Here is a 57,671-nt window from a genome sequence, read left to right as displayed (position 1 = left end):
AAATGTAGGCTCCATAACGTAAACACCCGCTGCCCACACAGCCCCTATTAGGGTTTGACTCCAATGTGCGCGGAACGCATCCCCCCACGTCGTGTCGCTATTTTCACGTGATGGTGAGCGCCATTGAACCGCCCACCCCATCAATGACGTCAGTACAAAGCGGGTGTGAAACAGCATCCTTACCGGCGCTAATAGCATCGAGAATAGCGACTCGAGAATCATACTTTCCAATACCTTGAGAGGCCCGCCAAATTGACGACTCCCCTGTATCCACACCAGCAATACGCTGAGCAGCTTAGGCAAGAACAGCAGTAACGCCGTCACACCAAACAACCCCACCGCTAAGGTTGGATTCCATTGTGGCCAAACAGGAAACAACATTCCCGGCTCAGGAAAGTAGTCGGGCGTGCTAAAGGTATGCACTGCTAAAAGCGCGGTCGAAAGCACTAAAAAAAGACACCATAGCGGCGCGGAAAGATAAGACATTAAACCGGTCAGGAAAACGGCACGGTGGACGGGGTGGATGCCTTGCGAGAAAAACAGCCGGAAGTTCATCAAATTTCCGTGGCACCAGCGTCTGTCGCGATTGAGTTCATCGAGCAGGTTAGGTGGCATTTCTTCAAAGCTGCCTTCCAATTTGTAGGCAATCCATACCCCCCAACCGGCTCGCCGCATCAGCGCCGCCTCAACAAAATCATGGGATAGTATCTCCCCAGACATCGAGCCTTTACCGGGCAGTGGCGCCAGGATGCAGTGCTGCATAAACGGGGCGAGGCGAATGATCGCGTTATGGCCCCAGTAATGCGACTCACCCAATTGCCAAAAATGGAGCCCGGCAGTAAACAGCGGTCCATACACTCGTGTCGCAAACTGTTGCATCCGAGCGTACAGATTGAGGCGCCCCGAAGCGCGTGGCGCTGTTTGGATAATGCCGACCCTGGAGTGCACCTCCATCATTTGCACCAGTCGCGTCAGGCATTTGCCGCTCATGACACTATCGGCGTCCAACACCACCATATAACGATAGAGCGCCCCCCAGCGGCGGCAAAAATCGTCGAGATTACCGCTCTTGCGTTTGACTCGACGCTGTCGGCGGCGATAGAAAACCTGACCGAAAGCATCCAGATCACGACACAACACCAGCCAGGCATAGGTTTCTTGAATGGCAATATCGGGATCGGACGTATCGCTCAGAATAAAGATGTCGAAATGCCGGTCATTACCCGTACTGCGCAGGGATTCCAGGGTGGCGCGCACCCCGGCAAAGACCCTGGCAACATCCTCGTTACAGATTGGCACCAATAGTGCTGTGCGTGCCTCATCATCAATCGGCTCGTCGCCCACCTCGCTGTCAATGGCGTAGCGGTCATGGCTTCGTAATAGCTGGAAAAATCCCATCAAGGCAGTCCAAAACCCGGCGGATACCCAGGCGAATAGCAACACAAATAACGACAGGATAGCTATCTCAAGCCACTGCAGGCCCTGGCCAGGGAGGACAGTACGCATCTGATTGGCAGCGATGATACTTTGACCGAAAATCAGCACTAGCAAAACCCAGCGTCGCCTAGTGGCGACCCACTTCCAGGACGCGGAGGGTGACTCTCTTCTGCGCCGACGAAAATCACCATTTGCCCAGCGCTTGAAGCGGCGACCAATATTCACGAAAGGATTGGTCGACCACTGCTGGGGCGCCAACGGCGTTCGCTTCATCGGTGGCGCAGTTTGCAGGCGGGTAATACCGGAGGTGTCCGTAGACAGCACGTCTGGCGGCGCTAGCGGCGGCTCTGCATAGGCAAGCGCCAGGCGCCGACCTACTGACAGCGCTGCAGGATCACTATTGTCACCTCTCTGCCAATTACCATCCCCATCACTATCCTCGCTCAACGCAGCGTGTAGCGACGCCATGTCGTGCTTATCAAGATCACCGACCAGTAACTTGTAGCGCTCCTTACGATTCTGGGTCTCCAACGCCAAGCGCTCTAAATAAATATCCGTTGGCGTTGCCTGCGATGAAGACATCATTTCAGCCATTAGCAGGCAGCCTATAGTACCAGGTTTCGGACATTTGCTTGCCATCGAGCATTAGCTTGGCCCTGATATCCAAGGGCTGGCTGCCATTATTCCGCTTCACATTGACAAATACACGCCAACCGTTGGTCGCTGGGTTATGTACAACGCGGCTAGTCGCCAATTCTCCATTATCGCCCACGCTTGCCTCAACGGTCATATTTGCATCGCTGCCGATACCGGAAAGCGAGGGCCCGATAAAATCGAGGACAAAAGCGAGTGTCCCGTCGGGCTCGCGCACTAGGTTATCGCGCATCACCTCTCCCCGTGAGCGACGTGTTTCTTCAACCCAGGCAAGCTGAGGATCAAGGTGGCGGCTTTCATTGGTTGTGAACGTAATACGGTAATCGAATGCCAGCGGTGTTCCCGGCTCATGGGGTTCATCAGACAGCCACATCGAGACGATATTATCGTTGGTCTCGTTGTCAGTCGGAATCTGAATCAGCTCAACGCTACCCGCCCCCCATTCGTTTTGTGGCTCGACCCAGGCGCTTGGGCGCAGATCATAACGTGCGGCAATATCCTGATAATCGCTAAAATTGTGGCCACGCTGCATCAAGCCATAACCGCGTAACTGAGGTGTTGCATGCCTATTCATCATCAATCTGGCCGGATTGGCTAGCGGGCGCCACAGCCAGCCATTCTGCGCATCATTGATCAAAAGGCCATTAGAATCATGGATTGCTGGGATATAGTGTTGTGTCGAAGAGGGCTGCTCTGGGCCGTAAAGATACATGCTGGTGAGTGGAGCTATCCCTAGTTTCTCGACAGCCCGACGCAAATATAGCCGCGACTGTACGTCGACTATAGTGTCTTCTCCGGGACGCAGCACGAAGCGGTATGCACCGGTCACGCTAGGTGAGTCAAGCAGTGCGAAAATAGTCAAGTACTGGCTTTCCGGGCCAGGTTCGACGATCCATATTTCCTTGAAGCGAGGGAACTCCTCGCCCGAAGGTAGCCCTGTATCAACGGCAAGTCCTCGCCCGGAAAGCCCATAAACCTGCCCTTCGCCAATAGCGCGAAAATAGCTAGCCCCCAGAAAGACCATCACCTCATCTTTGCGATCACCTTCATTGAGTGCATGGTTGATCCTGACCCCGGCAATACCAATGCCATCGCTATTCTTCACTTCGTCGGAGATGCCTAAATCACCGTAGGTAAAATCATCCGGATTATAGGCAAAGCCATGTACCCCCCCCTCCTGATCAACGCTGTTTAATTGGATGGCACTGTCATAATGCATACCCTCATGGATAAAGCTCAGGGTGAACGGTGCGCCTTTACCGCTCCACACATCGCGATCTCGCTTGAACTGTATTTGCGAATACTCCATATAGCTGAGTTCGCGCAGCTCATCAGGCAGAGATGTTTCCGGGGCTCGGTAGCCCTGCTGGGCTAGTTCCTCTGCTTTTCTAGCGACATCATCGAAGCCAAATGCAAAAGCCTCAAGAGGGATGCTTCCAACCAGCAGGCCACCCAGAACGGCGACTGAAAAAAAACCTTTGCAGCTTGAAAATTTACTTAACCGGGTCGATCCACTCATTTAGCGTCATGCTCCTGTACAATCCTTTGACTAAATTCAAATTCGCTTACTTGCCGAATCGACATACGAAAGAGTCCATTCGATCAGCTAAATGCGTCCTTTTGATTTTCTCACCATCCTAAAGCGCGCACCTCGAGCGTATGTGAAGATGAGGTTACGTTTTAGGTATAGCATGAGTCTAGACTACTTGGCACCCCGACTAACCGGGCTTTTTGAAAGGGTTGAGGCTAAAATTAGAATGGGCTCGATTCGTTGAACCGGGAGAACAGGCGCTACCTTAAGCTTATTGTCTATTATAGATAGCAGTTTGGTGGGCGCCCTTCAAAAACGCTCAATGCAAAAACGACCTACTCACCTAGCGCAGCCAGCGCTGGGCAAACTCTTTAGCTGCCAATGGCCGATCAAAGTAGTAGCCTTGGCCCTGGGCACAGCCCATTGCAAGCAATGCGTTAATCTGGTTTTGGTTCTCAATCCCTTCCGCAATGGTTTCAAGGCCCAGCGTGTTTGCCATGGCAATGATCGTTGCCACAATGACACGGTCGTTGTCGCTGGTGAGCATATCGCGGACGAAGGAGATATCGATTTTAATTTTATCGGCGGCGAAGCGCTTTAGGTAGGCAAGCGACGAATACCCGGTGCCAAAGTCATCAATGGAAAGCCCTAACCCTTTGCTCTTTAACACTTCGGTCATAGCAATCGCTTTTTCAGGATTCTCCATGATACCGCTTTCGGTAATTTCCAGGCTAAGTTGTGACGCCTCAACGCCAAAGTCAACACAGCAACCGAGCAGGCCAGTCACCAAATCATCCTCTTCAAACTGCTGGGCGGCAATATTAATCGCTAACTGGCCAGGCATAGAGCGCCCCTGCTCTCGCCATGCGGCAAGTTGCCTGCAGGCTTCCTCTATCACCCAACTGCCGAGCGCGACGATCATGCCGCGCTCCTCGGCAATAGGAATAAATTTACCCGGTGAAACGTCACCCAGCTCCTCATCGTGCCACCGACACAGCGCCTCAGCGCCAATTAACTGGCCGGTGTGCAAATCTACCTGGGGCTGAAAGTGCAGGCTCAGCTGTTTTTCGGCAATGGCGGACGCCAGGCGTTTGGCGATATGCAACTGTTCAGCCACAACGCGCCCCATCCAGGGTTCAAATACACATACGGGAAGCTTTTGCCGCTTGGCTTGATGCATGGCAATGTCGGCGTGTTTCAACAGCTCTAATGGCGTTGCCGCATGCTGAGGATATAGCGCCAGACCGATTCCCACAGAAAGCTCAAAGGAGTGTTGCTCAACAATAAACGGTTGCGCGATGCTGTCGCACAATTGCTGAGCTGTGGCTAACGCGCTGCTTGCCTCAACACCAGGGCAAACCACCACAAACTCATCACCAGCTAAGCGTGCTAAATACTGTCCCTCCGTCAACGAAGCTGCAAAGCGCTCGGCCACGGCCTTTAGGACTAAATCGCCCAGGTCATGCCCAGCGGTATCATTGATCTCTTTGAAATGATTAAGATCCAGTAGCAATAGCGCCAATTCAGTGGTCTGCGTATCGGCGACCACTCGCTCTAAGTGGCGCATAAAGGCAGCACGGTTGGGCAATTGAGTCCCCGAATCAGAAAAAGCCAATTGGCGAATGCGTACTTCGTCTTGTTGGCGTTCAAGCTCTGAAGCGGCCCGCGCAGCAAATATCTGCAAGACATTGCGCACAACATCCACATCGTCCAGCGGCTTCTTAAACATGACGCCAATAAGCCCCATCGGCTGACCATGGCTATCATCCAGCCGCCGCCCAACATAGCCGTTTACCCACGAAAGCGCCCCGTTGGTTTCAGCAGGCAGCCTAATGGCGGCGCCCTCGTGAACGATACACTCTTGCTCCACCATTACCTTATGGCAAGGAACGCCAGGAAGATAATAAGCAAAATTATCCTGGCACTGACCATTTACATACAGCGTTAAGGTATGCGCGATATCGGAATCCTGCTCGTCCAGTAGCGCTATAAACCCAACTTCAGCGGATAACGCTTCGGCCATATGGGCGGTTAGCCGGCGCAGAAACGCTTCGCCATTCTCAGCTGAGACCGCAGTTGCCAAGCTAACAACGGCGTGTTGAAAGCGTTGCTGCTCATTAATGGTGTTGATCAGGGCGGTGTTGTGTCGACCAATGCGCTGCAACGCCTGCTGTTTATATAACAGACGTTCGCGCGTTTGGCTTTCTGCTAACTGACGCGCCAACTCTGCGCCAGCCAACGCCGCAGAGATACGTAACACTTCATCGGCATAAGAAGGAAGCTCCAGGACGGATGAGTGCATTAGCGCAATAGCCCCCAAAAAGCCGCCACCAGGCGCTGCGATGGAGATACCCAAATACCCCTCAACTCTCAGGGCAGCCAGCCGCTGATCCTCTGGAAACTGCTGACGAGTATGAGAAGATATAAACAGCCGTGAGTGTTCCGCGACCTGTTGGCATGGCGTGCTTTGTATTGAATACGGAGCAGTCTCAATGAACTCACCCTGAGACCACGCTGCCAATGTGCTCACAGTGCCCTGGCGGCTATCGACATATTCAACAACGGCATGATCAACGCCAAGGATACCCGTCAGGGATCGCACAAGGTGTTGAAAAAAGCCCTCTTCACTGACGCAGGTCAACTTATCCGCCAACTGTCGAAAAATCTCTGGTGCAGAAGTAGGGAGCATGTTATTAAGCGCCTTCGGATTTACACATCAAGCTTCTCTCCCGCTCTTGCTGAACAGTATTTAAAAAAACGCACCGATCCGCCGCATAAACGCCACTCGGTAACCGATCAACGACTAAAGTTTATAAACGCCTAAAGCTTACAAAAGAAAAACCACCCAACATTCAACACCTCACAATCTTCTTTCATAAGCTTTTAAACAACCTTCAAACAACCAACCAAAGCAACTTGAACATTAACACTGAAAACATATTGATAACTTACACTACTAAAGCTGCCCTCAGTTATATGCTTTATAGCTTCGGGCATTTCCACCTATCACACCTATGCTTTTTATTTTTTTTGGCTACCCAATTAAATCATTACCCCTTAATTACACATTTCATGGCGTAACCAAACGAAACAAAAAGTAACTACAGGCATCCAAATCAACCTTAGAAGATGATATTCAACCTAAACAGTCCTTCATGTCAATAGGTCGTTCCTCAACCATCTAGGTCTAATGGAGGACATTGTGAATAAAACAGAACAGAAACGGCTTGCAGGCAGTATCGGCCGGGCAATTGCCAAACAGCGGGTTCGCAGTCAATTGACCCAAGAGGAAGTTGCTGAGCGCCTAGGCGTTGGTAACGAAGCCGTTTCGCGCATCGAGCGCGGACGGGTGATCCCCAACATTGTGCGCTTAATAGAGCTTGCTGAAATTTTCAACTGCGAGGCAGCTGAGTTATTTGGGCAAGCCAGTTTTCATATCGATGATCAGTCAAGCAGAATGAAACAGCTTTTAGAGCCTTTAAATCAAAATGATCGACAGCTAGTTATCGATATTGTTGAAAGCTTAACTACACGCCTACAAAAAGGGTAATCAAACACAATGACAAAATCTTATCTCTACAACTTTAAGACCAATCAAAAACTACTACAAACAATCAACCAAAGGATCACTATAACGTTTGCTATTTCATAAATCCCACACAATAAATTTGATAGGGTGATAATATTAGCCATATAAAATAAATCATCCAACATGAGCACGCTTTATTGGTTGAATGATTGCTTTCATGCTATAGGTAGTCTGATGTAAATAGTCGACACCCGGCATTCAGCAATCGCAGCGTTGAGCTGCAAAGGGGCGTTATGTTCAACACCACCGCGTGGAATCGCCTTCGCTACACCGTTTACGCACCTTTCTACGATGCGGTCGCCGCCCGTGCGTTTCGTAGGCCACGGCGTATTGCGCTTGGACAAGTAGATTGGGAGCCTGGTATGAGGGTGCTGCTGGTAGGGGCTGGCACAGGGTTAGACCTGCCTTTTCTGCCTCATGACATCGAATTGCACGCCACCGATATCGCTCCGGCCATGGTGAAGCGCACGGCAAAAAGAGCCGAGGAGCTTCGCCACGATGTGGAGTGTAGTGTGATGGATGCCGAGGCGCTCAACTACCCCAATGAGCACTTTGAGGCCGTCATCATGCATCTGATTATTGCGGTAATGCCTGATCCACAGCGAGGGCTTGCCGAAGCGTACCGCGTGTTAAAACCCGGTGGGCAGCTGTGCGTAATGGATAAGTTCCAGCCAGACGGTCAATCTGTGGGTGCGGGCCGACGTCTTCTGAATGGAGTCACATCGGCACTTGCCACCGACATTACACGCCAAGCACAGCCACTGCTCAGCGAAGCTGGGTTTCAGATTCACCACGACGAACCGGTGCTAATGAATGGTCTATTCCGTGCACTCCTGGCCGTCAAGCCCGCTCCGTCTAGCCGCTAAGCGTGTGACTTTTTACCGCTATGCACAGGCTAGCGATTGCTAATTAAACTATCTAAGCTGTCTGGCTAATTTACCGATACCACTCGGATTCAAGCCAATGACAGTCCACTCCTCTAACCGCACCGGCAAGCTGCTTTTTGCCCTGCTTAGCCGCTTACACCTATATATTGGCCTCTTCGTCGGCCCTTTTATTCTTATCGCGGCACTGTCTGGTATCGCTTACTTGCTTAGCCCACCACTTGAAGAGTGGCTCTACCATGACACCCTATATGGCGCTACTCAGGGCGAGCCTCATTCACTTGCCGAACAGATCACTACGGCCCAGCAATACCTGGGCGCACCAACCCTGCCCAGCGCGGTGCGCCCTGCACCGGCGTTAGGCGACACCACCCGACTCATGTTTAGCGAGCCAGGGCTGGGGCCTTCTGAACATCGGGCGCTGTTTGTCGACCCCATTACCCTGAAAGTCACCGGTGATACGACGGTTTATGGTACCAGCGGTATTTTACCGCTGCGCACCGCGATCGATCATTTTCACCGCCAGCTGTTAATGGGCGAGATGGGGCGTCTCTATAGTGAGTTGGCTGCCTCATGGCTTTGGCTTGCCGCGCTGGGTGGCATAACGCTGTGGATTCGCCAACGCCGCGCACTGAAAGCGCTTTCAGGCGCCCACGCCACACGCCGGCGCCACGCAACACTAGGCGTAGTGCTTTCCCTCGGGCTGCTGTTCTTTTCGGCAACGGGGCTCACTTGGTCACAGTGGGCAGGGAGCAATATTGCGGAACTTCGTCATGCCTGGGGCTGGGGCACGCCAAGTGCCTCAACGGCACTGATCGATACCGATAGCCAGGTAGCCGATGAACATGCTGAGCATCACGGCCATATGGCAATGGTGGCCACGTCTATCACGTTAGAGGACTTTGACCGGGCGCTGAGCGCTGCTCGTAAGGCGGGGCTTAGCGCAGCGCGCCTCCAACTAACGCCTCCGAGCAGTTCCCAGGAGGCATGGCGGGTAGCGGAAATTGATCGCCAGTGGCCTACGCAGGTAGACCAGGTGGCGCTGCATCCGCAAAGCATGGCTGTGACCGATCAAACCGACTTTACCACCTTCCCACTAGCCGCCAAGCTCACCCGCTGGGGGATTGATCTGCATATGGGCGTACTGTTTGGTATCGCTAATCAAATAGTGCTGGCGTTGATCGCCGCTGGGCTTGTGACGCTTATGGTGTGGGGTTACGTAATGGCGTGGCGGCGGCTACGCACAGCGAGTGGTCAGCACTTTCCAACAGTGACCGAACCCTGGCTAATGCTTCCGCTTACGGCCCAACTCAGCGTGCTGTTCGTCGCTATCGCGTTTGGCATAGCACTGCCCGTACTGGGTGTAAGCTTGGCATGTTTCATCGTGATCGATGCGCTGCGCTGGTCTATTAAAAAGCACTACACTGCCCGCAGCCTTGATACCCACCAATGACACACCTTGAGGGAAACGATGCCAAAAGCCCCCATTAAGTGCTTTCGCCGCTTACCTGATGACGAACAGTCACGTGTTATCGAAATGACCTGGGAAGACCGTACGCCGTTTGAAGCGATCGAAACACTGTTTGGCATGAACGAGCCGGATGTTCTACGTGGATATTGCCCAACGCAATATAAGCGCTGAGATCCACTAGCAGATACGAAACTAACCCGACCTCCTCTGAAACAAGCCTTCCTCTAAGCACTTATATTGTTATATTATTACATAACATAACCCCGTTTAGAGGTGTACTATCAATGACTGCGTTTACTCCCCTGCCCGTCACCGTGCTGTCGGGCTTTCTAGGTGCCGGTAAAACCACCGTCCTTAATCATATTCTCGCCAACCGTGAGGGCCGCCGGGTGGCGGTCATCGTTAACGATATGAGCGAGGTGAATATCGACGGTGCGCTAGTGCGGGGTGGCCCTGGTGGGTCAACGCTGGATGGCGATGTTGCATTGAACCGATCAGAAGAGCGCTTGGTAGAGATGAGTAACGGCTGCATCTGCTGCACCCTGCGCGAAGACTTGCTAGTGGAAGTCAGCCAGTTGGCTCGAGAGGGCAAGTTCGATTACCTGGTCATTGAGTCCACTGGGATTTCCGAGCCGCTGCCCGTGGCAGAAACCTTCACCTTTGAAGATGAAAGCGGCCAGAGTCTCTCCCACGTCGCTCGGTTGGATACGCTCGTGACCGTAGTGGATGGCGCCAACTTTCTTGAACAGTACCGCGAAGCGCAAAGCCTCGCCGAAGCGGGCGAAAGCTTAGGTGAGGATGACGAGCGCAATGTCGCCGACCTGCTGGTCGATCAAATCGAGTTTTGTGATGTGCTGCTGATCAGCAAGACTGACCTGATCAGTGAGAAAGAGTTAGAAGCGCTGAAGGCTATCCTGCTCTCGCTGAACCCCGACGCGGAACTGGTGCCAATCACTCAAGGCGGCGTGCCGCTCGATAAAGTGCTGGATACCGGCAAATTCAATTTCGAGCGCGCCCAGTTGTCACCGGGCTGGCTCAAAGAGATGCGCGGCGAGCATGTGCCAGAGACCGAGGAGTACGGGATTGGCAGCTTTGCTTATCATGCCCGTCGCCCCTTCCATCCACAGAAATTCCACGATCTGCTGAACCAGGAGTGGTTTGGTAAGGGCCTGTTGCGCTCGAAAGGCTTTTTCTGGCTGGCCACTCGCCCCCAAGCCGCTGGTCAGTGGAGCCAAGCAGGTGGCATCGCCCACCACGGCCCAGCCGGGGTATTCTGGAAGGCGATTCCCGAAGAGCGTTGGCCAACGGATCCCGAAACGCGTCAGTTTATTATGGAGAAGTGGCAAGAGCCGTTCGGGGATATGCGCCAGGAACTGGTCTTTATCGGCCAGAACCTGGATCAACCGCGGATGCGCGCAGCGTTGGACGCCTGCCTTTTGAGCGAAGACGAGCTTGTGGAAGGCATAGAGGCGTGGAAACAGCTACCCGACCCCTTCCCTGCCTGGGAGTAAAGGGAGTAATAGGTCAAAACATCATGCAGCTATCCCGTTGCCTTATCCTGCAGCCAGGCGATTTTTAGCCACACACTTTGAGACTCTCGAAAATTTTTTGCTCGACTAACGCGATCAGCTCAGCATTGATGTTGTTGATGGCGGGTTCAAGATCTTTTTCCAGCGGCAAAATAATTTGAAAGTCATAATGAATATCAAACGCGAGCGGGCGAACCACCACGCCCGCTCGCTTTGCATAACAGGCCGATACGGCGTTTAACACCGCAAGACCGGCACCGTTCGCTACTAGTCGGATCGCCATCTCCCCCAGCGAGACTGTCCATATTTTTTTGGGCGAAACGGCATGTTTCCTCAGTCGCTGAGTAATCCGGTGACGGCTTTGTTCATTAGGCTCACCACAAATCAGCGTTTCATTGGCAAAATCTTCAATGTTGATAAGCGCTTTAGCTTCCAGCGGATGCCCTGGCGGAATAAGGCACATACCTGGCAGAGAGTACTGGAAGCTTTGATAGCGCGGGTCGATTCGAGGATCGGTGGTAATGCCAAAATCGAAGCGCTGGGCCACCACTTCCTCCACTATCTGGCTGGATCGGTAGGAGTAGAGACTAATTTCAAGATCAGGGAACTGCTCGGCAAGCAGCGTAGCGGCATCTGGCACCAGACTCATGGCAAAAGAAGGCATGCTGACCACTCTTAACTGGCCTGCCACTCTCTCTTTCAGTCGTTCGGCAAACTGTCGCAAATGGTGTAAGCCAATATAAACCCGCTCCACCTCGTCATAAAACAGCGTGCCGCGCCGGGTCGGCAGCAGGCGATTATTGTGGCGTTCGAACAGGTCAAACCCAAGCCGCGCCTCCAACTGTTTTATCAAACGACTAATCGCCGGTTGTGAAATCAGCATCTTACTGGCGGCTTCCGTAGCGCTACTGGTTTTCATAATCCACATGAAGGCTTCTATCTGGCTGTCCGTAAATCCTCGATAAGCCATAACATTTCGTCATCCTTCAATAAGCAAAAATCAATATATCTGACTAAAAAAGCCAGTATACAGTTAAAGGTAGCTAAAAGACTTCGTCCCAAAACTCAAAGCATAATATTTAGCTATAGCTTAAGTGCTATCGTTTCAATAAACCTAAAGGGCTACCTATGATCGATGAAATTGCGGGTAACAACGCACAGTTCACTGCTTGGCGACAGGATATTCATCAGCACCCGGAGCTGGGCTTTGAGGAGCAGCGCACCGCCAAGTTAGTGGCGGACAAGCTCACAGAGTGGGGATTTGACGAGGTTCATACCGGCATCGCTAAAACCGGGGTCGTCGGCGTACTGCGCGGCAAAACGCTCGCCGCTCGTACCATCGGGCTGCGCGCCGATATGGATGCCCTCGCCATGACGGAAAACAATCAGTTCGCTCATGCGTCTCTTAACCAGGGCAAAATGCACGGCTGCGGCCACGACGGTCACACCACCATGCTGTTAGCCGCCGCATGGTATCTGGCTAAACATCGCGACTTTTCCGGCACCGTACACTTTATTTTCCAGCCCGCTGAAGAGGGCTTAGCCGGCGCTAAGGCAATGATGGATGATGGTTTGTTTGAGCGCTTCCCCTGTGACCGCGTTTACGGTATCCACAATATGCCGGGCATTCCCCAAGGCGAATTCTGGTTTCGCGAAGGCCCCCTGCTGGCCAGCTCAGACCGTTTCACCATTGACGTTCACGGCAAAGGCGGCCATGCGGCAATGCCGCAGCACACCGTTGATCCGATGCTGATCGTGAGCGCGATTATCAGCGGCGCGCAGTCTATCGTTAGCCGCAATACTGCCCCGCTCGATTCCGCCGTGCTGTCCTTTACCGACCTGCATGCCGGCTCGGGCACCTTCAACGTCATTCCCGATACCGCCACCATGCAGGGCTGCATTCGCTCTTTTAACGACGCAGTACGGGAGCATGCAATTCAACGACTGGAACAACTGGTTGCCAGTACTGCTAAAGCCTACGGCGCCACCGCAACGCTCACCATTCACCCCGGTAGCTACCCGGCCACGGTCAACGACCCGCAAGCCACCCAACTCGCCACCGATGTTGCCCACGCAGTAGTCGGCGATGCAAAGGTCAACCCTGACTGCTTACCGATTTCTGGCAGCGAAGACTTCTCCTTCATGCTGCAAGCCGTTCCGGGTTGCTATGTGTTTCTGGGCAATGGTGTTGAAGGCGAAACCGGTGGTGTAAGTGTTCACAACCCCAGCTATGACTTTAACGACAACATTATCCCGGTGGGCACCTCTTATTTTGTTCAGCTAATAAAGCGTGAACTCCCCTCTCGCTAAGCATTTCAAGAAAGCGCAGTTCAAGAAAGCACACTTCAAAAAGCAGCACTTCCAGATATAAAGCGGAGAACAACATGGAAGCGAACAAACTCTCAACGTCCGGTGGCAACACCGGATTAATGCACCGGATTGCGCGAATAGCCGATGCCCTGCCCCATCCTTTTATTATGTTTTTTATACTTTTTGTCGTCACGCTAGGCCTGTCGGTTGTGATGAGCGTGTGGGTCGAGCCTGTGCGCCACCCTGCCACCGACGAGCTCGTTCAGGTTCGTTCGCTGCTTAGCTGGGATGGGATAAGATTTATGGTGACCGGGGCAGTCACTAACTTCACCAGTTTCCGCCCGCTAGGGCTGGTACTGGTGATGGTATTAGCGCTGGGGCTGATTCAGAAAACTGGCCTCGCCGATGCCACCATCCGACGCATGTTGAGTAATGTGGCGCCGCGCTTTATTACCCCGGCGGTGGTCATCACTTCGATCATCGGCAATCTGGTTTCGGATGCGGCGGTTTTCCTGATTCCCCCTTTGGCCGCCATCATGTTTAAAACTGTTGGCCGGAACCCGATTGCCGGCATTATGGTGGCCTTTATCGCCGTTTTTGCCGGTTTTAGCGCCAATTTCTTTATTGCGGGCACGGATCTGCTGCTATCCGGCATCTCGACGGAAGTCGTTCAGAGCGTTCGCCCCGGCTACGAAGTCAGCGTGGTGTCCAACTGGTTCTTTATGTGTGCCTCGGTGCCGTTAATTACCCTGATTATCACCGTCATGAACGACAAGTATGTCGAGCCCATGCTGGCGCGCTTTCAGGATCAGAGTGATGATGAGAACAAAAGCCACGGCGTACAGTTAACCGACACAGAACGGCGTGCGCTGCGCTACACCGGTATAGCGGCACTGGCCTATATCGCGGTTATCCTGCTGCTGATTCTGCCAGCGGGTTCCGGCTTACGCAGCGCTGAAGGGGGTCTGTTACCTTCGCCCTTTATGAGTGGTTTGGTGCCCATCATCGTGCTGTTCTTTAGCCTGTGCGGCATTGTGTACGGCGTTTCGGTAGGTAAGATCAAACAATCCAGCGATGTGCCGCGCTTAATGGAAGCGGCGATGCGCGATATGTGTGGGTTTATTGTCATCGTCTTTATGGTGGCGCAGTTTATTGCCATCTTTAACTGGTCAAACTTGGCGATTGTCAGCGCAGTGAATGGCGCGGATCTACTGCTGCAAATTAATATGCCTACGGCGCTGGCTTTAGTGTGCTTTATTTTACTGGCCGCCGTCGTGAACCTATTTCTTTACAGTGGCTCTGCGCAGTGGGCGCTGATGGCGCCGATTTTTCTACCCATGCTGATGCTGTTGGGCCTTGAGCCAGAAGCCATCCAAGCAGCGTACAGGGTAGCCGACTCATCGACGAACGTGATTTCACCCATCAACCCCTATCTACCGTTAGTGCTGGCGGTCATTCACCTTTACAACAAGTCGTTTACTCTTGGCCATCTACTGACCATCGCCATGCCCTACTCCCTCGCCGTGTTAACCGGCTGGAGCAGCCTGTTCTTTATTTGGTACTGGCTGGGGTTACCGTTCGGACTTTGATCGGCCTTTATTGTCCCAGCATCGCCTCCGCCCACTCACGCACTTTTGGATAGGCGCGCTGCTCAAAAACCGCGAAGCCGTTCAGGCTGCGGGCTTTGAGCGGGGTAAACACCGGCATGGTCAAGCCACACAGAAAGTGCGCCACCCGCTGGGCATTGGGCGGCTGGCCGAACTGTTCGGTGTGGCGCTCAATCAGCGGTGTGGCGTAGCGCTGAAAATCGGCCGTCGTTAGCGGTGGCTCGGGCAGTGCATCCGGTAGTTTTATCGGGTGGCCATAACACACCGAGCAATGTCCGCAGCGTCCCTGCTCAGTATTGGATGGTGTATCAAAGGTGCTGTCACCAAAGGTACTATCACCAAAGTGCATGGCCAACCGACGAGTCAGACAGCTCTCCGACTCAAACAGTGACAACATAGCCTGCAGCCGCTCAATCTCGATTCGCTCTCGATTCAGGCAATCCTCAAACAACTGGCTCGCCAGCGCCTCAATAGTAAAGTTCGGCTGGCAGATCTCGTAGACATCGGTCATCCGCTTGCCTTCCAGGGTTAGCCAGCCCTTATCTTGAAAGTACTCAAGGGCGGTAATGACGCGAGCGCGGGAAGCGTCAATCTGTTGCGTCTGCCCCACCTGATGTAGGCGGTCAAAATCCACCGTTCCCCAGGTGCGGGCGATAGGAATATTATCGACTAAAAGTCGCACAAAGGCCGCCCGCTCGCCTTCAAAGCGGCTAACTAATTGGTCTGGCTCAAGATGATAGCGCAGCCGGTACTCGGCTAGAAATGCGAAGCGCGGAGCGATAATGTCGTGCATTTCCAACCGCACCAGCAGCGTCTTTAGCGGCAGCGGGCGGATATTGGTATCCCGGGAAAGCGTATTGAGCAATACCTCCCACTGGCGATCCGGCGTTTGGCCTGCCGCAGCGATCTCTTCCAGCAGGCGATAGATGCCAGCATATTCAGGGGTATCGCCGTAAACAAAGTTTTCCAGCACCCGCAAGCCATCCCGCCCAGCCAGGGTCAGGCAAGTGGAAGGTAGGCCGTCGCGTCCCGCCCGGCCAATCTCCTGGCTATAGTTCTCGATGGATTTAGGCAGGTCATAATGCACCACATTGCGAATATCACCCTTATCAATGCCCATGCCAAATGCGATAGTGGCCACGATGCAGGGCGACTCGCCGCTCATAAATTGCCGCTGAATCTCATCCCGTCGCTGGGAATCTAGCCCTGCATGGTAGGCCTGGGCAGCGATCCCCTGGGCCGCTAACGCCTTAGCGACTCGCTCGGCGGTTTGTTGTAGGGTGACGTAAATAATCGTCGGCGCTTCGCTACCCGGCTGCATCTGCGGCTTCAGCCAGTTGATCAGCTGCTGCTGGCGACCTTCCATGGCCGGAGATACCAGCAGTTCAAGATTGGAACGGTAAAAGCCGGTAGTAATCACGTTCTCCGGCGCAATGGCAAACTTCTCACCCATATCGGCTATCACCGCTGGGGTCGCCGTGGCGGTGAGCAGTAGCACTTGAGGGATAGCAAAATCGCGCTGGTAGTCCGGCAGTTTGAGGTAGTCAGGGCGGAAGTTATGCCCCCACTCAGAGAGGCAGTGGGCTTCATCGACCACCATGAGTGAAATATGCACTTGGCGCAGAAAGTGGCGAAAGCGCTCATTCTTGAGCCGCTCCACCGAGACCATAAGGATTTTCAGCTCGCCGCTTTTAGCGCGCTCCATCACCTCCCGGGTAGCGTCACGGTCTTGGTTGGAATCAATGCTGGCCGCGGCCACGCCGTGGCGGGCCAGAAACGCCAGTTGATCCTGCATCAGCGCCAGCAACGGTGACACCACCAGGGTTAGGTGCGGCAAATGCAGCGCAGGAAGCTGATAGCACAAGGATTTCCCCGCGCCGGTGGCAAAAATCGCCGCCGTGGAGTGCCCTTCCAGCACTCTTGACACCACCGCCTGTTGGCCGCCGCGAAAGTCATCGAAACCGAATACTTCTTTCAGCGTCTGCTGGGGTGATGAGGGGGGCATGAGCACTCCTTGATAACGAAATTCCGGCTTAAAACGCCTTTTCCAGCGCAAAGCGCAGTTGGGTGTGGCCCTCTTTCGTCACTGTTTCCGTAAACATCGCCAGCGGGCGCACCCAAAGGTCGTACTCACCATAAAGAGCACGATAAACCACCAGCGGCTCTTCGTTTTCGCTGTGCTGGGCGGTGCCCAGCACTTCGTAGAGGCTGCCTTTGTAGTGGCGATAAATACCGGGAACGGGGGCGGTCATTGGCTCTCCTCTTGAGTGGCGTTTGTGGCACTCGGCTGGTTGGCTTTTTTTGCGAGGCGTTCGAGCACCTTTGAAGCGGCGACAAAGCCAAAGGTGCCAGTCAGGAAAGTGGCAGCCCCGAAGCCTGAGGCGCAATCCAAACGCGTAGCATCACCGCTACCGGGCTTTTGCAGGCACACTTCACCGTCGGCGCCGGGATAGATCAACTGCTCGTCGGAGTAAACACACTCCACTGAGAAGCGCCGTTTGGGGTTGCGGGAAAAGCCGTAATCCCGACGCAGCCGCGAGCGCACTTTGGATAACAGCGGGTCGTGCTCGGTGCGGGTCAAATCCGCCACCTGAATACGCGTGGGATCGGTTTGTCCACCGGCTGCACCGGTTACGGTAATGGGGATTTTGCGCCGCTTGCACCAAGCAATCAGCGCGGCTTTGGCGATCACGCTGTCGATGGCATCCACCACGTGATCGGCATCATCGGGAATCCGCTCGGCCAGGTTGGTGGGTGTCACGAAGGCAGTATCCGCCACAATCTCAATTTCCGGGGCAATCAAGCGGCAGCGCTCGGCCAGCACACCAACCTTGGGCTGACCGATAGTACCATCCAGCGCATGGAGCTGGCGGTTGACGTTGGAAACGCAGACGTCGTCCAGGTCGATCAACGTCAGCTTGCCAATGCCCGAGCGTGCCAGCGCCTCTACCGTCCAACTGCCTACCCCGCCGACACCCACCACCACCACGTGGGCATGACGAAACGCTTCGGCTGCACGCTGGCCATAAAGACGGCGAATGCCGCCAAAGCGAAAATCATAATCTGCAGAAGGAGGTTTCACGTTAGCCGTAGGCACAGGCGAGGCGGACGGCATGCTCGATGTAGTAGCTGAGGACATCACAAACTCACTCATAACGCTTGAAGGGCGGAAGGCGTGGTGTGGGGCGGCGTGCGCACGCTATCCATCGGTAAATGCCCCGCCCAGCCAAGCTGGTTAAACAGCGCGATCATGGTGTCATCCAAGGCACAGCTCAATTGTACACGCTTGTCTAACAGCGGATGGTCAAAGGCCAAATAGGTCGCGGCGAGCAGTAAGCGCGGAGCCTTCATCTGCTCGGCAAAAAAGCGGTTGTGGACACTTTTACCGTGCTTGGCATCGCCAATAATCGGGTAGCCACGCCGGGAAAGATGGCGGCGAATTTGATGGCGGCGACCGGTCATCGGCCGCGCCTCTACCAGGGAGTAGCGCGCCACCGGGTAGCGGTCGACCTGCACGGGCAGCTCGACGCTATCCAGGCGGCGAATATCGGTCATCGCGGGCATGGCGGGCATTTCCGCCTTGGGGCGCGTACCGTCCTCTTCCCTTAGCGGGTAATCCAAACGTTCATTTTCCGGTGCTTTACCGCGCACCACTGCCAGGTAGCGCTTTTCCACCTGGCGCTCGCTAAACGCATCGCTGAGCAGGCCAGCCACTGCCGACGAGAGAGCAAATACCATTACCCCAGAGGTCGGCCGATCCAGCCGGTGAACGGGGTAAACCCGCTTGCCAAGCTGGTCGCGTAAGCGTTGAAGCAGAAATTCGGTTTCACCACGCGCCAACGCCGAGCGATGCACCAAAAGCCCTGACGGCTTATGCACCGCGACGAGATACTCATCCTGATAGAGGATGTTGAGTGGCGTCATAACGCTCCCCGGTTAAAGCTAACAATCTAAACAGGGCGCCATTGTCGCGGCTTGGCCGTGAGATGTCATCCGCGCAATACGCTATTCACGCCAGCGCTTGCTAAGAAGGCAGGTGGTCAGCAGTTAATTGTTAGTGGAGTAGGAAAAAGCGGCAGTTGCCCAGGCGGAATATGCTCTTTTAGAAATGCTAAAAACGCCTGCGTCGCCGTCGGCAATGTGCGCTTGGCAAGGGTCTGGACTTCAATAAAGCGCGAATCCATGCCCTGGTCACGAATAGGAATCGCAACCACACGCTGTTGATGAACCCGGTAACGAACGGAGATCTCTCCGGCAAGCGCTACCCCGCCTCCCAGCATGGAGAAGTTAATCAAAGCCTCGGTGTAGTCACTGCTAAAAATGGACTCAAACGCCAGGTTTTGGCGACTACAGCAGATATCAAACAACTGGCGCAGGGTCGTTTCTGGAGAGGGCAGCGCCAGTGGATAGCGCTGTAGCTGCGCTAGTGATAGGTGTTTTTTAGCGGCTAACTCATGGTCGGGTGACACCAGCGCCATAATCGGCGCGGGCTGCCTAAGGGCAACGTTAATATCCGCCTCGGGCTTGAGGCTAAAGGTAATCCCGATATCTGCATCGCCCTCCCTGACATGACGGGTCGCCTGGGCAGGTGGCCCCACCATCAGATGGAAATGAATTCCGCTATAACGCTTGCGAAAAGCCGCGATTGCCGCGGGTAAAAAATCGACCGCAAACCCTTCTGAACTGGCGAGACGCACCTTGCCAAGCTGCAATCCACGTAGGGCCAGGATTTCACTGCCAATTCGGTCTGCCTCAAGCTGCATATGGCGGGCATGCACCGCCAGCAGTTCCCCTGCGGCGCTGGGCACCATACCCCGCGCTCGGCGCTCAAACAGTAGCGTGTCCAGCTCGCTTTCCAGCCGGGCAATCTGTCGGCTAATGGCCGAGGGCGCCACATTCAGCTTGCCCGAGGCTTCACTGATGGAGCCGCAGCGAACCACTTCGAGAAAGTAACGTAGTGCGGTTTCTTGTAATACGCGTGGATTCATAGTGGCTCCCCTCGCCATAAGCATTGCCAAAACGGCAATGGTAAATTCTAAACATTGCACTGGCGGCATGACTGCTTAATAGCTTAGTTTTAATTCAAGGTGACGGCTCATCTAAAAAACAACAAGCCTCGCCAGTACGCCAAACGCTCATAACCTTCCCTTATTAAAAAACGAGGTATGGCATGCAAACATCGAGAACTCTTTATTGCGTTACGTCACTTGCTTTACTCAGCATCGCGACACCCGCATTAGCTGGCAAGGCCAACGATACGCTGGTCTATGCCTCTGACAGCGAACCTGAAAACGTTAGCCCCTACCATAACAACCTGCGTGAAGGGGTTATTCTCGCCCATTTGGCCTGGGACACGCTGATTTACCGCAACCCGCAAACCAACGAATATGAGCCGCGTCTGGCCACCGAGTGGGAGTGGGCCGATGATAAGACTCTGGATCTTGTGCTCCGGGAAGGCGTGACCTTTCACAACGGCGAAGCCTTCAACGCTGACGATGTGGCATTCACTTTCAACTATGCAGTGTCCCCCAAATCCCGCGTGGTGACACGCCAAAATGTTGATTGGATTGAAAGCGTTGAGAAGCTTGATGAGTACCAAGTGCGCATTCACCTCAAAGAGCCTTTCCCCGCAGCCCTTGAGTACCTTTCCGGCCCAATGCCAATTTACCCCGATGAGTATTTCCAGGAAGTGGGTATCGAGGGTTTTAGTCGTGAGCCCGTAGGCACCGGCCCTTACCGGATTACCAACGTCCGTCCCGGGGATGGCGTTAGCCTAACGCGCTTTGATGACTACTTTGCCGACAGTCCCATTGGTCAGCCGGAGATCGCCAATATCGAGTTCAAGGCCATTGCCGATGCAGACTCGCGTATGGCGCAGTTAATGTCCGGTCAAGTCGATTGGATCTGGCGCGTGCCGTCGGATCAAGCTGAGTCGTTAAGCACTATGCCACAGCTTAGCGTGCTAGGCGGCGAAACCATGCGAGTCGGTTATATCGGCCTGGATGCCGCGGCCCGAGAAGATTCACCGCTAAATGACCTTCGCGTACGCCAAGCCATCAATCATGCGATGAACCGGGAAGGGCTCGCTAACGACCTAGTACGCGGCGGCAGCCAGCCCCTCTACGCCCCCTGCTTCCCGACTCAGTTTGGCTGTGAAACACAAGACGTTGTTGAGTATGAGTACGACCCTGACAAAGCCCGCGAACTACTCGCCGAGGCCGGTTACGCCGATGGCTTCGACATTGACCTTCATGCCTACCGTGAACGGGATTACGCCGAAGCAATGATTGGCGACCTACGCGCCGTAGGTATTAATGCCAACCTGCGTTTTATGACCTCCCCCGCGTTGCTGGAGCTCCAGCGTAACGGCCAAACCGATATGTCGTTCAAAGCCTGGGGCTCCTTCTCTATTAACGATGTCTCGGCTTTCGTCAGCGTTTATTTCACAGGCGGCATTGACGATCTCTGGCAGGACACCCAGGTGCAGGAGTGGCTGCAAGTCGCCGATACTTCGGTAGATCCTGATGTGCGCTTAGAGCACTACCAAAAAGCGTTCGCCCGCATTTCCGAGCAAGCGTACTGGGCACCGTTGTTTTCCTACTCCACCTACTACGCCCACACCGCTGATCTCGACTTCACTGCCTACCCTGATGAACTCCCCCGCTTCTACGAGGCGAGCTGGAAATAACGTTACCGATGGCATCTGATCGAGTTAACGGCAGCCGTGGAAATCACCACGGCTAGCCTTCCACAGCGAGGGAGTGATGCTTTATGTGGGCATTTGTTTTCAAGCGCACGCTGATAGCCCTTAGCGTCGCTCTGACTATTTCGGTTCTCTGCTTTAGTCTGCTGCAGCTCTCGGGTGACTTGGCGCTCTCCATTGGTGGCCCCGAGGCCACCGCCGAGCAGGTAGAACAAATCCGCGTTGATTACGGCCTGGACCGCCCGGTGATTCAGCAATTTACCACTTGGCTGTGGGGAGCCGTGCAGCTCGACTTTGGGCGTTCATATTACTACCAAAGCGAGGTAATGGATCTAGTCGTTGAGCGACTACCGGTGACGATGACCCTAGGAATATTGGCCTTGGCGATTGCACTGGGCGTGTCTATTCCCCTCGGTGTGGTCGCCGCGCTCAAACGTGGCAGTTGGATAGACCGTATGGCCATGGCGATTGCGGTTACCGGTCAGGCAATGCCCAACTTCTGGTTTGGCTTAACGCTAATCATCGTGTTTGCCGTCAAGCTGCAATGGTTTCCGGCCGCGGGCAGCGATAGCTGGCAAGGCTTCGTACTGCCCGCTATTGCGCTGGGCTATTACGCCACCCCCGCCATGATGCGCCTGACCCGCAGCGGCATGCTGGAGGTGCTAGAGGCCGATTACATTCGCACTGCACGGGCCAAAGGGTTGCGCACCGGCACGGTGATTTTCAAACACGCCTTGCGCAATGCGGTGATCCCAGTGGTCGCGCTGGCCGCCGTGGAGCTCGGGTTTATGCTCGGCGGGTCAGTGGTTATCGAAACCGTGTTTTCACTACGCGGGCTGGGGCAGTTGGCGTGGAACGCTATTTCACGCAATGACTATCCAGTCGTTCAGGCCATCGTACTGATCATTGCGCTGTTCTATATCGTGTTGACGCTGCTGGCCGACATTCTCAACGCAGCCCTCGACCCACGCCTGCGCGCGCGCTAACGGAGAACACCATGACAGACTCTCTTACCCCATCGGCTACCGCGCTACAAAGCCAATTAACTCCTGCTTGGCAGACGCGCCTATGGCGCAGCACGCTCAATAATCGCAGCTTGGCCATCGGCCTCTTAATCATTGCCTCGTTGGGGATTGTGGCGCTTCTAGCACCGTGGCTGGCTCCCCATGATCCCTACTTACAGGACACCGCTAATCGCATGGTGCCGCCTTTTTGGCACGAAACCGGTAGCTGGACGCACCCCTTAGGTACCGACCGCCTTGGCCGCGACTACCTGAGCCGCCTTATCTTTGGCGCGCGAATTTCGCTGTTTATTGGGCTGGTGGTCGCGCTGATTTCCGGACTGATTGGTACCACTCTGGGGGTCTTGGCGGGCTACTTTGGTGGTCGCATTGATGCGGTGGTGAGTTACCTGCTGACCACCCGCCTGGCCATGCCCGTGGTGTTAGTGGCGCTGGCTATGGCCTCGCTGATCGGCGGATCAATGCTGACCGTAACGCTGCTGCTAGGGCTGCTGCTATGGGATCGTTTCGCGGTCGTCGCCCGCTCGGCCACCCAGCAGCTGCGCGATGCCGAGTATGTGCAAGCCGCCCAGGCGTTGGGCTGCCCTCTGCCCTACATTCTGCTACGCGAAGTGCTTCCTAACATTGCAGGCGCGTTGATTGTCGTCGCCACCCTTGAGGTCGCCAACGCCATTTTGCTCGAAGCAACGCTGTCATTTCTAGGCATGGGTGTGCAGCCACCCTCGCCCTCCTGGGGGCTAATGATCGCCGAAGGCAAAACCTATATGTTCTTTCAGCCCTGGGTGATTACGATTCCCGGCAGCGCGCTGTTTGTTCTGGTGCTGGCGATTAACTTGCTGGGTGACGGACTACGCGACCTCAGCGCACCGGGAGGCCGCAATGAATAATCTATCTTCAACTGAGCGCTCAACAGCGCCAGCCTCACCGCTTCTCAGCGTTAAGCAGCTACGGGTTGATTTACCCGTAGCCAAGGGCACGCTACACGCCGTGCGGGGCATCGACTTTCACGTTGAGCGCGGTGAAATGCTCTGCCTGGTAGGTGAATCAGGCTGTGGTAAATCCATGACCTCGCTGGCATTAATGGGCCTACTGCCGCGCAAGGCGCAGGTAAACGCCGACTGCCTCAACTTTGACGGCGTTGATCTCCTTACGGTGCCTGAACGCGAGCGCAGCAATCTTCGCGGTGCACGCATGGCGATGATTTTTCAAGAGCCCATGACCGCCCTCAACCCCGCCTACACCCTGGGCAATCAGCTCTGCGAAGCCCTGCGCCGCCACCAGCGGGTATCGCGTCAAGCGGCCCACGATCGCGCCCTCTATTTGCTTAAACGAGTAGGCATCAGCGCCGCCGAAGAGCGTATGCGCCAATATCCTCACCAGCTTTCGGGCGGGCTGCGCCAACGGGTGATGATCGCCATGGCACTAATGTGTGAGCCCGATTTGATCATTGCCGATGAACCCACCACTGCATTAGATGTGACGATTCAGGCGCAAATTCTGCACCTGCTACGCGACTTACAGCAGGAGTTTGGCACGGCGATCATTTTCATCACCCACGACTTGGGTGTCGTTGCGCGTATCGCCGACCGGGTCGCCGTGATGTATGCCGGCGAAGTGATTGAAACCGCCTCTGCACAGGCCCTCTTTAAAGCCCCCAGCCATCCCTATACCCAAGGTTTGTTGCGCTGCATACCGACGCCCGGCAAGACACTGCCAGGCAGTCGTTTGCAGGCGATCCCAGGCGTAGTGCCCAGCTTGGTAGGCAAAATCGAGGGCTGCGCCTTTTGCAATCGCTGCGATCAAGCGGATGAGCGGTGCCGAACCACGCCCCCCTTACAGGCAGTGGCAGGCGAGCACTTTTCACGCTGCCACTTTGCCCATCAGCTAGCCAGCCCAGCGCCACTAAACGATCAGGAGGTAACGTCATGACAAACACCACCTCTCCTGCAAACAGTATGGATCCTCTTGCCCTCGAACTCTGCGCGCTGTCTAAAACGTTCAAACTGGGCGGTGGCATGCTACATAAGCCTCAAACCCTAAAAGCAGTCAATGAGGTATCGCTACGCGTTCCGCGCGGCCAGGTGATGGGGCTGGTGGGCGAATCAGGCTGTGGCAAGAGCACCTTGGCCAAGATGCTGCTGGGGCTGACACCCCCTAGTTCGGGCGATGTGCTGATCAATGGCAAAGCGATTGTTAACGCTAACCAAAAGGCACTGGCCCGGCATATACAGCCGATCTTCCAAGACCCTTATTCGTCGCTTAACCCACGCCAGCGGATTGCTCAGATCGTTGGTCTACCGCTACGTATTCACGCGCTAGGCACGCCCCGTGAACAGGCAGCGAAGGTCGATCAGATGCTTGACCTGGTCGGCCTACCCAAACGCGCCGCCCAGCAATACCCCGGGCAAATGTCAGGGGGGCAGCGCCAGCGGGTGGCGATTGCCAGAGCGCTGATTATGCGCCCTGATCTGGTGATTTGTGACGAACCCACTTCCGCGCTGGATGTATCGATCCAGGCGCAGATCCTCAATCTACTGCTCGACCTTAAAGATGAGTTTGGCCTTACCTACCTGTTTATTAGCCACGACCTCGCCGTGGTCGAACATCTCGCGGACCGGCTCGCGGTCATGTATCTAGGCCAGATTGTCGAAGAGGGTACCCGTGAGCAAATCTTCACCGCACCACGCCACCCATATACCCAAGCACTACTCGCTTCCGCGTTGACCCCGGAGCCAGGTCTAGGCGTGCCCGACATAGGCCTGGGGGCAGGCCAGCCCGACCCCACTCAGCCACCTTCGGGCTGCGCTTTTCACCCCCGCTGCCCAATCGCTCAACCGCAATGCTCAGAGCAGACACCCAAGCTGAGCGCTATTACGCATGCTTCCGGTCAAGCTTTTGGCAAGGGCAGCCAGGCGCGTGTCGCCTGCCACCTTGCCTAAACATATTTAATCAATATTTAACGTTAAAAGGAGTGCTTATGACGCGCCAACACGCCTTAGACCATGCCAAAGCTTACTTTGACAGCGGCGATTTTTATGACCAGCTTGCCCCGCGCATTGCCATCCGCAGCGAAAGCCAGGAATCGAATAGACAGGAAGAGCTTCACCGCTACCTTACTGAGCAGATCATTCCGGATATTGAGCAGCTCGGTTTTAGCTGGGACATTGTTGATAACCCGGCTGAAGGGTTTGGGCCGTTTCTGCTTGCTGAACGCCTTGAACCAGAAGCCTCGTTCAGCGTATTAACTTACGGTCATGGCGATGTCATCCGCGGGTATGACGACCAATGGGCTGAAGGGCTTTCGCCCTGGAAAATCACCCAGCAAGGGGATCGCTGGTACGGACGTGGCACGGCGGATAACAAAGGCCAGCACACCATCAATTTAGCCGCGCTGGGCTGCGTGCTGAAAGCAAGCAACGGGCGCCTGGGTTATAACGTTAAGCTCGTGCTGGAAATGGGCGAGGAGACGGGCTCCCCTGGCTTAAAAGAGATCTGCCACCGCTACCGTGACCGCCTCGCCGCCGATGTGTTTATTGGCTCAGATGGGCCGCGTTTGAATGCCGACGCTCCCACGCTGTTTTTAGGTTCACGGGGTTCCTTCAATTTCGACCTTAAACTCCAGGCCCGTGAAGGCGCTCACCACTCGGGCAACTGGGGTGGCGTATTAAAAAACCCTGCGGTGCGTCTGGCCAATGCACTCGCCACACTGGTGGATGCCAACGGTGTTATTCAAATCCAAGGCCTACGGCCTGACCCAATACCCGAAGCCGTGCGTAAAGCGCTCGCCGCATTGGAAGTCGGCGTCGGCGACAATGCCCCCACTATCGACACTGACTGGGGTGAGCCAGGACTATCGCCCGCTGAACGACTGTTTGGCTGGAACACCTTAGAAGTACTCGCCATGAAGGCGGGCAACCCGGATGCCCCGGCCAATGCTATTCCGCCAACGGCCTATGCCCACTGCCAACTGCGTTATGTGGTGGGCAGCGACCAGGACAATTTTCTAGTCCATTTACGCCATCACCTGGATCAACACGGCTATCACGATATTGAGGTAAGCGCTGCGCGCATGTCGCAAATGGCGGCGACACGACTCGATCCTGAAGACCCCTGGGTAGGCTGGGCGTTGGCCTCTATGCAACGCTCCACCCATAAAACGCCGACGCTGCTACCCAACTTAGGTGGCTCGTTACCCAACGATGTGTTTGCCGAAACCCTGGGCTTACCCACGCTATGGGTTCCACACTCCTACCCCTCCTGCTCCCAGCACGCGCCTGACGAACACCTATTGGGGAGCATCGCTTCAGAGGCACTGATCTTAATGGCGGGGCTATTCTGGGATTTGAGTGACCAAGGATCAGACATCATGAGAGAGAAAGCCTTATGCAAGACGAACTAACCCAACAGGTTTGCGCGTGGCTGGAAGGCCAGCAGCAGGCGATGCAAGATTGCCTTGAGGCGTTGGTCAATATCGACTCCAACAGCTATGACAAAGAGGGTACCGATGCGGTCGCCGACCTGATCACTCAGTGGCTTGAGCAGGATGGCATCACGGTTATACGCCACCAGCGCCCTGACTCAGGCGATATTTTGGAAGCGCATCTGGGGGGAACGGGTCAAGGCCATGTCTTACTCATGGGCCACCGGGATACGGTTTTCCCCACCGGTACGGTGGCGGGCCGAGGCTATACCCAGCAAGACAATATCGGCTTTGGCCCAGGCGTTGCCGATATGAAAAGCGGCCTGGTGATGAACTGCTTTGTTATGCGTGCGCTAAGCCGCCTGCCCACCTGCCCCCTACCCGTTCGCGCCCTGTTTACTGCCGATGAGGAAATTGGCTCGCCGGATGGGCGGGCATTTATCGAAGCGGCCGCCCAGGGGGCACGCGTCGCCTTAAATGTCGAGCCTGGGCGCGTCAGCGGCAATGTGGTCACTGGTCGAAAGGGAGGTGCTGGTTTTTTGATCAACGTCACTGGCAAAGCCGCCCACTCCGGCGTGAGCCATGCCGATGGCGCCAGCGCAATCGAAACACTCGCCCGCAAGATCATCAAGCTGCATGCGTTAACCGACTATGAGGCAGGCATCACCACCAATGTGGGCACCATCACCGGCGGGGTATCACGCAATACCGTCGCGCCTTTCGCGTCGGCACAGTTGGACACTCGTTTTGTAACCACTGCCCAGCGTGATCAGCTGTATAAAGCCATTGAGGCGATTATCGCGGAACCCGACGTTCCCGGCACTCTTGCGACCATAGAACAAACCTCTGAATTTTATCCTCTCGAAGCACGTATGAGCAGCGCGCTGTTTGAGCTTTATCAGGTTCAGGCTAAGGCGATCGGGTTTGCTGTTGACGGCGAATTCACTGGCGGCTGTTCTGATGCGGGCTGGACGGCCAGCCTGGGCATTCCCACTCTGTGCGGTCTTGGCCCTGTCGGCGCAAAAATGCACACTGACGAAGAGTACTGTTTGCTGGACACACTGGTGCCGCGCACTCAGGCACTCGCTGCTACGTTATTGAATTTGCACGATGTATCCTTTGCTTCGGCACGTTAAATTGGCAATGTAACTGCTAGCCAACTACCTTGAGTAAGCAACGCTGCTACAGCGTTTCCATGGATTCGGAAGGAGATCAACATGCGCTATTCAACTATACGTTTCTCAACACCGCTTACCGCTATTGCCGCCTCGCTGCTGCTCGCCACCTCAGCGGCACAAGCCAATGAAACGCTTGATGTCGAGATGCATAAAGTCAGCACCGAGGGTAATGAAGAGTCAATCGGTACCGTATCCCTTGAACATACGGATCACGGCTTACTGCTGACACCTTCATTGACGGGCCTTGAGCCTGGGGTCTACGGTTTTCACGTTCACCAGAATGCCAGCTGTGATCCCGCCGAGAATGACAGTGGCGAGATGACCGCAGCACTGTCGGCTGGCGGACACTATGACCCTGAAGAAACCGGCACTCACCAAGGCCCCTATGGAGAAGGTCATTTAGGCGATCTACCGGTGCTAACGGTTAATGAAGATGGCGAAGCCAATCTCCCCGTCTTGGCGCCGCGCTTGAGCATGGAAGATATGCCTGGCCGCAGCTTGATGATTCACGAAGGCGGCGACACCTACAAAGATGAACCCCACCTGGGCGGCGGCGGCACCCGAATGGCTTGCGGCGTCGTAGAGTCTTAAGCTTTACCGTTGTTGTTAATCGACAAAATGGGCAGCCTCTCGGCTGTCCTTTTTTTTGCTTACGACCCACTAAAGTCTAGCTGTGATTTTATAGTGGTTATCTGTACATTCAGCTCTGCTAAAGAAGTGCCTGCTTGCATGCTCTCCGACATGCTCGCCCATCCCCCTCACTGCTCTAGGTACCTTAGATGATCACCTTTATCGTATCGATCCTGCTGCTGATAGCGGGCTACTTTACCTATGGGAAATTCGTTGAGCGTGTGTTTGTAACTGACCGCAAGCGTCAGACGCCCGCTTTCAGCATGCGCGACAATATCGACTATGTGCCGATGAACACTACGCGCAATTCACTCATTCAGTTATTAAACATTGCCGGTGTCGGCCCTATTTTTGGCCCGATTCTCGGCGCGCTGTATGGGCCAGTGGCGTTTGTGTGGATTGTGATTGGCTGTATCTTTGCCGGTGCTGTTCACGATTACCTGACCGGCATGATCTCGATCCGCAACCACGGCGCTCACCTGCCGCAACTGGCCGGCAAGTTCCTGGGTAAAGCGATGAAGCATGTGGTCAATGGTTTCGCGATTCTGCTGCTGCTTTTAGTCGGTACGGTATTCGTCACCTCGCCTGCGGCGCTGCTGGCCAATATGACCTCGCTGTCGTTAACGCTGATCATCGTCGCTATCTTTATTTATTACTTGATTGCCACCCTGCTGCCGATTGATAAGGTCATTGGCCGTATCTATCCCTATTTTGGCGCCCTGCTGCTGTTCAGCGCGGCGGGTATCGGTATCGGCTTGATCATCACGGGCGCTCCGATCCCTGAGCTCTCGTTCCAGAACATGCACCCTGACGCCGCACCGATTTTCCCGCTGCTGTTTTTAACCATCTCCTGCGGCGCGCTTTCAGGTTTTCACGCCACCCAAACGCCGATTATTTCGCGCACCACCCAAAACGAAACCAATGGTCGCAAAATTTTCTACGGCATGATGATCACCGAAGGCATTATCGCAATGATCTGGGCGGCCGCCGCCATGAGCCTGTTCTATGGCGACCAGTCGCTTTCCGATGTGCTGGCAGCCGGTGGCCCTGCTGCGGTGGTAAGCGAAGTTTCTACCACCATGCTCGGCGCTATAGGCGGCACCCTGGCCGTGCTCGGCGTTATTGTGCTGCCGATCACCTCGGGCGATACCGCCTTTCGCAGCGCACGGATGATCATCGCCGACTACATCAAGATCGATCAAAAGCCGATTATGAAGCGCGTCATGGTCGCTCTACCGCTGTTTGTGGTGTCTTACGCGCTAACCCATATGGACTTCACACTGCTATGGCGCTACTTCTCCTGGGCGAACCAGACCACCGCCGTGATCGCGCTGTGGGTGGGTACTATGTACCTGGTGCTGTCGCGTAAGCCTCACTGGATTACCTCAATCCCAGCCACCTTTATGACCATGGCCACGTTTACCTACTTAGCCTACGCGCCGATCGGTTTTGGTCTACCGCTGCAGCTAAGCTATGTGGTGGCCGCGTTAGGTACGCTCCTTTGCATTGCGCTGTTTATGAAGCGTGTCCGTCGCCTAAGCCGGGCAACTTTTGCCGTTGATGAGCCGGCGGTACCGAGCCAGTTTGTGGACAGCGGTGAGGCGATTGCCGCTAAATAGTTAGGCGCTCCATAAAGTTACCGCCACACTCTCTTCACAGGACGCTCTTCACAAGACACTCTCCACACAAGAGTCACGCCACAAAAAAGGGCACACATCAGCCACATAACCGTGTTTGATGCGTGCCCTCGCTTTTTCTCCTATCTCTTTTATCCTACCTTTTCTCCCCTACTCCTCATGTTTATCGCTTCCATGCTGCTGCGGTATAGACGAATACAGCCAGGGACTACTTCAGCGGTATCGACCAGAAGTAGGTCTCGCCGGAACTATCGTCCACACCGTCGTTGTCACTGACCAGCCAAGCGCGGCCCTCAGCATTGATCGCCATTCCTTCAATCTTGTCCACCACAAAGCCATTGTAGCTGGCCAGATCGGGGATCAGGTCGCGTACTAGCTGTTTCTCGACCACTGGTAGCTCACCGCCCAGCGGGGCGGGTTGCAGGCCGTCGAGGGCAACGCGGGTCACTTGCTTAACCTTAGCCTCGGCGCCGATCTGGTTGTCGCGCTCGATCAGATACAGCCAATCGCCATGGGCAGTGATTTCGGAGAGGCCAATCCAACCCTGTTCCACGTTATCCAGCTGGTAATGAGCAGCGCCCCACTCGCCACTGTCGATATCAAAACGCAGCAGCTTGACCATGCCTTCGGGGTCATCCTTCCAAGGGCGCTGCACCGCCAGCCACAGTTGATCATCAATGCGCGTGACGCCTTCTAATCCCCACTTCAATGCCTGTTGAGCGAGCGCCTCGGGCAGTGCAATTCCTTGGATAATCTCGCCGTCGGAACCCACATGATAAAGGGTGTTGGCAAGGCCTTTGTCGTTACCTTCGGACGCGACCCAGAAGCCACCTTCACCATCGGTGGTAATGCCTTCCATATCCAGCCCTAGCGCAGGTTCACCATTGCGGGTCACGTCCAGTACTGCCGTAATCCGCGCCGGGGAGGCTGAGGGGTCGATGGTAAAGATGCGCGGCTGGGCGCTGTAGAAGCTGTCGTTGACCGCGTAGAGCATGTCATCAGCGGCGACCAAACCGGAAAGTGCGCCCCAGCCGATCAGTTCATCAGCGCCCGCCGAGGTCAGGGTGGGATAGACCGCTGGCGCATCCTGGTATTGATAAATCATGACATGGGCGCGGGGGCCGCCGTCTTCGCCCAGATCCCCTTCATTGGCGGTGGCTAACAGGCCACGGCTGGGAATCGCCACGGCGCCTTCGGGAGACAGGCCCGAGGGCAGTAGCTGGGTGAGCTGCGGTTCGGCCAGGTTGCTAGCGTCATAAACGCCCACCAGCGAGCCGCGCTCGGAGAGCAGGAAGACATAGGGCGTACCTTCGAACACCGCAAACTCCATCCCCTCCGGCTCGCTGCCTTTGGCATCCGAACGCTTATCGGGGTAGTGACCCGCTTCAATCACCGCGCGCTCGAATGAAGTACCTGACTCGTATACCACCTCGCCACGCTTGTTGAAGATCGTCCAGCCGCGCGCGCCGCCATCCATATCGCCTTCGTTGGCAATAGCGAAGTGGTCGTTGTCGATCCACTTCAGCGCATCCGGCTCGCGCAGGCGCTCGGCTTGCTGCTCGTTGAAGATCAGTGCACCGTCATCGCTGGCGTCAATGCCGTCCAGGTCGACAGTCCCGGCGCTGAAATCCGCCACCACCTTACCGGCGTAGTCGAGCACCACCAGGTGGTTGTTCTCCTGCACGGTCACGACGGTCTCACCCAGGGTGTTGATATCGACAAACTCCGGCTCGGGATCCTCGGGGGCGATCTCGGCGAGCCCGGTTACGTCGGCGTAGAGCAGGCTGTCACAGTTAGCCAGCCCTTCCGCATTGATCTTCACCAGTGCCACGGAACCGCCGGGCATCTGCGGTACACGTCCATCGCCCGCCTCTTCGTCGCGTTCGTTCTCAATGGCGACAGCGACAAAGCGCCCATCGGGGGCCGCAGCGGAAGCTACACTATCGGGCTGTCCGTCCAGCGGGCAGGAGGCGAGTATCTCGCCACTGGCTAAATCGACCGTGCGCAGCTCACCGGAAGGCTCGCTGTAGGAAACCGATGTATTCACTCCGACATAGGCCATATTGCCGAGCACCGATACGGCCGTAGGCTCGCCGTCCATAACGATATTACCCAGCGGTTGCGGATTAGCCGGGTCACTGATATCGATGCGCCCGATCACGCCCAGCGGGCTATCGGTATACACCAGCGTCATGCCATCACCGGAGGCAGCAATGATTTCAGGCGCGGTCTCGCGTGTACGATCCTCGCCCTCAGCCATATTATCGGGAACCGCAAAGCTGGCGATGCGGTTGAAATGTTTATCTGCCGCGCCTGCCGCTTGCGTGGCGGCCAGCACAACAGCCAGCGCCAACAGGGTTGGTCTGCGTTTGAGTATCATGATGGAGTTAATCCCTTGCCTAAGCTTAAGAAACGACTGATTAAGTTATTAAACTTGCTATGTCCGATTAACCATCCAACATCATAACGATGTCAGGCTTATGACACTCACTGGCTAAGTTAGCGCCGTTGGCTATCGGCACACCTCAGCGCGAAATCCAGGTTGCCGCAAAAATGTTAGATGGGTAAGTAGTGAAGGAACGCATAGGGGAAAAGGGAAGCAGGAAAATCGATAGGTTAAAGGAGACCTTAGAACGAAAGCAGCCAGTCAGTTAGCCCTGACTGGCTGCTTTTTAGCTAGTTTTGGTTGCTAGCTTCTATACATACGCACGATAGCGTTTTACTCGTCGCCTGCCATCTGCATTTGGCGTTGCATGTAATTCTGAATACCCACCTTGTCGATCAAACCAAGTTCCGTTTCGATGTGGTCGATATGGTCTTCTTCGTCGGCGAGCAGGTCACGCAGCATATCGCGAGTCACGTAATCTTTAACGCTTTCGCAATAGGTGATCGCTTCGATGTAGTCGTTGCGGCCGTCGTGCTCAATTTTTAGATCGCTTTCGAGCATCTCTTTGACGTTTTCGCCGATGTGCAGCTTGCCCAGGTCTTGCAGGTTGGGGATACCTTCGAGGAACAGGATACGCTCGATGATCTTGTCAGCGTGCTGCATCTCTTCGATGGACTCATCGTATTCCCATTTGGCGAGGGCTTTCAGACCCCAATCTTTATACATTTTGGCGTGCAAAAAGTACTGATTGATCGCAACCAGTTCGTTGCCGAGCGCCTTATTAAGATGCTCAATAACCTTCGTATCACCTTTCATAACGTCACCTTTTCTACTGTAATGCTGATGTTTAATCTAGTTTAGACAATACGATCAAGCAGTTACGTTTGGAGAAGAGTATAGGCGCAAATAGCTATACCCCCAGCGTTTCTGAGAGTATAGATAAGATGACTAAAAGTTCAAGCAAATCAGTTATTTGCTAAAGATAACCCTAACAATAGTGATTCGCGTCACACGGCGTAGGCAAGGCCCATATCGGCTTCTTGACGTGCTTCCTGAACGGCATCGCGGGTAATTGATTTAGCGTAGCACGCGCACTTACCGCACTGCGTTGCGCAGCCGGTTGCTTCGCGTACTTCTCGCCAGCTGCGCGCTCCGTCGCTAACGTGCTGGCGAATCTGATGGTCGGTTACTCCCTTGCACACGCAAACGTACATGGCGACACCTCATAGAAATCATGAGATGAATGTAAATGATTCGCATACATCTTATCAAGTAGAAATTACTGCTCTTTGCTAGCCATTCGTCTTAGCAAATATGAAGAGCGCGATAAGATATTGTCGAAGCGACGCTTTTTCCAAAAAAATGGCCGATACCCGGTAAAATTATTTTTTCGGCAAAACCACCGTTTGCGTGTTGGAAGCAATATCCGGCCAGCTACGCCGCTGTTTATCGAACAGCACCCATAAGTAGCCCAAACCAAATGCCAGTAGCGAGAACCACGCCACCGCGCAGCGGATAAGGCACTGCTTCAAGTTCAGTGAATACCCGTCTACCGTTTGCACCCGTAAACGCCACGCCTGCATACCCAAGGTCATACCACCGCGCGACCAGGAGAAAACAAAAAACAGCGTGACAAAAAACACCAGCAAGAGCTGCAAACTCAAAACATCGCTGGCCGTAGTGCCAATCTCTTCGGGCTGCTGACCAAGCACATAGCGGAAAAACAGCATATGCACGACGGTCACCGCAATCCAAATCGCGGTGACCAAAAAGCCGTCATACAGCATGGCACCCAATCGTCGGCCAAGGCCGGCTGGCCATACGCTGTCCAGCTGAGTAAAGCGTCGTGTTTGCATAGTTCTCTCGTGGTTGCTGGCTGTTTCTAGACGATACGAGGCTGTGATGGCTAACTATTGCGGCATTAACCGTTGCGACGTAGAAAGTAGATCCCGACCCCGGCGCACGCCAGTGTCGGCACCAGCACCGCCCAGACGGGTGAAAAGCCAAATATCGTCGAGGCGGGCGCCAGTAGATCCTGAACGTACTTAAAGCTCAGCCCAGTGACAACGCCATAAAACACCCGAGTACCAGCGGCCACGGTGCGCAGCGGGCCAAATACAAAGGAGGCGGCAATCAGCACCAGCGACCCCATGGTGATCGGCATCAGCATCTTCTGCCAAAAATAGAGCAGTGCCTGATCATTCTGCAGGTTCTGCTCTTCAAGGAACTGGGCATAGGCCCAAAGCTCGCTGGGCGCCTGACTCTCAATATCGCGCAGCAGCCTCTCTAGCTGGGTGGGGGTGAAAGAGGTGTCCCAGCCCATGCTTGCCGTCTGCTCAGACTCAGTGTGATCGTCAAAAATACGCGTGGTGGCGACGTTTTCCAAACGCCAGGCATCGTTTTCCCAGTGTGCGCGCTGAGCGTAAGTGGCTTCGACCAGTTGGCGGTCATCAAAGCGATAGCGGGTTAAATCGAGCACGACGTTATCCGCGCGAATCGCCCCAAAACGGTAGACGCTGTCGCCCTCTATCTGCCAGCCGCTGCGACTGGTCAACACGGCGCCTTCACCCTGGAGTTTTTCCAGCCGCCACGCCTCGGCATACTGCTCGGTGCGTGGGCTAACGTATTCGGCAACTAACAGCACCACGACCACGACCACCAGCACGGGTTTCATCACCCCCCACACAATGCGCGCCAGAGAACGCCCAGCGGCGCGCATAACGGTAAGCTCATTGCTGGAAGCCATGCTGCCTAAACCAATCAGCGCGCCAATTAATACGGCTACCGGGGCGTACTGATAGAATCGCCAAGGCGTGCGCATTAGCAGGTAAAGCAGCGCATCGAAGGCGGTATAGCCCGCCTGCACATCGCCTAAATCATCGATATAAGCGATGGTAATATCCAACCCCAGCAGCACGAACTGAACGACGATAATGGCCGCCAGCACGTTGCGGGCGATATAACGATCAAGACGGTCAAGCACCATTAGCGCATCCCCTTGCGTTGCGAGCGCCATAGCAATAATAGGCCCAGCCCTAAAAACAGCCCATGGACTGGCCACACGCCCAGCGTGGTGGACCAAGTGCCACTGCCAATCGCATCGACAACCGCGAGTAGCAGACTAAGATAGGCGACGTATAAAAATACCGCGGGCAGCAGTTTGCCAAAGCGCCCCTGGCGGGGATTAACCCGGGAAAGCGGCTGCGCCATCAAGGCCAGCACAAACACCATAAGCGGGAGCCCTGCCCGCCACTGCCACTGGGCTTGGGCACGGGGGCTTGGATTACTCCATAGCGCAGGCGTAGTGGCGTACTCCAGTGAATCCAGTTCCTGCCGGTCGCGATTCAGCCCTAGTCGCAATGTATAACGCTCAAACGTTAGCCGCTCGGCGCTCTTATCGCCCGGCGTCACCCCGTAGCGCTCACCGTCATCCAACACCAGAAAACGGCTACCCGTTTCGAGGCGGGTTTCCTGATAGCCCGATGCCGCCCGGGTAACGTAGTCGTGAGTACCTTCGTCGCCTTGTTGGTTCTGCTCGTGCACCAGCACATCCTGCATTTCCGTTCCGTCGCTTGAGAAGCTGCCGATGTAAGCGGTACGGCCACCGCCGAACTCTTGAAAGCGCCCCGGCGCCAACACGGAAACATCCAGGCGACTGCGCTGTTCTTCCAGCGCGGTCTCGGTTTGCAGCGCCCCAAAAGGCGTTAGCCACAGGCTGCAGACACCGACCAGTACCGCGACGACGCTGGCGGGCAGCAAAGTCACTTTCAACAATCGCGTGGGACTCATCCCACAGGCGACCATCACGGTGATTTCGCTGTTCATATAGAGCTGCCCGTAGGCGAGCAGGATGCCTAGAAAAAACGACAGCGGTAGAATCAGTTCCATAAAGCCAGGCAGGTGAAACATCATCAGACTGCCTAGCATGGTGACGGGAATATCGCCCTCCGCCGCGTCCGAAAAATAGCGGATAAAGCGGCTGCCCATAATCACCAGCAGTAGAATGCCAGCGACTGCCGACATGGTGAGTAACACTTCGCGAGTTAGATATCGAAATAAAATCAACGCGCTCTCCGGCTAGTCGTGCAGGATGCCATGCAATAAGCGTATGGCTTGGGTACACTAATCAAACTATTTTCAGTCCCTTTTCAAAATCAAAAGCAACGGGGCATTATCCCGAATCCCTCGATGCTTGTCTTGTTGGAGACGTCATGGAATTTTCCATTCAGACCGCGAACCCAGCCAAAGCTGAAACACCCTGCCTTTTGGTGCCGGTTTATAAAGGTGGTGACTTCCTGCCCACCGTTGCCAAACTGGACGACGCCAGCGAGCGCCTGATTGGCCAATTGCTCGAACGCGGCGACTTTGACGCAGCACTGGGCAACGTGCAACTGGTACCCTTTGCGCCAGGCCTGGGGGCCGAACGCATTTTGCTGGTGGGCTTGGGAGAGCGCGAAAAATGCCAGGAAGCGGCCTTCATCAAGGCGCTGGATGCGGCCATGACAGCGCTAGTGAAACTGCCTATTGACGAAGCCAGCGTAGTATTTAGCGATGTTCCGTTGACTGACCGCGATGCGGCCTGGAAAGCGCGCAAGGTAATGGAAGCTACGGAGCGGGCTATCTATCGCTTTGATCAGTTCAAATCCTCGCCCGCGCCAGCCCCCAGCCTTGCCAAGCTGACGTTAATTATCACCGATGCCGACGCTGTCCCGCAGGTTAAGCAGGGTGCGTTAGTGGGCAACGCTATTGGCCAAGGCATCAACTACACCCGCACGCTGGGCAACCTGCCCGGCAACGTCTGTACGCCCAGCTATTTAGCCGAGCAGGCAGAGCAGTTGGGTCGCGACTCACAAGGCGCGCTCGAGGTCGAGATTCTCGATGAAGAAGCGCTGGAAGCCCTGGGCGCAGGCTCGCTACTATCCGTAGGCCGCGGCAGCAAAGAGCCGACACGCCTGATCGTTATGAAGTACCAGGGCGCCGAAGAAAGCGAAGAAGCACCCCATGTATTGGTAGGCAAAGGCATTACTTTTGATACCGGCGGTATTTCGCTCAAGCCCGGCGAAAGCATGGACGAAATGAAGTTCGATATGTGCGGCGCCGCCAGCGTGTTCGGCACCGTCAAAGCGGTATTGGCGATTAAACCCAAGCTCAACCTGGTATTTATTGTTGCCGCCGCGGAAAACATGCCAGATGGCAATGCCACCAAGCCCGGCGACATCATCAAAACCCTCAAAGGTTTGACCGTCGAAGTGCTTAACACCGACGCGGAAGGCCGCCTGGTGCTGTGCGATGCACTCACCTACGCCGAGCGCTTTACTCCCGCCAGCGTAGTGGATATCGCCACTCTCACCGGCGCGGTGATTATTGGCCTGGGCCACCACGCCACCGGCCTGCTCTCCAACGACGATGACCTAGCGCTGGATCTATTAGACGCAGGTGAAGGGGCTTGGGATCGCGCTTGGCACCTGCCGCTTTGGGATGAGTACCAAGAGCAGCTTGAGTCCAACTTTGCCGACCTGGCCAATATTGGTGGCCGCCCGGCAGGCACGATTACCGCTGCGTGCTTTTTATCGCACTTTGCCGATCACTTCCCCTGGGCACACCTGGATATCGCCGGAACCGCTTGGCACTCCGGCAAGCAAAAAGGCGCCACCGGGCGTCCCGTTGGGCTGTTAACCCAGTACCTGCTTGACCGTGAAGCAGACGCCCAAGTAGAAAATAGCGACGTCTAAGACCACAATCAGGCAATCAACGGTTGCCTTTATTTGACGCAACCGTTACACCTAAACCCATTAGCGTGTGCCTTATCTCAAGGCACACGCTACGACCACTTTAACGCTTATATTACGACGCCTATATTTGCCCTTCAGGGCTTGGATCAAGTAGAGAGAACATGCCGTGCCCACTAACTTTGAGATTCTGCCATCCAACCAGCCGATAGCCGATGAGATCCGTGACAACATTCTCAAAAACCCCGGCTTTGGCAAACACTTTACCGATCACATGGCCCATGTGCGCTGGACCGTTGACGCCGACTGGCACGGCCACCAAGTGCGCCCTTACGGCCCGCTAACGCTGGATCCCGCTGCCTCTGTGCTGCATTACGGCCAGGAGATTTTTGAGGGCATCAAAGCTTATCGCCACGCCGACGGCTCTATCTGGACATTCCGCCCAGAGAAAAACGCCGAACGTTTTCGCCGCAGTGCCCGTCGTTTGGCGCTGCCGGAGCTGTCCGACGAAGACTTTATCGGCTCGCTGAAAGCGCTATTAGCGCAAGATCACGCCTGGGTGCCCACGCCTGCCAGCGCATCTGACGAGTGCAGCCTCTACCTGCGTCCGTTTATGATCGCCTCAGAAGCCTTCTTGGGCGTACGCCCCGCCCATGAGGTGGACTACTACGTGATCGCCTCCCCCGCGGCGGCGTACTTTAAAGGCGGCATTGCCCCGGTATCAATCTGGCTCTCGTCTAACTACAAGCGCGCAGCCCCCGGCGGCACCGGCTTCGCCAAGTGTGGCGGTAACTACGCCGCCTCATTGGCCGCGCAGAAAGAAGCCGAAGCCCACCAGTGTGGTCAGGTCGCTTTCCTCGATGCCGCTGAAAACAAGTGGGTGGAAGAACTCGGCGGCATGAACCTGTTCTTCGTCTTCAAAGACGGCCGCTTGGTGACCCCGCGCCTGACCGACACGATTTTGGAAGGCGTGACCCGCAACTCGGTACTAACCCTGGCGAAAGATGAAGGCCTAACGCCGGAAGAGCGCCCGATTAGCATTGACGAATGGCGCGAAGGCGCGGCGTCTGGCGAGATCACCGAGATCTTTGCCTGCGGTACCGCCGCGGTCATCACTCCGGTAGGTGAACTGGTCACTGAAAACGAGCGTATCAAGCTCACGGCGGGTGGCAACAACGAGGTCGCCATGCGACTGCGTACCAAGCTGCTCGACCTGCAGTACGGCCGCAGTGAAGATAAGTATGGCTGGCTTACCCAGCTGGTTTAAGCGGTTTTAAAGCCAACGCTTATCCTTTCAGCACCGCCGCACTCTTGCGGCGGTGCTGTTTGCCATCGACGTATCTGAAACCGCTTACCTGGAACCGCTATGGCGCGTATTGATTTCTATATCCTGCCCGATACCACCCTGGAAGCGCGCTTGCAGTTTGCCTGCAAACTGGCCGAGACCATCTGGCGCAAAGGCTACCGCCTGCACCTGCACTGCGAAGACAAAGCCCTCGCCGAGCAGGCCGATAGCGCGCTGTGGAATTTCCGCCCAGACGCCTATTTACCCCATGCCCTGGAAGATAGCGAGATGGCCGCCAGCGTACCAATCACGCTAGGCTGGCAGCAGTTGCCGGTTCCGACAGAAGAAACCGCGCTGCTTAATCTGCACCCGGAAATACCCGAAGGCGTAGAGCGCTACGCACGAATTGCCGAGATCATCAATCAGCACCAACAAGTGCTGATCGCCAAACGCGCCTGCTGGCAGCGCTATAAAGAACTGGGCCATGAGGTCGTGCCGCATAAATTGGGGTAAATGGCCGAGGAGACCCTACACCCTAAACACGTGACCCCGCACTTGGCGGGGCCGTCAACAGAGTTGGGCAATCGTTGTCAGTGCGCCCCAGGCGTCTTTGCCTTAGCCACCCTGTTGCTGCATCTGCTCCTGCATCTGTTGTTGCATTTGCTCCTGCCGTTGAGCCATGGCTTCGTCAAGTTGTTCGCGCTGTTCTTGAGTGAATACGCCTTCGATCTGAGACTGTAAGATGATGCTATCAGCGGTCATCTCGGCCGTTAGGTCACCAAGGCGCTCCGCGTCCGCACGAATGGCAGCTTCATCGTAATCGGGCTGAACCTGCTCGCCGAGTTGCTGTTGCAACTGCCGGGCTTCCTGCTCCTTGCCACTGATTTTATCTTGCATCTGGGTCAAGAGGTTGCTCATCTCTTCTTTCTGGCCTTCATCCAGATCGACCATTTCGTCAAGTTGATCAACTTGGTCATCGACACTGGGGGTGCCACCAGCCATTTGCTGGGCCATGGCGGGAACACTGAATGCCAGTGCTGCAACTGCAGGAAGGAAAAGCTTGGCTACGTGCATAAAAACTCCAATTGCGAACAAATTTGTACTTCCTGCCCGACGAATCCTGACGGGCCTCGTGGTCCGACACTGCTGTTTTTAAAAAATTCGTCGTAACGGTAAATTGTTGATTACCATTAGCGGGCTCTGGCTGCGCCCTTTGCCCTCATGGAGACGTAAACGTGTTCACGCGCTACCCGCTTGTTACGATTGTCATCGCCCAACTGTTTGGCACCTCACTGTGGTTTAGCGTCAATGGCGTTGGCTTGGCGCTTCAGGATGCGGTAGGCCTTAGCGAAAGCGATTTGGGTCTGCTCACCATCGCCGTTCAGGCCGGGTTTATTAGCGGCACGCTATTGATTGCCACCACCGGCCTTGCCGACCGCATTCGCGCCAGCCACCTGTTTGCGATTTCTGCCGTTCTCGGCGCACTGATCAACGCCGCCTTTATTGGCGTGGCCGAGAGCGTAACGCTCGCCGCTGTTGCGCGCTTTGCGACCGGGCTTTGCCTGGCGGGGATTTATCCGCTAGGCATGAAGCTGGTAGTGAGCTGGACACCCAGCCACGCCGGCGCCGCGCTGGGTTGGCTGGTGGGCATGCTGACCCTGGGCATTGCCTCGCCGCACCTGCTGCGCGGTTTAACGCTGCATTTACCCTGGCAGTGGCCGCTGCTGCTGGCGTCACTGCTGGCGCTGGCCGCTGCGCTTATGATTTTCAAGCTGGGCGTTGGCCCCCACCTGCCAGCCACCGCCAAAAGCGGCCGCCCCTGGGCAGGCCTGGCCGCTTTCAAACAGCCCCGCTTTCGTGCCGCCGCACTGGGTTATTTCGGCCACTGCTGGGAGCTTTACGCCCTTTGGGCGCTGGTGCCGTTTCTGGTCGCCCGGGAGCTGGAGCGCTTGGGTGCTGCAAACAGCGCTCAACCATGGCTAAGTTTTGCGGTGATCGCATTGGGCTTACCGGGCTGCGTGCTCGCAGGCAAATGGAGCCGCCAGATTGGCAGCGATCGAGTGGCCTGCGTGGCATTGGCAACCTCCGGTACGCTCTGTTTAGTTTATCCCCTGCTGGGCGGCGCCTCGCCCTGGCTGCTGCTGATGCTACTCGGCGTATGGGGCGTTAGCGTTATTGCCGACTCCGCGCAGTTCTCTGCGCTGGCCAGCGCCACGGCTCCACCCGAGCGGCTAGGCGCAGCGCTGGCGATGATGAACGCTATCGGCTTTGGGCTGACCATTCCTTCCATCGCACTGGTCACCGCACTGTGGTCGAGCCAGTCGCTGGCGGTCATTTGGTGGCTATTGCCGGGCCCCATCCTCGGGCTAATCGCCATGCGCGGATTTTCTGCCCATACGGTCACGGTCAGTGTCGATAATCGAGCATGAGTAGCCCCTGACGATCAATGCGCTATCGCGGTATACTCTTGCACTATATATTTTCAAACTTTGTACATTTCTCGCCAGCCGTGAGCCAACTCTCCATGGAAAAGACCTACCAACCCGAACAGATCGAAACCCGCTGGTACGAGCGCTGGGAAGCCGACAACCGTTTTGCGCCCTCCGGTCAGGGCACGCCTTTTTCGATCATGATTCCACCGCCCAATGTGACCGGCAGCCTGCACATGGGCCATGCGTTCCAGGACACCATTATGGATACCCTGACGCGCTGGAAACGGATGCAGGGCAATAACACCCTGTGGCAGGTAGGCACCGACCACGCCGGTATCGCGACGCAGATGCTGGTGGAGCGCAAGATTGCGGCTGAAGAGGGCAAAACCCGCCACGACCTTGGCCGCGATGCGTTTATCGACAAGGTGTGGGAGTGGAAACACGAATCCGGCGGCCATATTACCCGCCAGCTGCGCCGTATGGGCGCTAGCGTCGACTGGTCTCGCGAACGCTTCACCATGGACGACGGCTTCTACAAAGCGGTACAAGAAGTGTTTGTGCGCCTGCACGAAGAGAAGTTGATCTATCGTGGCAAGCGCTTGGTCAACTGGGATCCGACACTGCACACCGCCATTTCTGACCTGGAAGTGGAGAACAAAGAGCAGCAGGGCAGCTTCTGGCATTTCCGCTACCCGCTGGCGGACGGCGTCAAAACCGACGATGGCAAGGATTACCTCGTAGTCGCCACCACCCGCCCGGAGACCCTGCTGGGCGATACCGGTGTGGCGGTGAATCCAGACGATGAGCGCTACGCCTCTCTGGTCGGCAAGTTCATTGAGCTACCGCTGGTCGGTCGCCGAATTCCGGTGGTTGCTGACGAGCACGCCGATATGGAGAAAGGTTCGGGCTGCGTCAAGATCACCCCCGCCCACGACTTCAACGACTACGAGGTCGGCAAGCGCCAGAACCACCTGCTGATCAACGTCTTCTCCAAAGACGCGGCGATCCTTGAGCAGGCCGAGATCTTCGACCTGAAAGGACAGCCCCAGCCCGATGTAGACGCCACTCTGCCTGCCAAGTACGCAGGTCTCGACCGCTTTGAAGCGCGCAAGCAAATCGTTGCCGACATGGATGCCCTGGGCCTGCTAGAGCAAGTCGAAGCCGTTAACAACACCCTGCCTTATGGTGACCGTTCGGGCGATGTCATTGAGCCGCTGCTCACCGACCAGTGGTTTGTAGCCGTGGAGTCCCTCGCCAAGCCCGCCATCGAAGCGGTGGAAAATGGCGATATCCAGTTCGTGCCCAAGAACTACGAGAACATGTACTTCGCCTGGATGCGCGACCTGCAGGATTGGTGTATCTCCCGCCAGCTGTGGTGGGGCCACCGCATCCCGGCCTGGTACGACGAGGAAGGCAATATCTACGTTGCTCGTAGCGAAGCCGAGGCTCGCGAGAAGCATAAACTCGGCCCCGATGTCACCTTGACGCAAGATGAAGACGTACTCGATACCTGGTTCAGCTCAGGCCTGTGGACGTTCGGCACCCTCGGCTGGCCGGAAGAGACGCCGGAGCTGGAGACTTTCCACCCCAGCAGCGTGCTGGTCACCGGCTTTGACATCATCTTCTTCTGGGTTGCCCGGATGATCATGATGACCCTGAAGTTCACCAAACAGGTACCGTTCAAGACGGTTTACGTACACGGTTTGGTGCGCGACGGCCAAGGGCAGAAGATGTCCAAATCCAAGGGCAACGTACTCGACCCCATCGACCTGATCGACGGCATCACGCTGGATGAACTGCTCGAAAAGCGCACCGGCAATATGATGCAGCCGAAACAGGCCAAGGCGATTGCCAAAGCGACCAAGGACGAGTTCAAAGACGGTATTGAAGCCCACGGCACCGATGCGCTGCGCTTTACGTTCCTCTCCCAAGCCACCACCGGGCGTGATATCAAGTTTGATATGAGCCGCCTGGACGGCTACCGCAACTTCTGCAACAAGCTGTGGAACGCCTCGCGCTACGTGCTGATGAACGCCGAAGGCGAAGATTGCGGCACTGGTGGTGAAGAGGTTGAGCTTTCACTGGCCGACCGCTGGATTATCTCGCAGCTGCAGAAAACCGAAGCCCAGGTCACCAAGGCGATGGACGAGTACCGTTTCGACCACGCCTCCCAGGCGCTGTATGAGTTCGTCTGGAACGAGTACTGCGACTGGTACCTGGAGCTTTCCAAGCCTGTTTTGTGGGATGAAAATGCCACGGCAGAAGCCAAGCGCGGTACCCGCCGCACGCTGGTACGCGTACTCGAAGCGATTCTGCGCCTTGCTCACCCGATGATGCCTTATATTACCGAAGAGATCTGGCAGCGCGTGTCGCCGCTGGCAGGTGTGTATATGGGTGACGATGCGTCGATCATGCTGCAAGCCTGGCCAGAAGCCGACGAAAGCAAAATCGACGACCAGGCCAGCCTGGATATCGAGTGGTTGAAAGGCGTCATCATCGCCGTGCGTAACATCCGCGCCGAAATGAACATCGCCCCCGGCAAACCGCTTGACGTGCTGCTCACCAAAGGCAAGCCCGAAGACGCCGAGCGCCTGGAGAGCAACCGTCGCTTCCTTTCCAAACTCGCCAAGCTGGAAAGCGTTACCTGGCTTGAAAACCCAGACGATGCCCCACTCTCAGCCACGCAATTGGTGGGCGATATGGAAGTGCTGGTACCGATGGCGGATCTGATCGACAAAGACGCCGAAATCGCCCGCTTAAGCAAAGAGATTGAGAAGCAGGACAAGCTGATCGGCGGCATCGAGAAGAAGCTTAGCAACGACGGCTTTATCGCCAAAGCCCCGGTAGCGGTGGTGGATAAAGAGCGCGGCAAGCTGGCCGAATTCCAAGCCACCAAGCAGTTGCTGGAAGAACAGCGCGCTAAAATCTCAGCGCTGTAAGTCCTCCCCCGGCGCCAGGCAGCTCTGACGGCATGGCGCCGGCGCGCCGCTTGCCCGCTGATCGGATAGCGCCTATAACGGGTAAATGGACTCCCCCAGCACAGACAGCGTTTCGCCCCGACACCCCCTGGCAGTCTTGCGTTTCCTTGGCTTGGTACTCTTGGGCAGTGTCGTCGGCGGAGTGGCGGCTCTTGTAGCCGTTGGCTTCGTCAATGCGGTGGTATGGCTCAACGACCTGCTGTTGATCTCCCCCCGAGGCCAGATGATGGCTGCAGACACCTCTCTGGTGATACTGGCTACCCTGCTGGTGCCAACCCTTGGGGGGCTGCTCGTTGGTCAACTGCACCGCGGCCTGCCTGGGGGCCGCTCCCATACCCCTGCCGACGCCATCGCTGCCGTCCAGACCCGCCGAGGTCGCCTACCCGCCAAGGCTGGTGCTCTCTCAGCGTTAAGCGGTTTGGTGTCGTTAGGCGCAGGCGCCTCGGTGGGTCAGTACGGCCCCCTGGTACATCTCGGCGCGACTCTCGGCTCCCTAATCACACGCTTGCTGCGCCTGGGGCGCTCAGAGGACAATATCACTATCGCTTGCGGGGTAGCGGCAGCCATCGCTGCGGCCTTCAATGCGCCACTGGCGGGCATTGTCTTCGCCCACGAAGTCGTGCTACGCCACTATGCCCTGCGCGCCTTCGCGCCAGTGGCCGCCGCCGCCATCGTCGGCTATGTGCTGGCCACTCAGTTGCTTGCTCAGGGGACGCTGTTCCATATCACTGAGCCTGGCGTGCCTCAACCTTGGGAATTCGCCCTTTTCCTAGCCTTGGGTGGCCTAGGCGCCTTGGTGGCTGGAGGCTATATGCATGCCATTCTTGCCATGGGCCAGCTGGCCAAGCGGCTACCGCTGCCCACCAGCCTTCATCCCGCACTCGCCGGGGCTTTGCTCGGCCTAACGGCTCTTTGGGTACCCGATATTCTCGGCATGGGCCAAGAAACCCTGCGCTTCGCCACCTTGCCCGGGGCCTATAGCGGCGGCGAGCTGCTGATGGTACTGCTACTAAAGCTGGCCGCGACCGCTTTGTGCCTGGGGCTGGGCTTCGCTGGTGGTGTCTTCAGCCCAGCGCTGGTGATCGGCACCCTCTTCGGTGCCCTAGCCGGCACCCTGGTAGCGGAGCTGGGCGGTGGCCAGGAGACGTTTATCTTCTATGCGGTGTGCGGCATGGTCGCGGTCACCGCACCGGTTCTCGGCGCGCCTCTTACCACCCTGCTGATCGTCTTCGAACTTACCGGCAGTTATGCGTTGACCACCGCCGCCCTGGCCAGCGTCACGCTAGCCAATCCTCTGGCCGCCCAACTGTTCGGCCGCTCGCTATTCGATATTCAATTAGCCCGCCGTGGTTTGGATCTCTCCGCTGGCCGCAGCCGCGCCGTGCTCCAGGAGGCGCGGTTGACCGAGTTGATTAGTCATGATGCCGTCACCCTGGCCCCCGCGACCCCACTGAAAGCGGCCATCTCGCGCCTTAGTCAAGCGGGCCATGGCGAAGCTTATCTGGTGGACGGCCGAGGGCGCTACCAAGGCTGCGTGACCCTGGCGAGCCTGGAGACCTTCCGCGAAGGCAGCGAGGCCACAACCCTGGCCGACTGTCCCGAAACGCCCCGCCCAGTGCTAGATCCGCACGCCTCACTTTGGGAGGCAATGCAGCAGCTACAAAAGGTCACCGGCGAGGCCATCGCCGTCGTGGATGACGAACGGCGCTTCTTGGGGGTGGCCTATGAGTCGAGCATTGCTCGAGCCTTCTTGCATCACAGCGACGCCCTACGACGGGAGGAACACGGTGCTGGCTAGACGATTGATCCCAGGACTTCTGGCCGGGCTGCTCGTCCTGGCAACCCCCATCAGGGCGGAAGTGCCCGACACTGCCGACTCTCTGACGGTATTGAGCTGGGGCGGTGCCTACGAGCACGCCCAGCGCAGTGCCCTCTTCACACCCTTCACCGAGGCCCATGATGTACCGGTGGCAGTGGACAGCTATAACGGCGGCCTGACGGAACTGCGCCAGGCCGTGGCGGAGAACGATGTCCCCTGGGACGTACTCGATATGACCCGCAGCGAGGCCATGGCAGCCTGCGAAGAGGGCCTACTGGAGCCACTCCCCCCCGAGCTAGCCGCCCCAGCGCCGGACGGCACTCCGGCATCCCAAGACTTCTTTCCTGGCGCACTGGGTCGCTGTTTTATCAGCCATTCGATCTTTGCCACCGTCGTGGCCTATCGCCGTGATGCTTTCCCCGGGGAGCGCCCCACTCGCATCGCCGATCTCTTCGATCAACAGCGTTTCCCTGGCCCCCGGGCCTTACAGCGCACCCCCGCGGCTAATCTGGAGTGGGCGCTACTCGCCTACCGGGTTCCCCGGGAAGAACTCTACCGTCTGCTCAGTACCCGCCGCGGCCTGGACTTGGCCTTCGCCCGGCTGCAAAGCATCGACAATATCCACTGGTGGGAGGCCGGTGAAACCCCGGTGCGCCTGCTGGAGGAGGGCCAGGTGGTCATGGCTTCCGGCTACAATGGCCGCTTCTTCGCCGCCATGGTGGAGCGCGACCTGCCCATCGAGATCCTCTGGGACGGCCAGTTCCAGGAACACGAGACCTGGGCAATCCCCCGCGGTGCTCCTAATCCTGAGGCGGCTCAAGACTTTATCCACTTTGCCACCACCAGCGAGCGCCAAGTGGAACTAGCCCGGCATATCCCCTATGGCCCAACGCGACGCTCTGCTGCTATGCAGGTTACCACCCACCGCGACAGTGGCCTGGACATGCGCCTGCATATTCCCACCCACCCCATCAACGCCCAGGGTGCGGTGACCAAGGACGAGACTTGGTATGCCCGTACCCAGGAACGCATTGAGGCCCTCTTTCGCGAGACCCTGTTTCGTGAAGCCCTGACGACACAAGAATGAATGCGCAGTGCGGTTTCAAAAAATGGGCGGTTACAGTTAACGTGGCAATGCTGATAACCGTACTACGACATTGGGAACGAGGTGATCGCACTTCCCATGGTCCAGCGCTGGCATTACTGCATATCGTTGCCAAGGAACCAAAGGCGGTACTGAGAGCATTGGGCTAACAGAAATGCTCTTTTAAATTAAATTCGATATTTTTGAATTTGAAGCTGTCGGCTACTATGTCGGTTCACTCAGACTGAGTGTTATTGCGTATTACCCAACCGTTTAACCATTGGCTGCACCATAAGCGCGGAACCAACCCTCAGCGCTTCAAGCGGCCCCGTTGGAAGATATCCAGACGAGGTATAAAAACCAACTGCAGCTTCGTTGCTTGTTGTTACTGCGAGCTTTATACACTCACACCCTTTATTTACAGCCCAGGTACTAATTTCATCTAGAAGCGACTTGGCGACCCCCTTTCCACGCAGTGCAGGTGATACCCACATTTGGTAGATATGCGCCATTTTCGTATCGGGCTCATGTATTACCCCCCAGGCTAGGCCAACCGCTTGGCCCTCCAACTCAGCAATTAAGGGCAGAGCGTCCAGGCCTCGCCATTTCAGATCCAAGCGTGTCTGCCATTCAGTGTCTGAGAGCGTTACTTCCTGCTCGTAAGTTGAGCCAAAAGAGTCAGGCGCATCCTCAAGAGAGTTCAACCGCGCCAACTTATAAAGCTGCCAATCTTGCGGGGTTAATACTCTGCTCTTTACGTCACTCATGATCGAGATCTTCCTGCATGATGATGAGGGCCCCTGAGGTGCTAAATATCTTGTGCGTAACGCGCAAGCATCTCTTCCTGTGACTCGGGGGAGCCGCTACGACCTATTTGCTCGTGAATCATCTGCCCCATCGTCGGCAATACGGAACGCTCGCGACGGCTCTCATCTGCCCATAGTTTGGAGCGCATAAAGGCTTTAGCGCAGTGAAGGTAAGCCTCCTCAACCGTCACCTCAATAACCACTTTTGGTGCTCGCTTCTCTGATGCAAAAAGCTGCAGCTTTTCTTCATCCACCGAGACATGCGCCGCGCCATTTATGCGTAGCGTCTCATCGACCCCTGGGATTAAAAACAGCAATCCAGCCTGACCGCTCTCGACAATATTTTTAAGTGAATCCAATCGGTTATTACCTGGAGAATCTGGAATTACCAAAGTAAGGTCATCAACCACCTTGATGAAACCTGGCTCTCCTCCACGTGGCGACGCATCAAAGCCCGACGCGTTTCCAGTGGCGATGACCACAAAGGGAGAAAGCTCGATAAATCGCTGACAGTGCCGGTCAAGTCGCGATAGCTGCTTCTTCAGCGCTCTCTCCTTTGGCTCAGGATATAGCTGGTATAGCTCTTCGGTGGTGCGAATCATAATTCCCCCGATACAAAAACTGCCGTCTCAATAATAATGAACCAGGCACCAGCTATTGCTCGCGCGTAAATGGCGATGGCTGTTAACGGTAAGCAATCCCGACAACGCCCGCTCTAATCCCACAAAATCTACTTAACCACAACGCTAGCAGAAAATACTCCGAAGATAATTAACTTATTAGTTATGACTCATAATATCTATGCAGCGCTAGCGCATGACATATTGGTCCCCTTACCACTCACTTTAACCACATTTTCTTACGAAACGTGTAAGGTTGGTACAAGAACGGCCACTAAGTGGCATCGCTGATTCAGCAACGACACGGACTGCTCTATGCCGACACCAACCGAAGCGCGTTTACAGGCTCTGGCAAGCGAATTAAAGCGGGCCGGGATTGCATACCATGAGCTTACGCCGATGGCGGATACCGGGCTGGCCCATGATCATGTGTGGATCCATCGCAGCGTGGGCGATGACTGGGTGGCGCGACTGCCGAAGCAGAGTCAGATGAATCTGCCGCCTGAAGAGAACCTTGCCTATCAGACTGCCTGCTACCAGCGCTCTAGTCCTGGCGGACACACGCCAGCACTTTACGGCACTCTGCCGCCGAGCGAGGCACTGCCCCGGGGTGGGTTACTGGTTGAGGCTATCCGTGGCCGCTTGGCCAAGTTGCCGGAAGACCTGCCTGCCATCGCGGATGCTCTAGCCAGCTTGCATAGCCAACCGCTGCCCAGTGTCGCAGAGCAGGCACCACTGCTTGCCCCCGAAGACCCATGGCAAGCGATGATAGATGAAGTGCGTCAGCAGGCTAACTGGTTGAGCGACGCGCAACTTTCGAGCAAGGTCACCCAGCGCATTAAGCAGGAGCTGGACTTACTGCCACCTCACTTAAGCGATGCCGCGCCGACACTGATTAGCTTTGACACCCACCCTGGCAACTTCTTAATCCACGACGATGGCCGCGCGGTGTTGGTGGATTTAGAGAAGTGCCGCTACGGCCTGCCGGGTATCGACCTCGCCCACACCAGCCTCTACACCTCGACCACCTGGGACGTAAGCAGCCAAGCGGTGCTATCGCTAAGTGACGTGATTAGCTTTTATCGCCGCTGGCAAGCCACCATGGGTGAAACGCCGGACATCGACACCCTCATTGCCTGTCGCCGCGCTACCTGGCTCTGGTCGTTAACCTGGTGTGCCAAGTGGCGCGCCCAGCACTTAAACGCCGTCGATGCCCAGCAGCGCGGGGAAGACTGGTCCGCTGAACTCACGGATCCCGCCGTGATCGACCACGTGCGCGACCGCGTTGAGCACTACTTATCGTTAAACATTATTGATCACGTGCACAGCGAGCTACAGTGTTTGCAGGTTTCCCTATAACATCTAATTTTACTAATATTTCTTAGCTGTGCTTACGCTTCTAACAAAAGGGATATTCGATGCCTACTCGCCACCCTCTTCGCCTCGCTATTGTCACCACGATGCTTGCCTTCACGGTTCCGGCATCAGCCAACCCCGACCCTAGTGATTGGCAAAGTGTCGTGGCACAGGCCGAAGGCCAAACCGTTTACTGGAATGCCTGGGGCGGTGATACGCGCACCAATCGCTACATCGACTGGGTGGCGGAGCAAATGCAGGCACAGTACGGCGTCGATGTGGAACACGTAAAGCTGGACGATACCGGCAGCGCGGTAGCTCGGGTACTGGCAGAAAAGCAGGCGGGCAACCACACCGAGGGCAGTATCGACCTGATTTGGATCAACGGCGAGAACTTCGCTGCGATGCGCGAAAGCGACCTGCTGTTTGGCCCCTTCGCTGAGTCGCTGCCCCATTTTGCGCTCACCAATGCCGCCGATAACCCTGAGGTGGTGACCGACTTCACGTTACCTACAGAAGGCTATGAATCGCCCTGGGGTAAAGCGCAGATCACCTTTTTTTACGATAGCGCTCAAACCGAGACACCACCCCAGAATATGCAGGCACTACTCGCCTGGGCCAAAGCCAATCCCGGCCAGTTCAGCTATCCGCGTATTCCCGACTTCACCGGCAGCACCTTTTTAAAGCAGGCGCTGATCGAGCTCACCGATCAGGAGGAGGCGCTTTACCAGCCAGTTTCAGAAAGCGATTTTGAGGCTGTCACCAAACCTCTGTGGGCCTATTTAGATGCGCTGCACCCGCACCTGTGGCGCAGTGGTCGTACCTTTCCCGACTCCGGCCCCAACCTGCGCACGTTGATGAGCGACGGCGAGCTAAGTTTGGCTTTTTCGTTCTACCCCACCGATGCCGCCGTGGCAGTCATGGAGTATGAGCTGCCCGAAAGCGTGCGCAGCTACGTGCTGGAAGGCGGCACTTTGGGTAACGTTCACTTTGTGGCGATCCCCTATAACTCGCCGCATAAAGCCGGGGCCATGGTGCTCGCCAATTTCCTGCTTTCACCGGAAGCTCAGGCGCAAAAGCAGTCGCTAGCGATGTGGGGAGACCGCAGCGTACTGGATATCGATCAGCTAGACGCCGAGAATCAGGCGCTGTTCGAGCAGGGTGATCGCCATCCTTCCGAGCTACCGGCGGACGCGCTGTCCAACACCCTACCCGAACCACACCCCAGTTGGATGACCGCCCTGCAAAATGCCTGGCTTGAGCGTTACGGCGTTAACTAACGATGCTGCGACTGGCCCCAGCACTCATCATTGCCCTGCTAGTACTCCCCGTTGGGGCGGGTCTGATGATGGTGCTGCTGCCTGCGTTTGGCTACTTACCAACGCTAGGCGGCCATGGCGCTAGTTTAGCCCCCTGGCAAATGCTGTTCGACCAGCCGGGGCTAGGACGTTCAGTGATGGTTAGCTTTGCCAGCGGGTTAGTCAGCACAGCCGTAGCGCTGGTAATTGTGGTGCTGTTTTTGGCCGCCAGTCGGGGCACTTGGTTAGATCGCGGCATACGACGGTTGGTATCACCGCTGCTCGCCATCCCTCACGCCGCTATCGCCTTTGGGTTTGCCTTTTTGATTGCCCCTTCGGGTTTGGTGGCGCGGCTGATATCGCCGTCGCTAACAGGATGGGAGCGCCCCCTGGACATGCTGATCATCAACGATCCCTGGGGATTCTCCCTAATGGCGGGGTTGGTGCTAAAAGAGGTACCGTTTTTGCTACTGATGAGCCTGGCGGCACTGCCGCAGTTAGCGCCGGAGAAGCGCTTGATGCTGGCAAGGTCGCTAGGTTACTCGCCTACCATCGGCTGGTTAAAAACGGTGCTTCCCTCGCTCTACCCACTGATTCGCCTGCCGGTTTATGCAGTGATCGCCTATGCCACTTCGGTCGTCGATATGGCACTGATTCTTGGCCCGAAGCTGCCCCCCACACTGAGCGTATCTATCTTGGGTTGGTTCAACGACCCGGATATCAGCCAGCGTTTTATGGCCTCGGCGGCGGCGGTACTGCAACTGGGCGTCACTGTCGCTGCACTGCTGTGTTGGTGGTTGTTAGAACAGCTGATCCGCAGCCTGACGCGGTACTGGCTGATCAATGGCAGCCGCCAGCGTGGCGAAATCATCCTGCGCCTCGTTGGCCGCTCGGCATTACTGTTTTCGAGTATCACAGCGCTGGCAGCCTTAGTTGGGTTGGGGCTATTTTCACTGGCCGGTTTTTGGCGCTTTCCAGAAGTGTTGCCACAGATGCTAACGCTGGATCACTGGCAACGCAGCGGCCCTATGCTGGCTACACCGCTCATTAATACGGCATTGATTGGACTTGTTTCTACCGCCTTGGCTACGGCGCTAGTGCTAGCAACGCTGGAAAATGAACACCGTCAGCACATTCAACCCAAGCGCGCGTTATGGTTACTCTATTTACCCCTACTAGTGCCGCAAATTGCGTTTCTATTTGGGCTAATCGTGGCCGCTGAAAGCCTGGGCATTCGCCCTCAACTTGGTCTGGTTATCGCTGGTCACCTGCTGTTTGTACTGCCTTATGTATACCTCTCCTTGGCCGAGACCTATCGCCAATTGGATCCACGCTGGTTAAAGGTAGCGCGTTCACTGGGGGTGTCACGCAGCTCCGCTTTTTGGCGGGTTCGCCTGCCGCTGTTGCTCGCGCCGCTGTTAACAGCGTTTGCCGTAGGCTTGGCAGTGAGTATTGGCCAATACTTACCCACCCAGTTACTCGGTGCGGGCCGCGTGACCACCGTGACGACCGAGGCAGTCGCGCTTGCCTCTGGCAGTAATCGACGTTTAATCGGCGTCTGGGCATTAGTGCAGGCTGGGTTACCGTTGATTGGCTTTATGCTTGCGCTAGGGCTGCCCCGTTTATTGGGTACCCACCGCCGTGATTTAGCTACTTAAGAGGGACAATGTGACAGCTTCTTTTTGCGCGCCGCTACGCCTTGAGCAAGTTAGCATCGCCCTGGCAGGCCGTGAGTTACTGGTAGTGGATGCCACTATTAGCTCCGGTGAAGTACTCACGGTCATGGGACCTTCGGGGTCGGGAAAATCCACCTTATTGGCGTATATTGCAGGCTTTCTTGATCGCGAATTCACCGCTAGCGGCGGCGTATGGCTGGGCGAGCGCAATTTGCTCAGCCTTCCCGCCGAACAGCGCAACATCGGGCTTCTGTTTCAGGATCCGCTGCTATTTCCGCACTTAAGCGTGGGCGGCAACTTGCGCTTCGGACTGCCTCGCCATCTAAAAGACAAGCGCCAGCAGGTTACTCAGGCACTTGAACAGGTTGGGCTAGCAGGCTTTGAGTCCCGCGACCCCGCCACCCTTTCCGGCGGCCAGCAATCACGCGTGGCGTTGATGCGCCTGCTACTCTCCAAGCCGCGAACGGTGCTGCTGGACGAGCCGTTTTCCAAGCTGGATACGGCGCTGCGCCAGGAGATGCGCACACTGGTGTTTAGCCAACTACGCGAAGCAGGCCTGCCTACGCTCCTGGTCACCCATGACCACGAGGACGCCAATGCAGCAGGAGGGCCGGTTATTGAGCTCGGCTGACCAACCACCTCGGCTGAGCATCGTGATACCGGTGCTTAACGAGGCCACGGGAATTGAGGCGTCACTGACGCCGCTGCAAGCACTGCGCGACCAGCGCATTGCGATACCCGTTGAGATCATTGTCGTGGATGGCGGGAGCAGTGATGCCAGCGCTCACATTGCCAAACCACTAGCAGATCGAGTGCTCAGTAGCCCAGCCGGACGAGCATTGCAAATGAACCTGGGCGCTCAGCATGCCACTGCGCCCGCACTGCTGTTCCTGCACGCGGATACTCAATTGCCCAAGAACGCCGTTGAGCAGATAACCCAAGCGCTTAACGGCCACGCCTGGGGGCGCTTTGATATTGAGCTTGCAGGCCGCAGCGGCTGGCTGCCCGTGGTGAGCTGGATGATGAACCAACGCTCACGGCTCACCGGCATCGCCACCGGCGACCAGGGCATGTTTATGCGCGCGAGCACTTTCAAAGCAGCCGGTGGTTTTCCCGAACAGCTACTGATGGAAGACATTGAGCTTTCTAAACGACTCAAACGGGTGTCTCAGCCCGCCTGTTTGCAGGCGAAAGTGGTAAGCTCGGGCAGGCGCTGGGATGAGGTCGGCGCTTGGAAAACGATCCGCCTGATGTGGCGGCTGCGCTACCGCTACTGGCGCGGCGTTAGCGCAACCCAACTCGCCAAGGAGTATCGCGATGCCCGCTGAAACGCCCCACCTGCACCTGCTAGCCAAAGCGCCGCTGGCGGGGCAAGCTAAAACGCGCCTGTCGCCCCTACTCGGTTTGGAAGGTGCTGCCAACGCCCACGCGGAGCTGGTACGCCACTGCGTCGCAAATGCCTGCAAAGCGCTGCCTGCCGCCAATGTCACACTATGGACAGCGCTTGATCACGCCCACCCGCTGTTTATCGAGCTTCGCGAGGCATTTGGTGTGACGCTAAGCGCCCAGCCAGAGGGTGACTTAGGCGCAAGGGTTCGCCATGCCCTGAACAGTACTCCAGGGCCCGCCATGCTAATGGGCAGTGATTGCCCAAGCATCACCAGCGCGCTAATCACCACCTGCGCACAGCAGCTAGCCAGCTTTGAGGTGGTGATGTTACCCGCCGAAGATGGCGGCTACGGCTTTGTGGGTACCCGGCAAGACTACCCTGCGTTGTTTAAAGATATCCCCTGGGGTACCCAACGCGTGCTGACCACCACGCAGCAGCGCATTGAAGCATTAGGCCTCCAGGTCGCCTACCCCGCGATTATTTGGGACGTGGATCGCCCTGAAGACTGGCAGCGCTGGAAGGAGCTAGAGAATCTCTAATTAGCCGTTTCAGTGTAAGGAAACGGGCGCTCTCCTCACTCAGTGACAACCGATACTTCCCTTATTAGCGCTGGAGCTTTTATTGTGACCCGACAACGTTTGATTATTGCAGCGCTACTGATCACAGCCATTGGCGTGTTTTTCATTAGCGGTGCCCATCAATGGTTCACCCTGGAAACCATCAAAGCATACCAAAGCGACTTCCAAACGGCATTTACTCAAAATCCTTGGCAGGTAGCGGGGATCTTTTTTGCTGTTTATGTGGTGATAACGGCGCTCTCACTGCCGGGCGCCACGCTGATGACCTTACTTGGCGGTGCGCTATTTGGGCTCGGCTGGGGGCTACTGATTGTCTCCTTCGCTAGCACCATGGGGGCCACGCTGGCCTTTCTACTTTCACGGTTTCTTTTCCGTGGCCCTATCGAAAAGCGCTTTCCGCGCCAGTTTGCCTCGGTGAATCGCGGCGTGGAGCGCGATGGCGCTCTTTATCTATTTACCCTGCGTTTAGTGCCGGTATTTCCGTTCTTTATGATCAACCTGGTCATGGGTCTAACGCGCATAAAAACCGTCACTTTTTACGGGGTAAGCCAGCTCGCGATGCTGCCCGGCACCGCCATCTATGTGAATGCGGGTGGGCAGTTGGGCGAGCTAGAGAGCCTGGGGGGTATTCTTTCACCGACGCTTATCGCCTCGTTTTTACTGCTGGCCATCTTCCCCTGGATAGCTCGACGCATTGTACAACTGGTGCAGAAGCGCAAAGCTTATAAAGGTTTTACCCGGCCAGCGGGCTTTGACTACGACATTGTGGTGATCGGCGGCGGCTCAGCCGGGCTGGTTACCAGCTATATCGCCAGCGCCGTGAACGCCAAAGTGGCGTTGGTGGAAAAACACAAGATGGGCGGCGATTGCCTGAATACCGGCTGCGTTCCGTCTAAAGCGTTAATTCGTGCCGCCCGCGCCGCCCATGAGGTTCGCACCGCACACCGGTTCGGAGTGACTGCCAGCGAGCCGCAGGTCGACTTTGCCAAGGTGATGGGCCATGTGCATCAGTCGATTAGCGATATCGAACCCCACGACAGTATAGAGCGCTATAACGGCTTGGGCGTTGAGGTGTACCAAGAGCACGCCAGGCTGATCTCGCCCTGGGAAATACAGGTCGGCGATAAAATCCTCACCGCCCGGCATATCGTGCTGGCCACCGGCGCACGTCCCCGGGTGCCGTCGCTACCGGGTATTAAGAGCGCCCCCGTTTTAACTTCCGAGAACCTCTGGTCGCTTACTGAATTGCCCAAGCGTTTAGTGGTGCTGGGCGGCGGTGCCATTGGTTGTGAGCTAAGTCAGAGCTTCGCTCGCCTGGGTAGCCAGGTCACCCTGGTGGAAGGCGTTTCCCAACTGCTGGGCCGTGAAGATCCAGAGGTCGGTGAGCTAATCGAAAGCACCCTGGCGGGCGAAGGCGTGTCGGTGATGACCGATGCCAGGGCGTTGGAAGTTCTCAACGGAGAGACAGGCTATCAGCTAGTGGTGGAGCATGACGGCGACCGCAAAATACTACCGTTGGACTACCTGCTGGTGAGTGCCGGTCGCCAGGCCAATGTGGAAGGCTTAGGGCTCGAAGCGCTAGGCATCACGACCACCCAAGCGGGCCCCCTTGAACTTAACGAGCGTCTGCAA

48 protein-coding genes (2 of these 48 running past the window's edge) are annotated in these 57,671 nt (G+C 56.2%); 30 read left to right on the top strand and 18 right to left on the bottom strand.

What is annotated here, in order from left to right; all coding sequences use genetic code 11:
- The 3 genes from mdoH to RO22_RS02825 all read right to left on the bottom strand — a co-directional run.
- Nucleotides 1–2,031, bottom strand: partial view of a glucans biosynthesis glucosyltransferase MdoH gene (gene mdoH, locus RO22_RS02835; protein WP_022520112.1) — the 5' portion only. Its footprint begins 489 nt before the window's first position; the window shows 2,031 of its 2,520 coding nt (coding positions 1–2,031); it begins with the start codon at nt 2,029–2,031; its stop codon lies off the left edge, out of view.
- Nucleotides 2,024–3,610, bottom strand: a complete 1,587-nt coding sequence (locus RO22_RS02830) for a glucan biosynthesis protein G (protein ID WP_051052184.1) — start codon at nt 3,608–3,610, stop codon at nt 2,024–2,026. Before RO22_RS02830 ends, mdoH begins: the two co-directional genes overlap by 8 nt.
- A gap of 355 nt (nt 3,611–3,965) precedes the next feature.
- Nucleotides 3,966–6,311, bottom strand: coding sequence for a putative bifunctional diguanylate cyclase/phosphodiesterase (locus tag RO22_RS02825; RefSeq protein ID WP_041157553.1), 2,346 nt, complete (start codon nt 6,309–6,311; stop codon nt 3,966–3,968).
- 501 nt (nt 6,312–6,812) lie between these two features.
- Between RO22_RS02825 and RO22_RS02820 the strand changes: the two genes are divergently transcribed.
- The 5 genes from RO22_RS02820 (at nt 6,813) to zigA (ending at nt 11,077) form a co-directional block, all read left to right on the top strand.
- Nucleotides 6,813–7,172, top strand: a complete 360-nt coding sequence (locus RO22_RS02820) for a helix-turn-helix domain-containing protein (RefSeq protein WP_081742548.1) — start codon at nt 6,813–6,815, stop codon at nt 7,170–7,172.
- A 272-nt stretch (nt 7,173–7,444) separates the two neighbouring features.
- The gene (locus tag RO22_RS02815; RefSeq protein ID WP_041157552.1) at nt 7,445–8,077 is read left to right on the top strand and encodes a class I SAM-dependent methyltransferase; all 633 of its coding nucleotides are present in this window, start codon (nt 7,445–7,447) and stop codon (nt 8,075–8,077) included.
- A 97-nt stretch (nt 8,078–8,174) separates the two neighbouring features.
- The gene (locus RO22_RS02810) at nt 8,175–9,548 is read left to right on the top strand and encodes a PepSY-associated TM helix domain-containing protein (protein WP_041157551.1); all 1,374 of its coding nucleotides are present in this window, start codon (nt 8,175–8,177) and stop codon (nt 9,546–9,548) included.
- Between the two features lie 18 nt (nt 9,549–9,566).
- On the top strand, nt 9,567–9,737 hold the full coding sequence (locus RO22_RS02805) for a DUF2805 domain-containing protein (RefSeq protein WP_084625233.1): 171 nt from the start codon (nt 9,567–9,569) through the stop codon (nt 9,735–9,737).
- A gap of 113 nt (nt 9,738–9,850) precedes the next feature.
- Complete coding sequence (zigA, locus tag RO22_RS02800) at nt 9,851–11,077, top strand: zinc metallochaperone GTPase ZigA (RefSeq protein ID WP_041157550.1); 1,227 nt, start codon at nt 9,851–9,853, stop codon at nt 11,075–11,077.
- Nucleotides 11,078–11,141: 64 nt separating this feature from the next.
- On the opposite strand, the gene RO22_RS02795 is transcribed toward zigA, so the two are convergent.
- Entirely contained in the window at nt 11,142–12,065 is a 924-nt protein-coding gene (locus tag RO22_RS02795; RefSeq protein ID WP_041157549.1) for a LysR substrate-binding domain-containing protein, read from the bottom strand.
- 158 nt (nt 12,066–12,223) lie between these two features.
- On the opposite strand from RO22_RS02795, the gene RO22_RS02790 reads away from it, so the two are divergent.
- Both RO22_RS02790 and RO22_RS02785 read left to right on the top strand, forming a co-directional pair.
- The gene (locus tag RO22_RS02790; RefSeq protein ID WP_041157548.1) at nt 12,224–13,405 is read left to right on the top strand and encodes a M20 aminoacylase family protein; all 1,182 of its coding nucleotides are present in this window, start codon (nt 12,224–12,226) and stop codon (nt 13,403–13,405) included.
- A 74-nt stretch (nt 13,406–13,479) separates the two neighbouring features.
- A complete protein-coding gene (locus RO22_RS02785; RefSeq protein ID WP_009288371.1) occupies nt 13,480–14,994 on the top strand; it encodes an AbgT family transporter in 1,515 nt (504 codons plus the stop codon).
- Nucleotides 14,995–15,001: 7 nt separating this feature from the next.
- Here RO22_RS02785 and RO22_RS02780 read toward each other — a convergent pair whose 3' ends face one another.
- The 5 genes from RO22_RS02780 to RO22_RS02760 all read right to left on the bottom strand — a co-directional run bounded on the left by RO22_RS02780 (nt 15,002) and on the right by RO22_RS02760 (nt 20,000).
- Complete coding sequence (locus RO22_RS02780) at nt 15,002–17,017, bottom strand: ATP-dependent DNA helicase RecQ (protein WP_041157547.1); 2,016 nt, start codon at nt 17,015–17,017, stop codon at nt 15,002–15,004.
- Between the two features lie 28 nt (nt 17,018–17,045).
- Nucleotides 17,046–17,264 carry a DUF1653 domain-containing protein gene (locus RO22_RS02775; RefSeq protein WP_041157546.1) on the bottom strand — a complete coding sequence of 73 codons (219 nt, stop codon included), beginning with the start codon at nt 17,262–17,264 and terminating at the stop codon, nt 17,046–17,048.
- A complete protein-coding gene (gene tcdA / locus RO22_RS02770; protein ID WP_041157545.1) occupies nt 17,261–18,127 on the bottom strand; it encodes a tRNA cyclic N6-threonylcarbamoyladenosine(37) synthase TcdA in 867 nt (288 codons plus the stop codon). The genes RO22_RS02775 and tcdA overlap by 4 nt, the downstream gene beginning before the upstream one ends.
- Nucleotides 18,128–18,162: 35 nt before the next feature.
- Nucleotides 18,163–18,936, bottom strand: a complete 774-nt coding sequence (locus RO22_RS02765) for a pseudouridine synthase (protein WP_022520138.1) — start codon at nt 18,934–18,936, stop codon at nt 18,163–18,165.
- A gap of 116 nt (nt 18,937–19,052) precedes the next feature.
- The gene (locus RO22_RS02760; protein WP_041157544.1) at nt 19,053–20,000 is read right to left on the bottom strand and encodes a LysR family transcriptional regulator; all 948 of its coding nucleotides are present in this window, start codon (nt 19,998–20,000) and stop codon (nt 19,053–19,055) included.
- A gap of 182 nt (nt 20,001–20,182) precedes the next feature.
- Between RO22_RS02760 and RO22_RS02755 the strand changes: the two genes are divergently transcribed.
- From RO22_RS02755 to RO22_RS02715, 9 genes are all read left to right on the top strand, one after another.
- Complete coding sequence (locus RO22_RS02755) at nt 20,183–21,700, top strand: ABC transporter substrate-binding protein (protein WP_041157543.1); 1,518 nt, start codon at nt 20,183–20,185, stop codon at nt 21,698–21,700.
- A gap of 83 nt (nt 21,701–21,783) precedes the next feature.
- Nucleotides 21,784–22,701 (top strand): ABC transporter permease, encoded by a 918-nt coding sequence (locus tag RO22_RS02750; RefSeq protein WP_027957806.1) that lies wholly within the window; start codon nt 21,784–21,786, stop codon nt 22,699–22,701.
- 11 nt (nt 22,702–22,712) lie between these two features.
- Entirely contained in the window at nt 22,713–23,624 is a 912-nt protein-coding gene (locus tag RO22_RS02745) for an ABC transporter permease (RefSeq protein ID WP_041157542.1), read from the top strand.
- Complete coding sequence (locus tag RO22_RS02740) at nt 23,617–24,666, top strand: ABC transporter ATP-binding protein (RefSeq protein ID WP_051430469.1); 1,050 nt, start codon at nt 23,617–23,619, stop codon at nt 24,664–24,666. The genes RO22_RS02745 and RO22_RS02740 overlap by 8 nt, the downstream gene beginning before the upstream one ends.
- Nucleotides 24,663–25,676 (top strand): ABC transporter ATP-binding protein, encoded by a 1,014-nt coding sequence (locus tag RO22_RS02735; RefSeq protein WP_083868877.1) that lies wholly within the window; start codon nt 24,663–24,665, stop codon nt 25,674–25,676. The genes RO22_RS02740 and RO22_RS02735 overlap by 4 nt, the downstream gene beginning before the upstream one ends.
- 38 nt (nt 25,677–25,714) lie before the next feature.
- Nucleotides 25,715–27,136, top strand: coding sequence for a M20 family metallopeptidase (locus RO22_RS02730; RefSeq protein WP_022520145.1), 1,422 nt, complete (start codon nt 25,715–25,717; stop codon nt 27,134–27,136).
- A complete protein-coding gene (locus tag RO22_RS02725; protein ID WP_041157541.1) occupies nt 27,121–28,293 on the top strand; it encodes a M20 family metallopeptidase in 1,173 nt (390 codons plus the stop codon). The genes RO22_RS02730 and RO22_RS02725 overlap by 16 nt, the downstream gene beginning before the upstream one ends.
- Before the next feature lie 81 nt (nt 28,294–28,374).
- Nucleotides 28,375–28,926, top strand: a complete 552-nt coding sequence (gene sodC, locus RO22_RS02720; RefSeq protein WP_041157540.1) for a superoxide dismutase family protein — start codon at nt 28,375–28,377, stop codon at nt 28,924–28,926.
- A 188-nt stretch (nt 28,927–29,114) separates the two neighbouring features.
- Complete coding sequence (locus RO22_RS02715) at nt 29,115–30,584, top strand: carbon starvation protein A (protein ID WP_009288516.1); 1,470 nt, start codon at nt 29,115–29,117, stop codon at nt 30,582–30,584.
- A 226-nt stretch (nt 30,585–30,810) separates the two neighbouring features.
- On the opposite strand, the gene RO22_RS02710 is transcribed toward RO22_RS02715, so the two are convergent.
- From RO22_RS02710 to lptF, 6 genes are all read right to left on the bottom strand, one after another.
- On the bottom strand, nt 30,811–32,982 hold the full coding sequence (locus tag RO22_RS02710) for an esterase-like activity of phytase family protein (protein WP_041157539.1): 2,172 nt from the start codon (nt 32,980–32,982) through the stop codon (nt 30,811–30,813).
- Nucleotides 32,983–33,321: 339 nt separating this feature from the next.
- The gene (bfr, locus tag RO22_RS02705; RefSeq protein WP_009288515.1) at nt 33,322–33,804 is read right to left on the bottom strand and encodes a bacterioferritin; all 483 of its coding nucleotides are present in this window, start codon (nt 33,802–33,804) and stop codon (nt 33,322–33,324) included.
- A gap of 191 nt (nt 33,805–33,995) precedes the next feature.
- Nucleotides 33,996–34,202 carry a (2Fe-2S)-binding protein gene (locus RO22_RS02700; RefSeq protein ID WP_008959830.1) on the bottom strand — a complete coding sequence of 69 codons (207 nt, stop codon included), beginning with the start codon at nt 34,200–34,202 and terminating at the stop codon, nt 33,996–33,998.
- A gap of 168 nt (nt 34,203–34,370) precedes the next feature.
- Nucleotides 34,371–34,844 carry an RDD family protein gene (locus RO22_RS02695; RefSeq protein ID WP_041157538.1) on the bottom strand — a complete coding sequence of 158 codons (474 nt, stop codon included), beginning with the start codon at nt 34,842–34,844 and terminating at the stop codon, nt 34,371–34,373.
- A gap of 65 nt (nt 34,845–34,909) precedes the next feature.
- The gene (lptG, locus tag RO22_RS02690; RefSeq protein ID WP_041157537.1) at nt 34,910–35,974 is read right to left on the bottom strand and encodes an LPS export ABC transporter permease LptG; all 1,065 of its coding nucleotides are present in this window, start codon (nt 35,972–35,974) and stop codon (nt 34,910–34,912) included.
- The gene (gene lptF, locus RO22_RS02685; RefSeq protein ID WP_027957799.1) at nt 35,974–37,053 is read right to left on the bottom strand and encodes an LPS export ABC transporter permease LptF; all 1,080 of its coding nucleotides are present in this window, start codon (nt 37,051–37,053) and stop codon (nt 35,974–35,976) included. The genes lptG and lptF overlap by 1 nt, the downstream gene beginning before the upstream one ends.
- Before the next feature lie 146 nt (nt 37,054–37,199).
- Between lptF and RO22_RS02680 the strand changes: the two genes are divergently transcribed.
- The 3 genes from RO22_RS02680 (at nt 37,200) to RO22_RS02670 (ending at nt 40,515) form a co-directional block, all read left to right on the top strand.
- A complete protein-coding gene (locus tag RO22_RS02680; RefSeq protein ID WP_041157536.1) occupies nt 37,200–38,720 on the top strand; it encodes a leucyl aminopeptidase in 1,521 nt (506 codons plus the stop codon).
- A 166-nt stretch (nt 38,721–38,886) separates the two neighbouring features.
- Nucleotides 38,887–39,984 carry a branched-chain amino acid aminotransferase gene (locus RO22_RS02675; RefSeq protein WP_041157535.1) on the top strand — a complete coding sequence of 366 codons (1,098 nt, stop codon included), beginning with the start codon at nt 38,887–38,889 and terminating at the stop codon, nt 39,982–39,984.
- 99 nt (nt 39,985–40,083) lie between these two features.
- Nucleotides 40,084–40,515, top strand: coding sequence for a DNA polymerase III subunit chi (locus RO22_RS02670; protein ID WP_041157534.1), 432 nt, complete (start codon nt 40,084–40,086; stop codon nt 40,513–40,515).
- A 102-nt stretch (nt 40,516–40,617) separates the two neighbouring features.
- Here the strand turns inward: RO22_RS02670 and RO22_RS02665 are convergent, their stop codons facing one another.
- Nucleotides 40,618–41,076, bottom strand: coding sequence for a Spy/CpxP family protein refolding chaperone (locus RO22_RS02665; RefSeq protein ID WP_027957794.1), 459 nt, complete (start codon nt 41,074–41,076; stop codon nt 40,618–40,620).
- 161 nt (nt 41,077–41,237) lie between these two features.
- On the opposite strand from RO22_RS02665, the gene RO22_RS02660 reads away from it, so the two are divergent.
- The 4 genes from RO22_RS02660 (at nt 41,238) to RO22_RS02645 (ending at nt 48,318) form a co-directional block, all read left to right on the top strand.
- Nucleotides 41,238–42,431 carry an MFS transporter gene (locus tag RO22_RS02660; RefSeq protein WP_041157533.1) on the top strand — a complete coding sequence of 398 codons (1,194 nt, stop codon included), beginning with the start codon at nt 41,238–41,240 and terminating at the stop codon, nt 42,429–42,431.
- Between the two features lie 95 nt (nt 42,432–42,526).
- The gene (locus RO22_RS02655; protein WP_041157532.1) at nt 42,527–45,373 is read left to right on the top strand and encodes a valine--tRNA ligase; all 2,847 of its coding nucleotides are present in this window, start codon (nt 42,527–42,529) and stop codon (nt 45,371–45,373) included.
- A gap of 85 nt (nt 45,374–45,458) precedes the next feature.
- A complete protein-coding gene (locus RO22_RS02650) occupies nt 45,459–47,210 on the top strand; it encodes a chloride channel protein (protein WP_041157531.1) in 1,752 nt (583 codons plus the stop codon).
- Entirely contained in the window at nt 47,200–48,318 is a 1,119-nt protein-coding gene (locus RO22_RS02645; RefSeq protein ID WP_041157530.1) for an ABC transporter substrate-binding protein, read from the top strand. Before RO22_RS02650 ends, RO22_RS02645 begins: the two co-directional genes overlap by 11 nt.
- Nucleotides 48,319–48,566: 248 nt before the next feature.
- Here the strand turns inward: RO22_RS02645 and RO22_RS02640 are convergent, their stop codons facing one another.
- Both RO22_RS02640 and RO22_RS02635 read right to left on the bottom strand, forming a co-directional pair.
- Nucleotides 48,567–49,082 (bottom strand): GNAT family N-acetyltransferase, encoded by a 516-nt coding sequence (locus RO22_RS02640; RefSeq protein ID WP_041157529.1) that lies wholly within the window; start codon nt 49,080–49,082, stop codon nt 48,567–48,569.
- Nucleotides 49,083–49,123: 41 nt separating this feature from the next.
- Nucleotides 49,124–49,723: a pyridoxamine 5'-phosphate oxidase family protein gene (locus RO22_RS02635; protein ID WP_009288509.1), complete on the bottom strand. Its 600-nt coding sequence runs from the start codon at nt 49,721–49,723 to the stop codon at nt 49,124–49,126.
- 333 nt (nt 49,724–50,056) lie between these two features.
- Here RO22_RS02635 and RO22_RS02630 point away from each other — a divergent pair, with 333 nt between their 5' ends.
- From RO22_RS02630 to RO22_RS02600, 7 genes are all read left to right on the top strand, one after another.
- Entirely contained in the window at nt 50,057–51,100 is a 1,044-nt protein-coding gene (locus RO22_RS02630; RefSeq protein WP_009288508.1) for an aminoglycoside phosphotransferase family protein, read from the top strand.
- Between the two features lie 59 nt (nt 51,101–51,159).
- Nucleotides 51,160–52,377, top strand: a complete 1,218-nt coding sequence (locus RO22_RS02625) for an ABC transporter substrate-binding protein (RefSeq protein ID WP_027957787.1) — start codon at nt 51,160–51,162, stop codon at nt 52,375–52,377.
- Nucleotides 52,378–52,379: 2 nt separating this feature from the next.
- Nucleotides 52,380–54,053 carry an ABC transporter permease gene (locus RO22_RS02620; RefSeq protein ID WP_027957786.1) on the top strand — a complete coding sequence of 558 codons (1,674 nt, stop codon included), beginning with the start codon at nt 52,380–52,382 and terminating at the stop codon, nt 54,051–54,053.
- A gap of 10 nt (nt 54,054–54,063) precedes the next feature.
- Entirely contained in the window at nt 54,064–54,702 is a 639-nt protein-coding gene (locus tag RO22_RS02615) for an ATP-binding cassette domain-containing protein (RefSeq protein WP_041157528.1), read from the top strand.
- Nucleotides 54,689–55,399 carry a TIGR04283 family arsenosugar biosynthesis glycosyltransferase gene (locus RO22_RS02610; RefSeq protein ID WP_041158078.1) on the top strand — a complete coding sequence of 237 codons (711 nt, stop codon included), beginning with the start codon at nt 54,689–54,691 and terminating at the stop codon, nt 55,397–55,399. The genes RO22_RS02615 and RO22_RS02610 overlap by 14 nt, the downstream gene beginning before the upstream one ends.
- The gene (locus RO22_RS02605) at nt 55,389–56,000 is read left to right on the top strand and encodes a TIGR04282 family arsenosugar biosynthesis glycosyltransferase (RefSeq protein ID WP_041157527.1); all 612 of its coding nucleotides are present in this window, start codon (nt 55,389–55,391) and stop codon (nt 55,998–56,000) included. The genes RO22_RS02610 and RO22_RS02605 overlap by 11 nt, the downstream gene beginning before the upstream one ends.
- A gap of 84 nt (nt 56,001–56,084) precedes the next feature.
- On the top strand, nt 56,085–57,671 hold the 5' portion of the coding sequence (locus RO22_RS02600; protein WP_041158077.1) for an FAD-dependent oxidoreductase. 576 nt of this gene lie beyond the right edge of the window; 1,587 of the gene's 2,163 nt are visible here — the first part of the coding sequence; it begins with the start codon at nt 56,085–56,087; its stop codon lies off the right edge, out of view.

It is taken from the genome of Halomonas sp. KHS3 (assembly GCF_000830495.1).
GTDB classification, from domain to species: domain Bacteria; phylum Pseudomonadota; class Gammaproteobacteria; order Pseudomonadales; family Halomonadaceae; genus Vreelandella; species Vreelandella titanicae.
Note: the sequence above shows the minus strand (reverse complement) of the source record. Positions and strands in the feature narration are given on the sequence as shown.

What these genes read in the sequence shown, in the direction of transcription:
- RO22_RS02750 (WP_027957806.1), top strand. Translation starts at nt 21,784, where the DNA reads ATGTGGGCATTTGTTTTCAAGCGCACGCTGATAGCCCTTAGCGTCGCT.
- RO22_RS02740 (WP_051430469.1), top strand. Translation starts at nt 23,617, where the DNA reads ATGAATAATCTATCTTCAACTGAGCGCTCAACAGCGCCAGCCTCACCG.
- RO22_RS02715 (WP_009288516.1), top strand. Translation starts at nt 29,115, where the DNA reads ATGATCACCTTTATCGTATCGATCCTGCTGCTGATAGCGGGCTACTTT.
- RO22_RS02735 (WP_083868877.1), top strand. Translation starts at nt 24,663, where the DNA reads ATGACAAACACCACCTCTCCTGCAAACAGTATGGATCCTCTTGCCCTC.
- RO22_RS02775 (WP_041157546.1), bottom strand. Translation starts at nt 17,264, where the DNA reads ATGACCGCCCCCGTTCCCGGTATTTATCGCCACTACAAAGGCAGCCTC.
- RO22_RS02630 (WP_009288508.1), top strand. Translation starts at nt 50,057, where the DNA reads ATGCCGACACCAACCGAAGCGCGTTTACAGGCTCTGGCAAGCGAATTA.
- RO22_RS02605 (WP_041157527.1), top strand. Translation starts at nt 55,389, where the DNA reads ATGCCCGCTGAAACGCCCCACCTGCACCTGCTAGCCAAAGCGCCGCTG.
- RO22_RS02665 (WP_027957794.1), bottom strand. Translation starts at nt 41,076, where the DNA reads ATGCACGTAGCCAAGCTTTTCCTTCCTGCAGTTGCAGCACTGGCATTC.
- zigA (WP_041157550.1), top strand. Translation starts at nt 9,851, where the DNA reads ATGACTGCGTTTACTCCCCTGCCCGTCACCGTGCTGTCGGGCTTTCTA.
- bfr (WP_009288515.1), bottom strand. Translation starts at nt 33,804, where the DNA reads ATGAAAGGTGATACGAAGGTTATTGAGCATCTTAATAAGGCGCTCGGC.
- RO22_RS02830 (WP_051052184.1), bottom strand. Translation starts at nt 3,610, where the DNA reads ATGAGTGGATCGACCCGGTTAAGTAAATTTTCAAGCTGCAAAGGTTTT.
- RO22_RS02625 (WP_027957787.1), top strand. Translation starts at nt 51,160, where the DNA reads ATGCCTACTCGCCACCCTCTTCGCCTCGCTATTGTCACCACGATGCTT.
- RO22_RS02730 (WP_022520145.1), top strand. Translation starts at nt 25,715, where the DNA reads ATGACGCGCCAACACGCCTTAGACCATGCCAAAGCTTACTTTGACAGC.
- sodC (WP_041157540.1), top strand. Translation starts at nt 28,375, where the DNA reads ATGCGCTATTCAACTATACGTTTCTCAACACCGCTTACCGCTATTGCC.
- RO22_RS02820 (WP_081742548.1), top strand. Translation starts at nt 6,813, where the DNA reads ATGGAGGACATTGTGAATAAAACAGAACAGAAACGGCTTGCAGGCAGT.
- RO22_RS02745 (WP_041157542.1), top strand. Translation starts at nt 22,713, where the DNA reads ATGACAGACTCTCTTACCCCATCGGCTACCGCGCTACAAAGCCAATTA.
- RO22_RS02710 (WP_041157539.1), bottom strand. Translation starts at nt 32,982, where the DNA reads ATGATACTCAAACGCAGACCAACCCTGTTGGCGCTGGCTGTTGTGCTG.
- RO22_RS02780 (WP_041157547.1), bottom strand. Translation starts at nt 17,017, where the DNA reads ATGCCCCCCTCATCACCCCAGCAGACGCTGAAAGAAGTATTCGGTTTC.
- RO22_RS02760 (WP_041157544.1), bottom strand. Translation starts at nt 20,000, where the DNA reads ATGAATCCACGCGTATTACAAGAAACCGCACTACGTTACTTTCTCGAA.
- RO22_RS02790 (WP_041157548.1), top strand. Translation starts at nt 12,224, where the DNA reads ATGATCGATGAAATTGCGGGTAACAACGCACAGTTCACTGCTTGGCGA.
- RO22_RS02620 (WP_027957786.1), top strand. Translation starts at nt 52,380, where the DNA reads ATGCTGCGACTGGCCCCAGCACTCATCATTGCCCTGCTAGTACTCCCC.
- RO22_RS02815 (WP_041157552.1), top strand. Translation starts at nt 7,445, where the DNA reads ATGTTCAACACCACCGCGTGGAATCGCCTTCGCTACACCGTTTACGCA.
- RO22_RS02805 (WP_084625233.1), top strand. Translation starts at nt 9,567, where the DNA reads ATGCCAAAAGCCCCCATTAAGTGCTTTCGCCGCTTACCTGATGACGAA.
- RO22_RS02725 (WP_041157541.1), top strand. Translation starts at nt 27,121, where the DNA reads ATGCAAGACGAACTAACCCAACAGGTTTGCGCGTGGCTGGAAGGCCAG.
- RO22_RS02795 (WP_041157549.1), bottom strand. Translation starts at nt 12,065, where the DNA reads ATGGCTTATCGAGGATTTACGGACAGCCAGATAGAAGCCTTCATGTGG.
- lptG (WP_041157537.1), bottom strand. Translation starts at nt 35,974, where the DNA reads ATGGTGCTTGACCGTCTTGATCGTTATATCGCCCGCAACGTGCTGGCG.
- RO22_RS02695 (WP_041157538.1), bottom strand. Translation starts at nt 34,844, where the DNA reads ATGCAAACACGACGCTTTACTCAGCTGGACAGCGTATGGCCAGCCGGC.
- RO22_RS02755 (WP_041157543.1), top strand. Translation starts at nt 20,183, where the DNA reads ATGCAAACATCGAGAACTCTTTATTGCGTTACGTCACTTGCTTTACTC.
- RO22_RS02635 (WP_009288509.1), bottom strand. Translation starts at nt 49,723, where the DNA reads ATGATTCGCACCACCGAAGAGCTATACCAGCTATATCCTGAGCCAAAG.
- RO22_RS02680 (WP_041157536.1), top strand. Translation starts at nt 37,200, where the DNA reads ATGGAATTTTCCATTCAGACCGCGAACCCAGCCAAAGCTGAAACACCC.
- RO22_RS02825 (WP_041157553.1), bottom strand. Translation starts at nt 6,311, where the DNA reads ATGCTCCCTACTTCTGCACCAGAGATTTTTCGACAGTTGGCGGATAAG.
- RO22_RS02700 (WP_008959830.1), bottom strand. Translation starts at nt 34,202, where the DNA reads ATGTACGTTTGCGTGTGCAAGGGAGTAACCGACCATCAGATTCGCCAG.
- RO22_RS02670 (WP_041157534.1), top strand. Translation starts at nt 40,084, where the DNA reads ATGGCGCGTATTGATTTCTATATCCTGCCCGATACCACCCTGGAAGCG.
- RO22_RS02640 (WP_041157529.1), bottom strand. Translation starts at nt 49,082, where the DNA reads ATGAGTGACGTAAAGAGCAGAGTATTAACCCCGCAAGATTGGCAGCTT.
- RO22_RS02785 (WP_009288371.1), top strand. Translation starts at nt 13,480, where the DNA reads ATGGAAGCGAACAAACTCTCAACGTCCGGTGGCAACACCGGATTAATG.
- tcdA (WP_041157545.1), bottom strand. Translation starts at nt 18,127, where the DNA reads ATGCCGTCCGCCTCGCCTGTGCCTACGGCTAACGTGAAACCTCCTTCT.
- RO22_RS02655 (WP_041157532.1), top strand. Translation starts at nt 42,527, where the DNA reads ATGGAAAAGACCTACCAACCCGAACAGATCGAAACCCGCTGGTACGAG.
- RO22_RS02765 (WP_022520138.1), bottom strand. Translation starts at nt 18,936, where the DNA reads ATGACGCCACTCAACATCCTCTATCAGGATGAGTATCTCGTCGCGGTG.
- RO22_RS02810 (WP_041157551.1), top strand. Translation starts at nt 8,175, where the DNA reads ATGACAGTCCACTCCTCTAACCGCACCGGCAAGCTGCTTTTTGCCCTG.
- RO22_RS02650 (WP_041157531.1), top strand. Translation starts at nt 45,459, where the DNA reads ATGGACTCCCCCAGCACAGACAGCGTTTCGCCCCGACACCCCCTGGCA.